The organism is Streptomyces sp. MJM8645 (assembly GCF_001625365.1).
Lineage (GTDB): Bacteria > Actinomycetota > Actinomycetes > Streptomycetales > Streptomycetaceae > Kitasatospora.
Map to the genome: position 1 here is coordinate 4685038 of NZ_LJJF01000001.1, position 56044 is coordinate 4741081.

Annotated in this window: 53 protein-coding genes and 1 pseudogene (2 of these 54 running past the window's edge); 35 read left to right on the forward strand and 19 right to left on the reverse strand. The window is 73.2% G+C overall.

Annotated features, from left to right (window positions below; genetic code table 11):
- Positions 1-657 carry the start of a prolyl oligopeptidase family serine peptidase gene (locus A6F73_RS20235; RefSeq protein ID WP_079135837.1) on the reverse strand. The gene continues 1416 nt to the left of window position 1, outside the view, so only the first 657 of its 2073 coding nucleotides appear in the window; the start codon lies at positions 655-657; its stop codon lies beyond the left edge, outside the window.
- Between the two features lie 108 nt (positions 658-765).
- Positions 766-2274, reverse strand: coding sequence for an oligopeptide:H+ symporter (locus A6F73_RS20240; protein WP_063349097.1), 1509 nt, complete (start codon positions 2272-2274; stop codon positions 766-768).
- Between the two features lie 329 nt (positions 2275-2603).
- Here A6F73_RS20240 and A6F73_RS20245 point away from each other — a divergent pair, with 329 nt between their 5' ends.
- On the forward strand, positions 2604-3278 hold the full coding sequence (locus tag A6F73_RS20245; RefSeq protein WP_030290974.1) for a response regulator transcription factor: 675 nt from the start codon (positions 2604-2606) through the stop codon (positions 3276-3278).
- A gap of 63 nt (positions 3279-3341) precedes the next feature.
- The gene (locus tag A6F73_RS20250) at positions 3342-4586 is read left to right on the forward strand and encodes an ATP-binding protein (protein ID WP_063349098.1); all 1245 of its coding nucleotides are present in this window, start codon (positions 3342-3344) and stop codon (positions 4584-4586) included.
- 53 nt (positions 4587-4639) lie between these two features.
- On the opposite strand, the gene A6F73_RS20255 is transcribed toward A6F73_RS20250, so the two are convergent.
- Positions 4640-5197, reverse strand: a complete 558-nt coding sequence (locus tag A6F73_RS20255) for a GtrA family protein (RefSeq protein WP_063349099.1) — start codon at positions 5195-5197, stop codon at positions 4640-4642.
- Positions 5198-5443: 246 nt separating this feature from the next.
- Here A6F73_RS20255 and A6F73_RS20260 point away from each other — a divergent pair, with 246 nt between their 5' ends.
- The 3 genes from A6F73_RS20260 to A6F73_RS20270 are packed head-to-tail and all read left to right on the forward strand — an operon-like array spanning position 5444 to position 8362.
- Positions 5444-6583 carry a 5-(carboxyamino)imidazole ribonucleotide synthase gene (locus A6F73_RS20260; RefSeq protein WP_063349100.1) on the forward strand — a complete coding sequence of 380 codons (1140 nt, stop codon included), beginning with the start codon at positions 5444-5446 and terminating at the stop codon, positions 6581-6583.
- A complete protein-coding gene (purE, locus tag A6F73_RS20265; protein ID WP_063349101.1) occupies positions 6580-7116 on the forward strand; it encodes a 5-(carboxyamino)imidazole ribonucleotide mutase in 537 nt (178 codons plus the stop codon). The genes A6F73_RS20260 and purE overlap by 4 nt, the downstream gene beginning before the upstream one ends.
- Positions 7117-7147: 31 nt before the next feature.
- Positions 7148-8362, forward strand: a complete 1215-nt coding sequence (locus tag A6F73_RS20270; RefSeq protein ID WP_063349102.1) for a dipeptidase — start codon at positions 7148-7150, stop codon at positions 8360-8362.
- Positions 8363-8387: 25 nt separating this feature from the next.
- Here the strand turns inward: A6F73_RS20270 and A6F73_RS20275 are convergent, their stop codons facing one another.
- Entirely contained in the window at positions 8388-8801 is a 414-nt protein-coding gene (locus A6F73_RS20275) for a CoA-binding protein (RefSeq protein WP_063351352.1), read from the reverse strand.
- Positions 8802-8844: 43 nt separating this feature from the next.
- Positions 8845-10182, reverse strand: coding sequence for a UDP-glucose/GDP-mannose dehydrogenase family protein (locus A6F73_RS20280; protein ID WP_063349103.1), 1338 nt, complete (start codon positions 10180-10182; stop codon positions 8845-8847).
- A 181-nt stretch (positions 10183-10363) separates the two neighbouring features.
- Between A6F73_RS20280 and A6F73_RS20285 the strand changes: the two genes are divergently transcribed.
- The 5 genes from A6F73_RS20285 (at position 10364) to A6F73_RS20305 (ending at position 15079) form a co-directional block, all read left to right on the forward strand.
- Complete coding sequence (locus tag A6F73_RS20285) at positions 10364-11530, forward strand: acyl-CoA dehydrogenase family protein (protein ID WP_063349104.1); 1167 nt, start codon at positions 10364-10366, stop codon at positions 11528-11530.
- A 117-nt stretch (positions 11531-11647) separates the two neighbouring features.
- A complete protein-coding gene (locus A6F73_RS20290; protein ID WP_063349105.1) occupies positions 11648-12130 on the forward strand; it encodes a GNAT family N-acetyltransferase in 483 nt (160 codons plus the stop codon).
- A 30-nt stretch (positions 12131-12160) separates the two neighbouring features.
- Positions 12161-12829 (forward strand): class I SAM-dependent methyltransferase, encoded by a 669-nt coding sequence (locus A6F73_RS20295; protein ID WP_063349106.1) that lies wholly within the window; start codon positions 12161-12163, stop codon positions 12827-12829.
- Between the two features lie 133 nt (positions 12830-12962).
- Positions 12963-14555, forward strand: coding sequence for an alpha/beta hydrolase (locus tag A6F73_RS20300; protein WP_063349107.1), 1593 nt, complete (start codon positions 12963-12965; stop codon positions 14553-14555).
- A gap of 74 nt (positions 14556-14629) precedes the next feature.
- Complete coding sequence (locus A6F73_RS20305; protein ID WP_063349108.1) at positions 14630-15079, forward strand: MarR family transcriptional regulator; 450 nt, start codon at positions 14630-14632, stop codon at positions 15077-15079.
- A 32-nt stretch (positions 15080-15111) separates the two neighbouring features.
- Here A6F73_RS20305 and A6F73_RS20310 read toward each other — a convergent pair whose 3' ends face one another.
- Positions 15112-15504 carry a MerR family transcriptional regulator gene (locus tag A6F73_RS20310; protein ID WP_063349109.1) on the reverse strand — a complete coding sequence of 131 codons (393 nt, stop codon included), beginning with the start codon at positions 15502-15504 and terminating at the stop codon, positions 15112-15114.
- Positions 15505-15652: 148 nt separating this feature from the next.
- Between A6F73_RS20310 and A6F73_RS20315 the strand changes: the two genes are divergently transcribed.
- A complete protein-coding gene (locus tag A6F73_RS20315; protein WP_063349110.1) occupies positions 15653-16147 on the forward strand; it encodes a peptidylprolyl isomerase in 495 nt (164 codons plus the stop codon).
- A 125-nt stretch (positions 16148-16272) separates the two neighbouring features.
- On the opposite strand, the gene A6F73_RS20320 is transcribed toward A6F73_RS20315, so the two are convergent.
- Positions 16273-17445, reverse strand: coding sequence for a protein-L-isoaspartate(D-aspartate) O-methyltransferase (locus tag A6F73_RS20320; protein WP_167745868.1), 1173 nt, complete (start codon positions 17443-17445; stop codon positions 16273-16275).
- 12 nt (positions 17446-17457) lie between these two features.
- Positions 17458-17610 (reverse strand): hypothetical protein, encoded by a 153-nt coding sequence (locus tag A6F73_RS42235; RefSeq protein ID WP_167745869.1) that lies wholly within the window; start codon positions 17608-17610, stop codon positions 17458-17460.
- 222 nt (positions 17611-17832) lie between these two features.
- Between A6F73_RS42235 and A6F73_RS20325 the strand changes: the two genes are divergently transcribed.
- The 3 genes from A6F73_RS20325 (at position 17833) to A6F73_RS20335 (ending at position 19852) form a co-directional block, all read left to right on the forward strand.
- Positions 17833-18576, forward strand: coding sequence for a helix-turn-helix domain-containing protein (locus A6F73_RS20325; protein WP_063349111.1), 744 nt, complete (start codon positions 17833-17835; stop codon positions 18574-18576).
- 4 nt (positions 18577-18580) lie between these two features.
- Entirely contained in the window at positions 18581-19051 is a 471-nt protein-coding gene (locus A6F73_RS20330) for an NUDIX domain-containing protein (protein ID WP_063349112.1), read from the forward strand.
- Positions 19052-19294: 243 nt separating this feature from the next.
- A complete protein-coding gene (locus tag A6F73_RS20335; RefSeq protein WP_063349113.1) occupies positions 19295-19852 on the forward strand; it encodes a hypothetical protein in 558 nt (185 codons plus the stop codon).
- Between the two features lie 34 nt (positions 19853-19886).
- Here A6F73_RS20335 and A6F73_RS41560 read toward each other — a convergent pair whose 3' ends face one another.
- A complete protein-coding gene (locus tag A6F73_RS41560) occupies positions 19887-20339 on the reverse strand; it encodes a hypothetical protein (RefSeq protein WP_063349114.1) in 453 nt (150 codons plus the stop codon).
- Positions 20340-20380: 41 nt separating this feature from the next.
- Positions 20381-21313 carry an LCP family protein gene (locus A6F73_RS20345; protein WP_244293658.1) on the reverse strand — a complete coding sequence of 311 codons (933 nt, stop codon included), beginning with the start codon at positions 21311-21313 and terminating at the stop codon, positions 20381-20383.
- Between the two features lie 954 nt (positions 21314-22267).
- Between A6F73_RS20345 and ssuE the strand changes: the two genes are divergently transcribed.
- The 6 genes from ssuE to A6F73_RS20375 all read left to right on the forward strand — a co-directional run bounded on the left by ssuE (position 22268) and on the right by A6F73_RS20375 (position 30720).
- Entirely contained in the window at positions 22268-22822 is a 555-nt protein-coding gene (ssuE, locus tag A6F73_RS20350; protein WP_063349116.1) for an NADPH-dependent FMN reductase, read from the forward strand.
- Between the two features lie 354 nt (positions 22823-23176).
- The gene (locus tag A6F73_RS20355) at positions 23177-23944 is read left to right on the forward strand and encodes an ABC transporter ATP-binding protein (protein WP_063349117.1); all 768 of its coding nucleotides are present in this window, start codon (positions 23177-23179) and stop codon (positions 23942-23944) included.
- Positions 23945-23962: 18 nt separating this feature from the next.
- Positions 23963-26530: an ABC transporter permease gene (locus A6F73_RS20360; protein WP_063349118.1), complete on the forward strand. Its 2568-nt coding sequence runs from the start codon at positions 23963-23965 to the stop codon at positions 26528-26530.
- Between the two features lie 200 nt (positions 26531-26730).
- A complete protein-coding gene (locus tag A6F73_RS41565; protein ID WP_063349119.1) occupies positions 26731-28731 on the forward strand; it encodes a hypothetical protein in 2001 nt (666 codons plus the stop codon).
- 236 nt (positions 28732-28967) lie between these two features.
- Positions 28968-30008, forward strand: coding sequence for a glycosyltransferase family 2 protein (locus A6F73_RS20370; RefSeq protein ID WP_063349120.1), 1041 nt, complete (start codon positions 28968-28970; stop codon positions 30006-30008).
- A gap of 97 nt (positions 30009-30105) precedes the next feature.
- The gene (locus A6F73_RS20375) at positions 30106-30720 is read left to right on the forward strand and encodes an acyltransferase (RefSeq protein WP_063349121.1); all 615 of its coding nucleotides are present in this window, start codon (positions 30106-30108) and stop codon (positions 30718-30720) included.
- A gap of 16 nt (positions 30721-30736) precedes the next feature.
- Here A6F73_RS20375 and A6F73_RS20380 read toward each other — a convergent pair whose 3' ends face one another.
- From A6F73_RS20380 to A6F73_RS20390, 3 genes are all read right to left on the reverse strand, one after another.
- Positions 30737-32395, reverse strand: a complete 1659-nt coding sequence (locus A6F73_RS20380) for an LCP family protein (protein WP_063349122.1) — start codon at positions 32393-32395, stop codon at positions 30737-30739.
- 192 nt (positions 32396-32587) lie between these two features.
- Entirely contained in the window at positions 32588-33799 is a 1212-nt protein-coding gene (locus A6F73_RS20385) for an LCP family protein (protein WP_244293659.1), read from the reverse strand.
- Positions 33800-33934: 135 nt separating this feature from the next.
- Positions 33935-34726, reverse strand: a complete 792-nt coding sequence (locus tag A6F73_RS20390) for a TIGR03089 family protein (RefSeq protein WP_063349124.1) — start codon at positions 34724-34726, stop codon at positions 33935-33937.
- Positions 34727-34830: 104 nt separating this feature from the next.
- On the opposite strand from A6F73_RS20390, the gene A6F73_RS20395 reads away from it, so the two are divergent.
- Positions 34831-35943, forward strand: a complete 1113-nt coding sequence (locus tag A6F73_RS20395; RefSeq protein WP_063349125.1) for a peptidoglycan recognition protein — start codon at positions 34831-34833, stop codon at positions 35941-35943.
- A 19-nt stretch (positions 35944-35962) separates the two neighbouring features.
- Here A6F73_RS20395 and A6F73_RS20400 read toward each other — a convergent pair whose 3' ends face one another.
- Positions 35963-36454, reverse strand: coding sequence for an SgcJ/EcaC family oxidoreductase (locus A6F73_RS20400; RefSeq protein WP_063349126.1), 492 nt, complete (start codon positions 36452-36454; stop codon positions 35963-35965).
- A 54-nt stretch (positions 36455-36508) separates the two neighbouring features.
- Between A6F73_RS20400 and A6F73_RS20405 the strand changes: the two genes are divergently transcribed.
- The 5 genes from A6F73_RS20405 (at position 36509) to A6F73_RS20425 (ending at position 38816) form a co-directional block, all read left to right on the forward strand.
- Positions 36509-37426, forward strand: a complete 918-nt coding sequence (locus tag A6F73_RS20405) for a DNA-3-methyladenine glycosylase (RefSeq protein ID WP_107452921.1) — start codon at positions 36509-36511, stop codon at positions 37424-37426.
- Between the two features lie 25 nt (positions 37427-37451).
- Positions 37452-37706 (forward strand): type II toxin-antitoxin system prevent-host-death family antitoxin, encoded by a 255-nt coding sequence (locus tag A6F73_RS20410; RefSeq protein ID WP_063349128.1) that lies wholly within the window; start codon positions 37452-37454, stop codon positions 37704-37706.
- A complete protein-coding gene (locus A6F73_RS20415; protein ID WP_063349129.1) occupies positions 37703-38149 on the forward strand; it encodes a PIN domain-containing protein in 447 nt (148 codons plus the stop codon). The genes A6F73_RS20410 and A6F73_RS20415 overlap by 4 nt, the downstream gene beginning before the upstream one ends.
- Positions 38150-38277: 128 nt before the next feature.
- A complete protein-coding gene (locus tag A6F73_RS20420) occupies positions 38278-38550 on the forward strand; it encodes a type II toxin-antitoxin system Phd/YefM family antitoxin (protein WP_063349130.1) in 273 nt (90 codons plus the stop codon).
- Entirely contained in the window at positions 38547-38816 is a 270-nt protein-coding gene (locus A6F73_RS20425; RefSeq protein WP_063349131.1) for a type II toxin-antitoxin system RelE/ParE family toxin, read from the forward strand. Before A6F73_RS20420 ends, A6F73_RS20425 begins: the two co-directional genes overlap by 4 nt.
- Positions 38817-38820: 4 nt before the next feature.
- On the opposite strand, the pseudogene A6F73_RS20430 reads toward A6F73_RS20425, so the two are convergent.
- The 3 genes and pseudogenes from A6F73_RS20430 to A6F73_RS20440 form a co-directional block, all read right to left on the reverse strand.
- Positions 38821-40116, reverse strand: a pseudogene (locus A6F73_RS20430) (coenzyme F420-0:L-glutamate ligase); the annotation flags it as partial.
- 31 nt (positions 40117-40147) lie between these two features.
- On the reverse strand, positions 40148-41107 hold the full coding sequence (gene cofD / locus A6F73_RS20435; protein WP_063349133.1) for a 2-phospho-L-lactate transferase: 960 nt from the start codon (positions 41105-41107) through the stop codon (positions 40148-40150).
- A gap of 104 nt (positions 41108-41211) precedes the next feature.
- The gene (locus A6F73_RS20440; RefSeq protein ID WP_244293444.1) at positions 41212-41835 is read right to left on the reverse strand and encodes a cysteine dioxygenase family protein; all 624 of its coding nucleotides are present in this window, start codon (positions 41833-41835) and stop codon (positions 41212-41214) included.
- Between the two features lie 623 nt (positions 41836-42458).
- Here A6F73_RS20440 and A6F73_RS20445 point away from each other — a divergent pair.
- The 3 genes from A6F73_RS20445 to A6F73_RS20455 all read left to right on the forward strand — a co-directional run bounded on the left by A6F73_RS20445 (position 42459) and on the right by A6F73_RS20455 (position 48537).
- On the forward strand, positions 42459-42731 hold the full coding sequence (locus A6F73_RS20445; RefSeq protein ID WP_063349134.1) for a WhiB family transcriptional regulator: 273 nt from the start codon (positions 42459-42461) through the stop codon (positions 42729-42731).
- Between the two features lie 217 nt (positions 42732-42948).
- A complete protein-coding gene (locus A6F73_RS20450) occupies positions 42949-46800 on the forward strand; it encodes a glycosyltransferase family 2 protein (RefSeq protein ID WP_063349135.1) in 3852 nt (1283 codons plus the stop codon).
- Between the two features lie 6 nt (positions 46801-46806).
- Positions 46807-48537, forward strand: a complete 1731-nt coding sequence (locus tag A6F73_RS20455) for a DUF5719 family protein (RefSeq protein WP_279634921.1) — start codon at positions 46807-46809, stop codon at positions 48535-48537.
- Between the two features lie 53 nt (positions 48538-48590).
- Here the strand turns inward: A6F73_RS20455 and A6F73_RS20460 are convergent, their stop codons facing one another.
- Positions 48591-49043: a metallopeptidase family protein gene (locus tag A6F73_RS20460; RefSeq protein ID WP_079135840.1), complete on the reverse strand. Its 453-nt coding sequence runs from the start codon at positions 49041-49043 to the stop codon at positions 48591-48593.
- Between the two features lie 85 nt (positions 49044-49128).
- Between A6F73_RS20460 and A6F73_RS20465 the strand changes: the two genes are divergently transcribed.
- From A6F73_RS20465 to ahcY, 6 genes are all read left to right on the forward strand, one after another.
- Positions 49129-49572, forward strand: a complete 444-nt coding sequence (locus tag A6F73_RS20465) for a DUF3499 domain-containing protein (RefSeq protein ID WP_079136306.1) — start codon at positions 49129-49131, stop codon at positions 49570-49572.
- Between the two features lie 191 nt (positions 49573-49763).
- Positions 49764-51149, forward strand: coding sequence for a phosphomannomutase/phosphoglucomutase (locus tag A6F73_RS20470; protein WP_063349137.1), 1386 nt, complete (start codon positions 49764-49766; stop codon positions 51147-51149).
- Between the two features lie 83 nt (positions 51150-51232).
- Positions 51233-51415, forward strand: a complete 183-nt coding sequence (locus A6F73_RS20475) for a Trm112 family protein (RefSeq protein ID WP_063349138.1) — start codon at positions 51233-51235, stop codon at positions 51413-51415.
- A 66-nt stretch (positions 51416-51481) separates the two neighbouring features.
- Positions 51482-52756, forward strand: coding sequence for an SIS domain-containing protein (locus A6F73_RS20480; protein WP_063349139.1), 1275 nt, complete (start codon positions 51482-51484; stop codon positions 52754-52756).
- A gap of 76 nt (positions 52757-52832) precedes the next feature.
- Positions 52833-53810, forward strand: coding sequence for a cation diffusion facilitator family transporter (locus tag A6F73_RS20485; RefSeq protein WP_063349140.1), 978 nt, complete (start codon positions 52833-52835; stop codon positions 53808-53810).
- Between the two features lie 375 nt (positions 53811-54185).
- Positions 54186-55634: an adenosylhomocysteinase gene (gene ahcY, locus A6F73_RS20490; RefSeq protein ID WP_063349141.1), complete on the forward strand. Its 1449-nt coding sequence runs from the start codon at positions 54186-54188 to the stop codon at positions 55632-55634.
- Positions 55635-55728: 94 nt separating this feature from the next.
- Here the strand turns inward: ahcY and A6F73_RS20495 are convergent, their stop codons facing one another.
- A protein-coding gene (locus tag A6F73_RS20495) for a hypothetical protein (RefSeq protein ID WP_063349142.1) crosses the window boundary here: on the reverse strand, positions 55729-56044 show its 3' end. It continues 758 nt past the right edge of the window; the window shows 316 of its 1074 coding nt (coding positions 759-1074); its start codon lies beyond the right edge, outside the window — the gene reads right to left on this strand; it ends in the stop codon at positions 55729-55731.

Genomic DNA, 56044 nt, shown 5'->3' on the forward strand with positions numbered 1-56044 from the left:
GCGCTGCGGGTCGGTCGGGTCGGCGAGGTGCACGCGGTGGACGGGGCGCTCGTCGACGCGGGTGACGAGCAGTGCGGTGCCGTCGGGGGACCACCAGTGGCCGCGGGTGCGGTACATCTCCGCGGCGGCGACGTACTCGGCGACGCCGTACGCGACGTCCCCGGCCTCGGGCTGGGCGAGCGCCCGGTCGTCCGTGGTGCCCCTGTCGTCCGGGCCGGCAGAGCTGTCAGAGCCGTCGACGGTGACCACGCGCAGGGCGCCGGCGCCGGTGTAGGCGATCCGCCGGCCGGTCGGGTCGAGCCGCGGGTCGTGGACGTTGGTGGCGGTGGGGACGGCGCGGACGGTGCCGGAGGCGGTGTCGGCGAGCCAGAGAGCGCCGTCGAGCGCGAAGGCGGCGAGCCGGCCGGTGGCGTCGGTGCTGTAACCGGTGATGCCGTCGGTGGAGGGGCCGGCGCCCAGCGCGGCCGGGTCGGCGATCAGCCGTTCCCGGCCGGTGGCGGTGTCGAGCGCCCAGAGGCAGGCGAGCGGGTCGGTGCCGCCGCGGCTGCGCAGGAACAGGACGGCGGCGCCGTCGGCGGTGATGCCCGGGTGGGTGGGGGCGCCCAGAGTGAAGCACCGGGTGCGGGCGAGCTGGCGCGGTAACGGGTCGGTCGTCATGCCGGGCACCATAGGCACGGTCGGAGTGGCGCTGTCGAGCGGAAAACGGCCGGGGCCGCCGCGGATCTCAGGAATCCGCGGCGGCCCCGGCTCGGGCGGGCGTGAGCGTCAGTGGACGTCGCCCATGAGCGTGACGACCCGCTTGCGGTACGTCGCCAGCGCGATGCCGGCGACGATCGCCATGGCGCCCTGGACCGCGAAGTACCAGGTGCTGCCGACCACCTTGTCGCCCAGCACCAGCTGGAAGATGGCGGCCACGCAGTCGCCGGCGGTGACGGCGAGGAACCAGACGCCGACCATCTGGCTGGCGTACTTGGTGGGGGCCAGCTTGGTGGTGACGGACAGGCCGACGGGGGAGAGGGTGAGCTCGCCGACGGTCTGGACCAGGTAGACCATGGCCAGCCACAGCGGGGTGACCTTGGCGTCGCCGGAGGCGGCGCCCATCGCCGCCATCATGACCAGGAAGGACGCGCCGATCATCAGCAGACCGAAGGCGAACTTCATGGTGGTGCTGGGGTTCTTCGACCGGCGGGCCAGGGAGACCCAGAGCCAGGCGAAGACCGGGGCCAGCGCCATGATGTACAGCGGGTTGAGCGACTGGAACCAGCTGGACGGGAAGTTGATCCCGAACAGCGTGGAGGCGGTGTGCTCCTTGGCGAAGACGTTCAGCGTCGAGCCGGACTGGTCGTAGATCATCCAGAACACGGCGGCGGCGACGAAGAACCAGATGTAGCCGCTCATCTTGGACTGCTCGTCCGCGCTGAGGTCCTTGTCGCGCTTCACCTTGGCGAACACGAAGACCGGGATCGCCAGGCCGGCGATGGACAGCGGCCAGACCGCCCAGTCGATGGTGAAGTGGCCGGTGGAGACGACGATGCCGTAGAAGACGACCGCCGCGGCCAGCCAGATGCCGGCCTTGCGGAAGATCTTGCGCTTCTCGTCCGCGCCGATCGGCGAGGTCACGATGTCGCTGGTGGGGCTCAGGTGGCGGGTGCCCAGCAGGAACTGGACCAGGCCGAGTGCCATGCCGATGCCGGCCAGGGCGAAGCCCAGGTGCCAGTCGACCTTCTGGCCGACGGTGCCGACCACCAGCGGGGCGAAGAAGGCCCCGAGGTTGACGCCCATGTAGAAGATCGTGAAGCCGCCGTCGCGGCGCGGGTCGTTCGGGCCGTCGTAGAGGTGGCCGACCATCGTGGAGATGTTGGCCTTGAGCAGGCCCGAGCCCACCGCGATGCAGACCAGACCGGCGAAGAACGCGCCGGTGAACGGCACGGCCAGCAGGAAGTGGCCGGCCATGATGATCGTGCCGCCGATCGCGACCGTCTTGCGGGCGCCGAGGAAGCGGTCGGCGATCCAGCCGCCCGGGAGGGCCAGCAGGTAGACCATGGCCGTGTAGACGCTGTACACGGCGCCGGCGGTCGCCAGCTTCATGCCGAGGCCGCCGTCCGTGACGGAGGCGGTCATGTAGAGCACCAGCAGGGCGCGCATGCCGTAGTAGCTGAAGCGCTCCCACATCTCGCTCAGGAAGAGCGTGGCGAGCCCTCGGGGGTGACCGAGGAAGGTCTTGCCGCTGGGCGAGGCCGGGGTGAGGCCGGCTTCCAGGGTGGTAGACGCCATGAGTAGGGGTTCCTTGCCTGACAGCGTCCGCCAAGGGGGGTGGCGGCGGACGTGGACGGAACCACTCTACGTGGCGATATTTAGCGTTATCAGATGACAAAAGCCACGAATCAGGTATGGGAATGGCAAAGTCCGTGACAGATCTGCCCGATCTATCGATGGTAGACGGGCAAATTTCCCTTCAATTTCAAGATTGAAGGCCGGATTCTTCACCGAACGGGCGGTCTGCGACGGCGTGTTGGGCCTGAAGAGGCCCTTGTGTAACGATCACGCTCTGTGAACTACCTCACAAGGCAGTCCGCCATACCCGGGCGGACTACCATCACCACATGACCTGTGTGCTGCTCGCCGAGGACGATCCGGCGATCTCCGAACCGCTCGCCCGAGCCCTGCGACGTGAGGGCTATGAGGTGCTCGTCCGCGAGGACGGTCCGACCGCACTGGCCGCGGGCCTGACCGAGGAGGTCGACCTCGTCGTCCTCGACCTCGGCCTGCCCGAGATGGACGGCCTGGAGGTCTGCCGCCGCCTGCGCGCCGACGGCAAGAGCTGCCCCGTCCTGGTGCTCACCGCCCGCGCGGACGAGGTGGACACCGTGGTCGGCCTCGACGCCGGTGCCGACGACTACGTGACCAAGCCCTTCCGCCTGGCCGAACTGCTCGCCCGCGTCCGCGCCCTGCTCCGGCGCGGCAACGTCGACCAGCTCACCACCGGCGCGCACGGGGTGAAGATCGACATCGAGTCCCACCGCGCCTGGCTCGGCGAGGAGGAGCTCACCCTCTCCGCCAAGGAGTTCGAGCTGCTGCGCGTCCTCGTCCGGGACGCCGGCCGGGTGGTCACCCGCGAGGAGATCATGCGGCAGGTCTGGGACACCACCTGGTGGACCTCCACCAAGACCCTGGACATGCACATCTCCTGGCTCCGCAAGAAGCTCGGCGACGACGCGGCGAACCCGCGCTACATCGCCACCGTGCGCGGAGTGGGGTTCCGGTTCGAGAAGAATTAGCCCCGTACGGAGATCGCGGCCGGGAGTCGGCCGACGAAGCGGAGCACCTCGGGGAGCGGCAGCGTGAAACGCCGGATGATCAACTCGCTGCTGGGCGTCGTCCTGGTGGTGGTCGTGGTGTTCTGCGTGCCGCTCGCCCTGGTCGAGAAGCGCACCATCGTCAACTCGGCCCAGGACCGGGTGGACGCGGCCGCCGTCCGGGTGCTCGCCCTGGTCGAGAACCGGCTCTCCGCGGGTGAGTCGGTCACCGGCCGGGCCTTCGACAACCAGGTCACCGAGGGCAGCTACGTCGAGGTGCAGATCCCCGGCCAGGACGTCGTCTCCAGCGGCGAACGCCTGGCCGGCGGCCACCTGCTGAAGGCCGTCGAACGCGGCAACAGCGGCGAGGTCGTCACCGTCGAGCAGTCCCGCGCGGACGTCGACCACGAGATCGCCAACATGCTGCTGCTGCTCGGCGTGGTCGCCCTGCTGGCCGTGCAGGCCGCCGTGGCGCTCGCCGTCTGGCAGGCCAAACGGCTCGCCCGGCCGCTCACCGACCTGGCCGAGACCGCCGAACGGCTCGGCTCCGGCGACCCGCGCCCCCGCGACCGCCGCTACGGGGTGCCCGAACTCGACCGGGTCGCCGAGGTGCTGGACACCAGCGCCGAGCGGATCGCCCGGATGCTCACCGCCGAACGCCGGCTCGCCGCCGACGCCTCGCACCAGCTGCGCACCCCGCTCACCGCGCTCTCCATGCGGCTGGAGGAGATCACCGCCCTCGCCGAGGAACCGGAGACCGTCAAGGAGGAGGCGACCATCGCCCTCCAACAGGTCGAACGGCTCACCGACGTCGTCCAGCGGCTGCTCACCACCCAGCGCGACCCGCGCAGCCCCACCGCGGTGGCCTTCGACCTGGACGAGGTGATCAAGCAGCAGGTCGAGGAGTGGGGGCCGTCGCTGCGCGAGACCGGCCGGGTGCTGTCCCTGGAGGGCCTGCACGGGGTCACCGCCGTCGGCACGCCGGGCACCGTCGCCCAGGTGCTGGCCACCCTGATCGAGAACTCGCTGATGCACGGCGCCGGGACGATCACCCTGCGGGTCCGGCCCTCCGGCACCTCGGTGGTGGTCGAGGTGCAGGACCAGGGCGCCGGCGTGCCGCCGGACCTCGGGAACCGGGTGTTCGAGCGCGCCGTCAGCGGCCGCAACTCCACCGGCATCGGCCTGGCCGTCGCCCGTGACCTCGCGGAGGCGGACGGGGGCCGGCTCGAACTGCTCTCGCTGAAGCCCGCGGTGTTCGCGCTCTTCCTCGGCCGCAGCCACGCGGACTGAGCCGGGGCGGGTGCGGCCGGGAGTACGGCCGTCCAGGGCGGACGGCCGGTCGGCTATTCGGCCTTGGCGTAGCGGATCTGCTCGGCGGCCAGCATCAGCTCGGCCTGGGCGGCCAGCTCCTGGCCGCTGGTGCCGCTGGTGCCGCTCGCGTCCTGCGCGACCGGCTCGGGCAGTGCCTTGAACACCCAGGTCCGGTACGAGAAGAAGCGGAACACGGTGGCCACCGCGAGGCCGGCCACCTTGGCGCCCAGCTGCTCGTAGTGCGAGTCGAGGCCGAGCACGTACACCGAGAAGCCGAGCACGCCGGTCTCGATCAGCATGCCGATGCCGCTGTACACGAGGAACAGCGTGATCTCCCGCTTGCGCGAGGCGGCGTCGCGGTCCCGGTACAGCCAGTAGCGGTAGCCCAGGTAGTTGGTGGCGATGGCGATCAGCGTCGCCGCGATGTTGGACCGCAGCGAGGCCAGGCCCAGCCCGTTGAGGCACACCCAGAACACGGCGAAGTTGACCACCACGCCGCTCAGGCCGACCAGGCCGAACTTCACCACTTCGCCTGACAGCCCCCGCAGTTTCTGCGAGAGCGAAGGGCTCGAAGCTGCGGACGTCGCCATACCGGGCTGCCTCCATGTGCCTGCGGGTCGAAGAGCGGATCGCGTGGACGCGTCCACCCCTTGAGCCCTGCGTGCACGCACATGATCGGACTGCGCAGACCAGGACCTAGCCGTCCAGGCTACCCGCTTCCACCGAACGGCTCAGCCCCCAGGGCTCCGGGTTGACTGGGACGCCCAGCCCACCCCAGTGGTTCCACCGCCCCCGACCGGCCCGGATATCCTGGCGGGGTGACTTCCCCGGGCAATGTGAATTTTCCAGTGGTGGGCATGATCGGCGGCGGGCAGTTGGCCCGCATGGCACACCAGGCGGGCATCCCGCTCGGGGTCAGGTTTAAACTCCTCGCCGACACGCCCCAGGACTCCGCCGCACAGGTGGTCTCCGACGTCGTCCTCGGCGACTACCGCGACCTCGACACGCTGCGCCGCTTCGCGGCTGGCTGCGACGTGATCACCTTCGACCACGAGCACGTCCCCACCGAGCACCTGCGGGCCCTGGAAGCCGACGGCATCGCCGTCCGGCCCGGCCCGGACGCGCTGGTCAACGCCCAGGACAAGGGCGTCATGCGGGCGAAGCTCGACTCCATCGGCGTGCCCTGCCCCCGCCACCGGATCGTCGCCGACCCGGCCGACGTCACCGCGTTCGCGAACGAGGGCTCCGGCTACCCGGTCGTGCTGAAGACCGTCCGCGGCGGCTACGACGGCAAGGGCGTCTGGGTCGTCGACGGCGAGGAGGACGCGCAGGCGCCGTTCCTGGCCGGCGTCCCGGTGCTCGCCGAGGAGAAGGTCGACTTCGTCCGCGAACTCGCCGCCAACGTCGTCCGCTCGCCCAGCGGCCAGGCCGTCGCCTACCCGGTGGTGGAGAGCGTCCAGGAGAACGGCGTCTGCGCCGAGGTCACCGCCCCCGCGCCGGACCTCGACCCGGCCCTCTCCGACGAGGCCCAGCAGCTGGCCCTGCGCATCGCCGGCGACCTCGGCATCACCGGCCACCTCGCCGTCGAACTGTTCCAGACCAGGGACGGCCGGATCCTCGTCAACGAACTCGCCATGCGCCCCCACAACTCCGGGCACTGGACCCAGGACGGCGCCGTCACCTCGCAGTTCGAGAACCACCTGCGGGCCGTCCTCGACCTCCCGCTCGGCGACCCCCGGCCGCGCGCCAAGTGGACCGTCATGGTCAACGTCCTCGGCGGCGACTACCCGGACATGTACCACGCCTTCCTGCACTGCATGGCCCGCGACCCCGGCCTGCGGATCCACATGTACGGGAAGGACGTGAAGCCCGGCCGCAAGGTCGGCCACGTCAACGTCTTCGGGGACGACCTCGACGACGTCCGCGAGCGCGCCCGCCACGCGGCCGCCTACCTGCGAGGAACGATCACCGAATGACCTCCTCCCCTTCGAGCCCGCTCGTCGGCATCGTCATGGGCTCGGACTCCGACTGGCCCGTCATGGAGGCCGCCGCCCAGGCCCTCGACGAGTTCGAGATCCCCTACGAGGTCGACGTCGTCTCGGCGCACCGGATGCCCCGCGAGATGGTCGCGTACGGCGAGAACGCCCACCGGCGCGGCCTCAAGGCGATCATCGCCGGCGCCGGCGGCGCCGCCCACCTGCCGGGCATGCTCGCCTCCGTCACCCCGCTGCCCGTCATCGGCGTGCCGGTGCCGCTGCGCTACCTGGACGGCATGGACAGCCTGCTGTCCATCGTCCAGATGCCGGCCGGCGTCCCGGTCGCGACCGTCTCGGTGGCCGGCGCGCGCAACGCCGGCCTGCTCGCCGTGCGGATGCTGGCCGCGTTCGACCCCGAACTGACCGAGCGGATGACCGACTTCCAGGCCGAACTGAACAACCAGGCCACCGAGAAGGGCAAGAAGCTCCGCGCCAAGGTGGCCGGATCCTCCTCCTTCGGCTTCGGCAAGTAACCCCGGCGGCGGGTGGGGTAGAACAGCCGGTATGACTACCGAGCTGGACTCCCCCACCCCGCTGGACCGCGCCCGGGCCCTGCTGCGCACCGCCCCCGTGGTCGACGGCCACAACGACCTCCCGTGGGCGATGCGCGAGCAGGCCGGGTACGACCTCGGCGCGGTCGACCTCGCCGCCGACCAGAGCGACCGTCTGCACACCGACCTCGCCCGCCTCGCGGAGGGCGGGGTCGGCGCGCAGTTCTGGTCCGTCTACGTGCCGACCCGGCTGGCCGGCGACCACGCGGTGAGCGCCACCCTGGAACAGATCGACTTCGTCCACGCCCTGGTCGAGCGCTACCCCGACCGGCTCCGGCTCGCCCGCACCGCCGACGACATGGAAGCCGCCCGCGCCGAAGGCCGGATCGCCTCCCTGATGGGCGCCGAGGGCGGCCACTCCATCGACTGCTCGCTCGCCACCCTGCGGGCTCTCCACGAGCTCGGCGTGCGCTACCTGACGCTCACCCACAACGACAACGTGCCGTGGGCCGACTCCGCCACCGACAAGCCGGTGGCCGGCGGGCTGACCCGCTTCGGCGAGGAGGTCGTCCGGGAGATGAACCGGCTCGGCATGCTCGTCGACCTCTCGCACGTCTCCGCCGACACCATGCGCGACGCCCTGCGGGTCACCGAGGCCCCGGTCGTCTTCTCGCACTCCTCCGCCCGCGCCGTCTGCGACCACCCGCGCAACATCCCGGACGACGTGCTCGCCCAGCTGCCCGCCAACGGCGGCGTGGCGATGGCCACCTTCGTGCCCAAGTTCATCCTGCCCGCCGCCATCGAGTGGACCCTCGCCGCCGACGAGAACATGCGCGCCCACGGCTTCCACCCGCTCGACACCACCCCGCCCGCGATGGAGCGCCAGCGCGCCTTCGAGGCCGCCAACCCGCGCCCGATCGCCACCCCGGCCACCGTCGCCGACCACCTCGACCACCTGCGCGAGGTCGCCGGCATCGACCACATCGGCATCGGCGGCGACTTCGACGGCACCGCGTTCCTGCCCGACGGCCTGGGCTCGGTGGCCGGCTACCCCAACCTGATCGCCGAACTCCTGCGCCGGAACTGGTCCGAGGCCGACCTCGCCAAGCTCACCTGGCACAACGCCGTCCGCGTCCTGCGCGACGCCGAGTCCGTCGCCGCCGGGCTGCGGGCCGGCCGCCGCCCGTCCATCGCCACCATCGCGCAGCTGGACGGCGTGAAGGGCTGAGATCGGACGGCGCGAAGGGCTGAGGTCAGCCCAGCCGCGGGATCTCGACGGCCGGGCACCTGTCCATCACCATGGCGAGCCCGGCCGTCCTGGTCCGCGCGTACGCGGCCTCGTCGACCACACCCAGCTGGAACCAGACGGCCTTCGCCCCGGCCGCCACCGCCTGGTCGGCCACCTCCCCGGCCAGCGCGCTGTTCACGAACACGTCCACCACGTCGACCGGGAACGGGATCTCGGCGAGCGAGGCGTAGCCGGGCTCGCCGAGGACGGTCTCGGCCTTCGGGTGCACCGGCACGACGCGCTTGCCGTACCGCTGGAGCACCCCGGCCACCCCGTACGCGGCCCGGGCGGTGTTGTCGGACAGGCCCACCACCGCCCAGGTGTCGCCGGTGCCGGTGAGGATCTCGCGAACCGTCGCGTCGTCGCCGTAGCTCGTCATGCCGGTGCCAACGACGACCACGGGCGCCGGATTCCCGCAGGCGTCAGCTGGGGCGGCCGAGGGCGCGGTACGTCCAGCCGGCGGCGCGCCAGGCGTCGGCGTCCAGGACGTTGCGGCCGTCGAGGAGGCGGCGTTCGGCGACCACGGCACCGAGGACGGCCGGGTCCAGCTCGCGGAACTCGGCCCACTCGGTGAGGTGCAGGACGACGTGGGCGCCCTCGGCGGCCTCCATGGCCGAGTCGGCGTAGGCGAGCGAGGGGAACATCTTGCGGGCGTTGTCGACGGCCTTCGGGTCGTAGACGGTGACCTGGGCGCCCTGGAGCTGGATCTGGGCGGCGACGTTGAGCGCGGGGGAGTCCCGGATGTCGTCCGAGTTGGGCTTGAACGCGGCGCCGAGGACGGCCACCCGGCGGCCCAGGAAGCCGCCGCCGCACTGCTCGCGGGCCAGCTCCACCATCCGGGAGCGGCGGCGCATGTTGATCGAGTCGACCTCGCGCAGGAAGGTCAGCGCCTGGTCGGCGCCGAGTTCGCCGGCCCGGGCCATGAACGCCCGGATGTCCTTGGGCAGGCAGCCGCCGCCGAAGCCCAGACCGGAGTTGAGGAACTTGCGGCCGATCCGCTCGTCGTGCCCGAGCGCGGTGGAGAGCAGCGTGACGTCGGCGCCGGCCGCCTCGCAGACCTCGGCCATCGCGTTGATGAAGGAGATCTTGGTGGCCAGGAAGGAGTTGGCGGCGGCCTTCACCAGCTCGGCGGTCGCGTAGTCGGTGACCAGGAACGGCACCCCGGCCGCGATCGGCTCGGCGTACACCTCGCGCAGCAGCCGCTCGGCGCGCTCGCTGTGGGCGCCGACGACGATCCGGTCCGGGCGCAGGGTGTCCTGGACGGCGAAGCCCTCGCGCAGGAACTCCGGGTTCCAGGCGAGTTCGGCGCCCGCGCCGACGGGTGCCAGCGCGGCCAGCCGCTCGGCGAGCCGGCTCGCCGAGCCGACCGGCACGGTGGACTTGCCGACCACCAGGACCGGGCGGGTCAGGTACGGGGCGAGGCCGTCGATCGCGGCGTCGACGTACGACATGTCGGCGGCGAACTCGCCCTTGCGCTGCGGGGTGTTGACGCAGACGAAGTGCACGTCGCCGAACTCCGCGGCCTCCTGGACGGAGCTGGTGAAGCGCAGCCGGCCGGTCGAACCCTCGTGCCCGGCGACGTGCTTGAGTAGCAGCTCGGACAGCCCCGGCTCGTACATCGGGACGCGGCCGGCGGTCAGCGTGGCGATCTTGTCGGGGTCGATGTCCAGGCCCAGCACCTCGAAGCCGAACTCGGCCATCGCGGCCGCGTGCGTGGCACCGAGGTAGCCGGTGCCGATCACGGAGATGCGGAGGGTCACGGGTTCCCCTTTGTGCGGACTCGACCTGTACGGGTGCCTCTGATGCTATCCGCCCCGACGGATCCGGCCTCGATCGCCCGTACGCCGGGGACGCTAGGCAGCCGCAGGTCGGAGCCCTAGGATCTCTACTGAACGGTAGTTAACACCGGATCGACTTCGATCACTGGACGAGGCGGGCATCATGGCGGGCAGCGCAGGGGCGGCTGACTTCGATCTCTTCCGTATCTCCGAGGAGCACGAGATGCTCCGTGAGGCGGTGCGTTCGCTGGCCGAGGCGAAGATCGCTCCGTTCGCGGCGGAGGTGGATGAGCTGGGGCGGTTCCCGCAGGAGGCGTTGGACGCGTTGCGGGGCAGTGATCTGCATGCGGTGCACGTGCCGGAGGAGTTCGGTGGTGCGGGGGCGGATGCGCTGGCGACGGTGATCGTGATCGAGGAGGTGGCGCGGGTGTGTGCGTCGTCCTCGTTGATTCCGGCGGTGAACAAGCTGGGGTCGTTGCCGGTGCAGTTGTCGGGTTCGCCGGAGTTGAAGGCGAAGTACCTGGGGGCGTTGGCGCGGGGTGAGGGGATGTTCTCGTACTGCCTGTCGGAGCCGGAGGCGGGTTCGGACGCGGCGGGGATGCGGACCCGGGCGGTGCGGGACGGGGACTTCTGGGTGCTGAACGGTGTGAAGCGCTGGATCACGAACGCGGGCGTCTCCGAGTTCTACACGGTGATGGCGGTGACGGATCCGGAGCTGCGGTCGAAGGGGATCTCGGCGTTCGTGGTGGAGAAGGGCGATGAGGGGGTGTCGTTCGGTGCGCCGGAGAGGAAGTTGGGGATCAAGGGTTCGCCGACGCGTGAGGTGTACTTCGACAATGTGCGGATTCCTGCGGACCGGATGATCGGTGCGGAGGGGACGGGTTTCGCGACGGCGATGCGGACGTTGGACCACACGCGGGTGACGATCGCGGCGCAGGCGGTGGGGATCGCGCAGGGGGCGTTGGACTACGCGAAGGGGTATGTGAAGGAGCGGCGGCAGTTCGGGAAGGCGATCGCGGAGTTCCAGGGTGTGCAGTTCATGCTGGCGGACATGGCGATGAAGCTGGAGGCGGCGCGGCAGTTGACGTATGCGGCGGCGGCGAAGTCGCAGCGTGGGGACGGGGATCTGACGTTCTTCGGGGCGGCGGCGAAGTGCTACGCGTCGGATGCGGCGATGGAGATCACGACGGATGCGGTGCAGTTGCTGGGCGGGTACGGGTACACGCGGGACTATCCGGTGGAGCGGATGATGCGGGACGCGAAGATCACCCAGATCTACGAGGGGACCAACCAGGTCCAGCGCATCGTCATGGCCCGCAACCTGCCGTAGCCGGACGGCGCCTCGGCCCCGACCGCGCCTCGGCCTCGACCGCGCTTCGGCCCCGACCGCGCCTCGGCCTCGAAAAGCGGGCGACGGCGGGCGGCCCCGCTTCGTAGGCTGCCCGCCATGTCCTCCGCACTGAGCCTGGCCCGGATCACCCCCGACACCATCGACGCCGCCCTCGCCCTGAAGGTGCGCCCCGACCAGGAGGCCCTGGTCGCGCCGGTGGCGACGTCGCTGGCCGAGGCGTACGCCCACGGGGACACCGCCTGGCCCCGGCTGATCATGGACGGGGAACGGCCGGTCGGCTTCGTGATGGCGTTCTTCGACATCAGGTTCAACCCCGAGCAGCCGGACGACCGCCCCCGCTCCGGCCTCTGGCGCCTGCTCGTCGACGCCGAGCAGCAGCGCGGCGGCTACGGCCGCTTCGCCGTCGAGCAGGTCTGTGCCGAGATCCGCCGCCGGGGCGGCACCCGCGCCACCGTCACGTACGTCCCCGGCCCGGAGGGCCCCGCCGCCTTCTACACCGGCCTGGGCTTCCGCCCGACCGGCGAGACGAGCGGCGACCAGGCGGTGGCGGAGCGGGAGTTGGAGCCGGCCACGTCCTAGAGTCGGCGGTGACGAGTAGGGTGCCGGACCATGACCGAGCCGGACTTCCTCACCACGACCAGGGCGTTCTACGACGCCATCGCCGTCGACTACGCCGACCGTTTTCGCGACGAACTGGCCGGTGAACCGCTGTCCCGGGCGGTGCTCGCGGCCTTCGCCGATCTGGTCCGCGCCGAGTCGGCCCGCACCGGGCGTGCGGACGGCCCGGTGGCCGAACTTGGCTGCGGCCCCGGCCGGGTGACGCACCACCTGCACGGCCTCGGCCTCGACGTCCGCGGCATCGACCTGTCGCCGAGGATGGTCGAGCTGGCCCGCGCGACGTACCCCGGGCTGGACTTCGCCGAGGGTTCGCTGTTCGACCTCCCGCTGCGCGACGGCGAGTTGACCGGCGCGGTCGCCTGGTACTCGATCATCCACACCCCGGCGGAGCGCCTGCCGGAGGTGTTCGCCGAGTTCGCGCGGGTGCTCGCCCCGGGCGGCCACCTGCTGCTCGCCTTCCAGGTCGGTGACGAGCCGCTGCGGATCGACCAGCCCTTCGGCCACCCGGTGACGCTGGACTTCCGCCGCCAGCAACCCGACCGGATCGCGGAGTTGGTCCGCGCGGCCGGCTTGCGGCTCACCTCCCGCACGCTCCGCGAGCCGGAGGAGGGCGTGCAGCCGACCCCGCAGGCCTACCTGCTGGCCCGCAAGCCGGCCTGAGCCGCCCGAGTCGTCTGGGGCGGCGGTGACAGCGGCATGACAGTGGTGCCGGTGGGGTGTGAGAGGTCTGACAGCGGGTGCCCCGAGCCTTGGTGACTGCGCGTCAGTCCACCGAAACGGGAGGCCTTGCCCCATGCCCCGACCCCGCCTCACCTCCGCCTTCAGAACCGGTGCCGCCGCGGTCGCCGGGCTGCTGCTGGCCGGTCTCGCCCCGGCCGCCCCGGCCGCCTCGGCGGCGGCGGCCCCGGTGCCCCGGCTGGACTGGCGGTCCTGCGTACCGGACTTCGACTGCGCCCGCGCCACGGTGCCGATGGACTACCGCGACCCGGCCGGGCGCACCGTCGAGCTGGCCGTCATCCGGCATCCCGCGACCGACCCGGCGCACCGGATCGGCTCGCTGTTCTTCAACCCCGGCGGCCCGGGCGTGCCCGGCACCCAGGCGCTGCCCGCCGTGTACGGGATGCTCCCGGCGCAGGTGCGGGAGCGGTTCGACCTGGTCGGCTTCGACCCGCGCGGCGTCGGCGACTCCACCCTGCCGCAGTGCTTCCCGGACGCGGCGGCCGAGCAGGGCCTGCTCGCCGGGCTGCCGGCCGGCTACCCGGTCGGCGCCGCCCAGGAGTCGGCCTGGGCGACGACGTACGCGCGCTTCGGCCGCCAGTGCGCCGACAACGAGCGGACCGGCCTGCTCGCCCACCTGTCCACCGCCGACACGGCCCGTGACCTGGACCTGCTGCGCGCCGCCGTAGGCGACCGCCGGCTGAGCTACCTCGGCACCTCGTACGGCAGCTACCTGGGCGCCACCTACGCCAACCTCTTCCCGACCCGGGTGCGCGCGATGGTGCTGGACAGCGCCCCCGACCCGGTCGCCTGGTCCACCGGGCGCTCGCCGCAGCAGCGCGCCCTGCCGCCGTTCCTGCGCACCGGCAGCGACCTCGCCGGCGCCCGCACCCTCGACGCCTTCCTCGACCAGTGCGCCGACGCCGGCCCCACCGCCTGCGCCTTCGCGGCGGCGGACCGGGACGCCACCCGCGCCAAGTTCGCCGAACTGCTCGACCGGCTCGGCCGGACGCCGGTGACGCTCGGCACCCCTCCGGCGGCGGTCACCTTCGACCAGGCCTCCACCGCCTCCACCGTCCTGCCGATGCTCTACGCCGCCACCCCGGTGCCGAACGCCCCCGGCACCGGCTGGCCGGCGCTGGGCGGACTGCTGCAGCAGCTGTGGACCGCCGCCCCGGACGCCTCGGCGCCGCTGCCGACCGGCGGCCAGCCCAAGCAGGCGCAGACCCTCGGGGCGCTCTGCGCCGACACCGTCAACCCGCCCGCCTCCGGTGCCGACCCGGCCGCCGACACCACCTACCCGGCGCTGTCCGCCCTCGCCCGGGCCCGTGCGGGCGCCACCGGCCCGTACCTGGTCTGGCAGAACCAGCGCTGCGCCGCCTGGCCGGCCGAGGCCGCCCGGGACCGCTACACCGGCCCGTGGAACCGGCCGACCTCCGCGCCGATCCTGGTCGTGGCCCTCACCGGCGACCCGGCCTGGCCCTACGAAGGCTCCCGCGCGCTGGCCGACACCCTCGCCCGCGGCCGCCTGCTGACCGTCCGCGGCTACGGCCACACGGCGCTGGGCAACCCGAGCGCCTGCGCCTGGGACCGCGAGCAGCGGTACCTGGTCAGCGGTGAGCTCCCGCCACCCGGCACGGTCTGCGAGCCGGACCACCAGGCGTTCTAGCCCTGCCCGGCGGCCCTGGTCGTGCGCGTGCGCGGAATCCGTGCACGCGCACGCACCTCGGTACGATGAACGTCATGAACCGTGCCGACCTCTCCCTGGGCCCGCTGTCCGAGCGGGACCACGCCTTCTACGGCCTGGTCTGGGCCGGCACCACCCTCGCCGCCCAGGTGGACCGCGAGCTCACCCGGGTGCACGGGCTGTCGCTGTCCTGGTTCGAGGTGATGCTCTGGCTCAACGGGCAGCAGGAACCGGTCGCCGCCTCCGACCTGGGCGCGAAGACGATGCTCAGCCGCAGCCAGGTCTCCCGGGTGGTCGACGCCCTGGCCGCACGCGGCCTGGTGGCCCGCACGCCCTCCGCCTCCGACGCCCGGTCGGTGCGGATCGAACTGACCGGGCAGGGCCGCGCCGCCTTCGCCGAGGCCGACGCCACCCGGCGGGCCGTCCTCGCGCCGGTCTTCACCGACCGGCTCGACGAGGGCGACATCGCGGCCCTGGAGGCGGTCTGGCGCAAGCTGAAGGCCTGAGCCCCGGGCCCCGGGCCGCTACACCGGGTCGGCTACACCGGGTCGGCCTCCGCCGCCCCGGCCCGCGGCCGGCCGGAGGCGGTCGCGATCACCTCGTCCAGCACGTCGCGGGAGCGGAGCAGGTCGGTGACCATCCGGTCGATCCGGTCCCGTTCGGAGGCCAGCTCCTCGACCAGCAGCGGGGTGGCGATTTCGTTCGGGCCGCCGTCGGAGTCGCGCATGCAGGGGAGGATCTTGTAGATCGTGCGGCTGTGCAGCCCGGCCGCGAACAGCTCCTGGATCAGCACGACCCGGTCCACCGCCGGCTCCGGGTACTCCCGGTGCCCGCCGTCGGTCCGCCGGGCGGCCAGCAGGCCCTGCTGCTCGTAGTAGCGCAGCGAGCGCTCGCTCACGCCCGTCCGCCGGGCCAGTTCACCGATCCGCATGCCGCCCACCCCGTCGCCGTGACCGCTTGAACCTGACGCCGATGTTAGCTTCCACGGCCCTCGCACCGGCCGGATAACACGGGACCGCCACCCGGCGCCGTGCCGGGGGTGACGCGCGTCGGCCGACGGGTCGTGCCATGATCCCTGCATGGCTTCCAACGTTTTCTTCGACATCGAGATCGACGGCGTTCCGTCGGGCCGCATCGTCTTCAAGCTGTACGACGACGTCGTCCCCAAGACCGCCCGCAACTTCCGCGAGCTCGCGACCGGCCAGAACGGCTTCGGCTACGAGGGCTCCGGCTTCCACCGCGTGATCCCGCAGTTCATGCTGCAGGGCGGTGACTTCACCAACCACAACGGCACCGGCGGCAAGAGCATCTACGGCGAGAAGTTCGCCGACGAGAACTTCCAGGCCAAGCACACCCGCCCGGGCCTGCTGTCGATGGCCAACGCCGGCCGCAACACCAACGGCTCGCAGTTCTTCATCACCACCATCGTCACCGACTGGCTGGACGGCAAGCACGTCGTCTTCGGCGAGGTCGTCGAGGGCATGGACGTCGTGACGGCGGTCGAGAAGCTCGGCTCGCAGAGCGGCCGCACCTCGGCGAAGGTCACCATCGCCAAGTCCGGCATCGTCGAGTAGTCACCGGTTCATCAGTTCGAAACCGCACACCGCCCCGGCCGCGGAAGTCTGATCAGTCGACTTCCCACCCCGGGGCGGTGGCAGTTTTCGGTACGGTTCCGGGCTTGAGGCGGGCGGGACGGCGGTCAGCCTCGGAGCGGTATCGGATTCTCTGGGCTGTCGAGCCACACCGTGTGACTACCGGGTGTGACGGTGAGGCCGAAGCGGTCGAAGCCGGGTCGATCGTGGCGGCACCACCAGTGCCAGGCTGCCTCCACCTCGTCCCAGAGGCTCCGGGGGCCCGACTGCACCACCTCGTAGTCGTGCCGGCCAGGCTCCCAGTCGACGGTGGCCCACGACGTGATGGCCGTGTCGTGCAGCCACAACGTGTACGTGCCATCGGCGTACCGCTCAACCAGCGGGAACACCCCGGGCACCTGCACCCCAACGGCGAACATGGCCAGCCAACTGCCAACGTCGTCCGGGGAGACACCTGTAGTCGACTCGGTCCCGTCCGCCGGCCATGGCCCGGACAGGTACTCCAGGCTGTTCGGCCGGGAGGCGCGCTGCCGACGCAGCCGCATGAAGGCGGACGACCCGACGAACCGGCCGTGCGCCGTGCCGTCGGCGCTGACCTTGAGCCGTACCACGGCTTCCCCGCCGTACTCCGGTCCCCACGGGGCGACGATCACCCCGCCAGGTCGGACCTGGTTCACCCAGGCGTGCGGTACCCGGCCGACGGAGCAGGTGGCGATGACCCGGTCGTACGGAGCGCCCGTGGCATATCCCTCGACCCCGTCGCCGACGACGGACGTCGGGTAGTACTCGGCTCGCGAGAGACGACACCGCGCGTCGCCGGCGCTGGTCTTGTCCACCTCCACCGTGACGACGTTGTCCGAACCGAGCCGGTGAGACAGGAGTGCTGCATTCCACCCAGTTCCGGTGCCGACCTCCAACACTCGGTTTCCGTCCTCCACCTCCAGGGCGGCGAGCATGGAGAACACCATGGTGGGCATGGAGTTGGATGACGTCGGCATGACACCCCGGTCGGCTCCGGTGTGGTCGCCGTCGTCCCACTGCGTCGTCAGCGGAACGTCCGAGTAGACGGCGTTCCACCACTTCGCAGGGTCGGCGAACCGGTGCACGGCCTCACCCTGGCGCACGCCGTCTGCCCGGCCCGGCCAAACGACGTCCGGCACGAACCAATGGCGGGGAACGTCGTTGTAGGGCGCCAACCAGTCCGAAGTGAGGGACCCGTTCGCGATGAGCGCGGAGGCCAGCCGGGTCCGACCGGCCTTCGCTTCGTGCTTCTCGATCACTGGTTGGCGACCCTACGCCGGGCCTCGGCCGTCGGACGTGTTTCCGCCCTCGTCGCTGCCGCCGCCACCGTGCTTGTTGCCGCTGCTGCTGTCGTCCTGCTGGCCGCCGCCCTTTCCGTCTCCCTGGCCGCCGCTGTGCTTCCCGTTGTCGCCGAACGTGGGCATGTGCTTCCCCGATCGTGTTGTCGGTCAGGAAGAATGGGGTTCCCTCTTCCTGTCATGCGCGTTGCGGGCCCGTTCCGGCTGTTGCTTCCCCGGATTCCGAACTGTCACCAAGATCTGACAACACCCCAGGACGGTGGAACCTCGTGGAAGGGACACTTCAGAACGTCCCCCACGCGGTACAACGTCCCTGTAGGAGTCCGGCTTTGCGGGGAGGCAGGCGAGATGCCGAACGAGAGGCTGAAAGCCGTTATGACGTCGGCTGGTTGGACGTGCGCCGCTCTGGCGGGCAAGGTCGGCGTGGACATCAAGTCGGTTGAGCGATGGGCCAATCAGAACCGGACGCCCAGGTTGGCGACGGCCCGTCTGGCGGCCGAAGCGCTGGGGGAAGACATGTTCGCACTGTGGCCGAGTCTGCGGCAGCCACGTGCCGCAAGGGCGATGAGCCCTGAACTGGTGGCGCTCTACGAACAGCGCGCCGACCTGCCGGTATCCGTCTTCGTGAGCCTGCTCGGGCAGGCCGCCGAACGCATTGACGTGCTTGTCTACGCTGCTGTCTTCCTCCACGAGGCGTACCCCCGGCTGAACGATCTGTTTCGGGAACGCGCTGCCGATGGTTGCGCGGTTCGGATCGCACTCGGCGACGCCGACAGCGGGAACGTCAGTCGGCGCGGAGAGGAGGAGAAGTTCGGTCACGGTATCGAGTCCCGATGCCGGCTTGCCCTCCTGCACTACCGCCCGCTGCTCGGCACGCCGGGGATCGAGATCCGCACCCACGGAACCACGCTGTACAACAGCCTCTACCGGGCGGACGACCAGGTGCTGGTGAACGCGCATGTGTGGGGAGTCAACGCCTTCGGAGCCCCGGTGTGGCACCTGCGCCGGACCGGGTTGGGGACGCTGTTCGACACCTATGCTGCGAGCTTCGACGCAGTGTGGAGCACCGCCCGACCGGTTGAGGAGAGCTGATCACGTGGCACGGACCGAGTTCTACGACGATCCCGACGCGCCCAAACCGAATCGGCTGGTAGTGGCAGCGTCCGCCGTGGTGACGGACGACGAAGGGCGCATCCTCCTCCAACGACGCACCGACAACGGGCTGTACGCGTTACCGGGTGGAACGATGGACCTTGGTGAGTCGCTCCCGGGCACGGCCGTTCGGGAGGTCCGCGAGGAGACCGGCTTTGACGTCGAGATCACCGGGCTGGTTGGCACGTACACCGACCCCCGGCACGTGATCGCCTACTCGGACGGCGAAGTCCGGCAGCAGTTCAACGTCTGCTTCACCGCGCGCATCACGGGCGGGGAACTGCGGATCTCGGATGAGTCCACGGACGTCCGGTTCGTGGCGCCGGGCGACATCGAAGGGCTGCCGATGCACCACACTCAGCGCCTCCGGCTTCAGCACTTCCTGGCGAACAGGGCGATTCCCTACCTCGGCTAGGTCTGCCGAGGCGCCGGACGGCGCCCGCACCGAGCGGCGGTTCACCGGCCCCGAGGCGCTGGTGCCCTAGCTGGACCACTTCGGCCTCGACCGGCTTCCGGAGTGCGGGGGCAGGGTAGCCGGGTGGGTGGGCGGGCGGGCCGGAACCGGGCAATCACTGCGTGCGCCGGCGCGGTCGCTCTAGGCTCTCCGTGCGCGGTCGGAGCCGCGGCGAACTCGACACTCCGGCAAGGTGGTTCACCGATGGAACAGGACGCCGACGACGGCGCGGTGACGTACGAGCAGGTGACGGTGGTCTCGCTCGCCTCGTGCGAGCCGGTCAATCCGGCGCGGATCGCGGTGCGGGTCGCCTGCGAGGTCATGACGGTCAAGCGGGTGGCGGGCTACTGGGTGCGCTGGGACGAGCGCTGGGGGCCGGAGGAGATCCGCCACCACTCGCGCTGGGTGCCGGACGAGGAGTACGTGCGGCCGGGCGCCGGCGGCGTGGACGGCGCGCTCACCGTGACGGTGGCCGCGTACTGGACGTACCGGGAGGGCGGCAGCCCGCGCCGGCCGACCACGGAGACCGCGGTGGCCTTCCGGCCGGGCGAGGCCGAGCACGAACTGGTGCTGGAGCGGCCCGATCCGCACCGCCCGGCGGCCCTGACCGTGCACCTGACCGGCGCCCGCTGGCTGGCGGGCGGCGAGGGGCGGCTGATCCACTACGGCTACGCGGGTGCCACCGAGGCCGCCGGCGGCGAGGGGGAGTGGCTGGTCCGCTTCCCCGAGTGCGGCACCGGCCTGCTCCCGCAGGCGGGTTAGGCGACTGCGGTACGGGCCTGCTCCCGTCGGCTGGTCAGGCCGCCGTCCGGGCCCCGTCCCGCAGGCCGACCTTGCGGGCGGGGGCGCCGGCCCAGATCTCGCCGGGCCCGGTGGAGCGGGTGAGCACGGCGTTGGCGCCGATGACGGTGCCGGCGCCGACGGTGAGCACGCCCTCCTTGCACACCACTTTGGCGCCCGCGCACAGCACCGCGCCGTCCTGGACCACCACCCGCCGCATGGCGCTCCGCTCCTGCGGCACCCACGGGTCGGCCCGGCCGATGGTGACCCCGTTGTAGAGCGTCACGCCGGCGCCGAGGGTGGTGTACGGGTGGAGCACCGTGCCGAAGCCACGGTGGAACACGACGAGCCCGGGCCCGATCTCGCAGGCGGCGGGCACCTCCATGCCGTAGAGCGCGAGCGCCTCCTGGACCAGGCGGCCCAGGAGGCGGTGGCGGCGGCGGTAGACGAGCGCGGTGACGAGTGACATCCACCCATTGTGGCGGCGCGGCTACTTCACGTCACAAGGGGTTACTTGATGTCCGGTACCGCGGTGTCGTTCTTGAAGGCGTCGAAGACCTGCTTGGACTTGGCGGCGTCCCACAGCACCGCCGACTCCCCGGTCTTGGTCCGGTAGTCCGGGTTGCCGATCGGTACGGTCAGGGTCTTGCCGCCGCCGCCGTTGACGTCCTTCATGGCGAGGAAGAGCGAGCCGAGGTCGGTGAGGCCGGCGTCGTCGTCGACGATGAGGGTGCCGAGGGCGGAGTCGACCAGCGGGTAGAAGGTGAACGGGTTCAGCACGGTGCCGGGGGAGGCGGCCTGGTGGGCGAGGGCGCCGAGGAACTTCTGCTGGTTGCGCATCCGGCCGAGGTCCTGGTCGGCCATCTGGTGGCGCTGGCGGACGAAGGCGAGGGCCTGCTTGCCGTTGAGGGTCTGGTCGCCGGCCTTGAGGTCGAGGCCGGAGTCCTTGTCCTTGAGGTCCTGGTCGATGTGCATCTCGACGCCGCCGATGGAGTCGACGATGCCGACGAAGCCGGCGAAGCCGATCTCGGCGTAGTGGTCGATGCGGATGCCGGTGTTCAGCTCGACGGTCTGGACGAGGAGGCGGCCGCCGCCGTTGCCGAAGGCCGAGTTGATCTTCGAGGTGGTGCCCTTGAGGGTCTTGCCGCTGCTGCTCTTGTACTCGGGGATCGGCACCCAGGAGTCGCGCGGGATGCTCATCAGGGTGTTCCCGTTGTCCCCGACGTGCAGGACCATCATCGAGTCGCTGCGCTTGCCCTCGGTGTCGTGACCGGTGTGCAGGTCGTCCTGTTCCGAGTCGGTGAGGCCCTGGCGGCTGTCGGAGCCGACGATCAGCCAGTTGGTGCCCTTGCCGGCCGGCGGGCGGCCGGGGTAGTCGGCGAGCACGTTCTCGTGGTTGAGCTTGGAGTCGGCCCAGAACCAGGTCGAGACGGCGGTGACCATGACGGCGATCAGGAGGCCGAAGACCGACCACTTGACGATCCGGCGCCGCGGCCACCGCTTGGTCTGTATACCGCCCGGCTGGGCGCCGCCCGGGCCCCCGGGCCCACCCGGCCGTCCGGGACCCCCGGGGCCGTTAGGACCACCAGGACCACCAGGACCACCGGGGCCCCCAGGCCCACCAGGCCCCCCGGGGCGGCCGCCGGGCTGCCCGCCCGGACCCTGCGGCGGGACGCCGCCGAGCCGCGACGGCTCCGGCTGTCGTGGCGCGGGCGCACCCGGCCCGCGCGGGTTCATCGACGACGGCAGCGGCGGCTCGGCCGCCCCGCCGCCCCCGCCGCGCCCGTACGCGCCGCCGTTGCCGCCGCCCCCATACGGGTTCCCGTCTCGGTACGGGTTCCCGCCGCCTCCCGGGCGGCCCTCCTGCCACGTGTTCATGTCGTCGAGGATGCCCGACCCCGCTCGTGCTGACTCCCCCCGGGGTACTCACCAGGTCGCTTGTAGCAGTTTTGATGCACGGGTCGGATCGTTCCGCCGCAACTTCCGCGCGGCCGTACGACGGTGGGACGGGACGGGACGGGACGGGACTGGGCGGGACGGGGCGGGCGCCGGGTCGACGTGAGCCCGGTCACCACGCGTCACGTCACCCGCCGTTCAACTGGCGAAACGATTCTTGACCGGTTCGAACGCAGCGTGTTTGCATTTCGGGTATGGATCAGCGTTGGGCACTCACGCGTCGGCGGCACGTCGACCTGCGGCGTGGTGTGGCCTGTTCGCTCTGTCGCGGCTGAAGCGCGCCCACCGGACCACCTCGGCGTCACCCCACCCGCGCCGAGCACCTCATCTCGAACGCGTCGAGCACGTCGAGCACGTCGAAACACCTTCCCGGGCTCCGACCCGCAGCGGTCCTCCTGCGCCGCGTCGCGCCGCCCCCGCCTCCAGCCAAAGGTGAACCCCATGGCCACCGTCCTGTCCGTTTCCGGCTCCCCGTCCGCGACCTCCCGCACCACCCGCCTGCTGCGCCACGTCGACGCCGGGCTGGAGGCCCGCGGCCACCACGTCGTCCCGTTCGAGGCGCGCAGCCTGCCCGCGCACGCGCTGCTGTCGGGCGACTTCGACCACCCGGAGATCGTCGCCGTGACCGAGCTGTTCGCCCGGGCGGACGGCGTCGTGATCGGCACCCCCGTCTACAAGGCCGCCTACTCGGGCCTGTTGAAGGCCCTGCTGGACGTGCTCCCGCAGTACGCGCTGGCCGGCAAGGCCGTCCTGCCGCTGGCCACCGGCGGCTCGCCCGCGCACGTGCTGGCGGTGGACTACGCGCTGCGCCCGGTGCTCAGCTCGATGGGCGCCGGCCACATCACCCAGGGCTGGTTCGTGCTCGACCGCCACATCACCACCAGGGAGGACGGGACGACCCTGGTCGAGCGCGAGACCGACACCCTGCTGGCCCCGGTCGTGGAGGGTTTCGCGCAGGCCTTGGAGCGGCTGGCCGCACCGGCGCTGACCGGCTGAGGAACCGGGGCCCGGACCCCGTACGGGGCGTCCCCGAGACGGGCCGCGGCACCCCTTAGGGGGAGGGGCGCCGCGCCCCGTAGATCCTTGGTTGGGCGGCTTCATTCCGGCGGATGACGAGCGTGCCCGCCGTTGCTCATAACGTTGTGGACGTCCCCGCTCGTGCCGACGAGGGGCGAGGTTCTCCCGGGAGCCGGCGCCCGCCGGGCCCGGTGGGTGGGGTCAACTCCCGGTCGACGACCCTTCCTGCGCCATGCCCGCGTCCTGTGGCATGCCCGCGCACGGAGGGGCCGGCCGGGGTCGACGGTCGGGCCCACTTCTTAGGAGACTCCAGTGACGACGGCAGCCACAGCCGTGTACGACCCCCAGCTTCCCGACGGCGCGCCCGCCGTCGCCGCCGCGGCCCGCCAGGTCAGCAAGGCGTACGGCGCGGGCGAGACCAGGGTCACCGCGCTCGACGCGGTGGACGTCGACATCCAGCGCGGCCGCTTCACCGCGATCATGGGCCCGTCGGGCTCCGGGAAGTCGACCCTGATGCACTGCCTGGCCGGCCTGGACACGGTCAGCGGCGGGCGGATCTGGATCGGCGACACCGAGATCACCGGCCTCAAGGACAAGCAGCTGACCAGGCTGCGCCGGGACAAGATCGGCTTCATCTTCCAGGCGTTCAACCTGCTCCCGACGCTGTCCGCGCTGGAGAACATCACGCTGCCGATGGACATCGCCGGCCGCCGGCCGGACCAGGCCTGGCTGGACCAGGTGGTGGAGACCGTCGGCCTGGCCGGCCGGCTCAAGCACCGCCCGGCGCAGCTCTCCGGCGGTCAGCAGCAGCGCGTCGCGGTGGCCCGGGCGCTGGCCGCCCGGCCCGAGATCATCTTCGGCGACGAGCCCACCGGCAACCTGGACTCCCGGGCCGGCGCCGAGGTGCTCACCTTCCTGCGCCGCTCGGTCGACGAACTGGGCCAGACCATCGTGATGGTGACCCACGACCCGGTCGCCGCGGGCTACGCGGACCGCGTGCTCTTCCTGGCCGACGGCGTGATCGTCGACGAGATGCACGCGCCCACCGCCGACTCCGTCCTCGAACGCATGCGCCGTTTCGACGGCAAGCGGACCAGCTGAGCGGGCGGGACGGGACAGATGCTGCTCAAGACCGCTCTGCGGAGCTTCTTCGCCCACAAGGGCCGCATGGTGCTCTCCCTGATCGCCGTGATGCTGTCGGTCGCGTTCGTCTCCGGCACCCTGGTCTTCTCCGACACCGCGACCAGCACCTTCGACAAGCTGTTCGCCGCGACCGCCTCCGACGTCTCCGTCCAGCCGCCCAAGCCGGCCGAGGACGACGACCAGCAGGCCTCCGACAAGCCGCGGACCGTCCCGGTGGCGGCCGCGCAGCAGGTCGCCGCGGTGCCGGGGGTGAAGTCGGCGGTCGGCCAGGTCATGGTCGAGAACGCGACCCTGGTCGACCCGGCCACCAACAAGCTGGTCGGTCCGACCTCCGGTGCGCCGACCCTGGTCGGCAACTGGACCGAGACCCCGCGCAGCGCGGTGCGCCTCACCCAGGGCCACATCCCGCGGAACGCGGGCGAGTTGGTGCTGGACGCGGACACCGCGAAGAAGGCCGGGCTCGGCCTCGGCGCCAAGCTCCGGGTCGACAACGCCGACGGCCGGCACGAGTTCACGATCTCCGGCATCGCCTCCTTCACCACCACCAACCCCGGTGCGGCGCTGGCCTTCCTGGACACCCCGACCGCCCAGCAGGTGCTGCTCGGCGAGCAGGCGTACACCTCGGTCGAGGCGTTCGGCGACGGCAGCCGCGGCAACGACCGGCTCAAGGCCGACGCCCTGGCCGAGCTGGGCGCCGGCTACCAGGTCAAGACCGCGGCCGAGCAGAAGGACGAGAACACCAAGAGCATCGGCAGCGGCCTCGGCTTCATGAAGAACGCGATGCTCGGCTTCTCGCTCATCTCGGCGTTCGTCGGCTGCTTCCTGATCATCAACACCTTCTCGATGCTGGTCGCCCAGCGCACCCGGGAGATCGGCCTGCTGCGCGCCATCGGCGGCAGCCGCCGGCAGGTGAACCGCTCGGTCCTGGTCGAGGCGCTGATCCTCGGCGTGCTCGGCTCGACCCTCGGGGTCGCGGCCGGTCTGGGCATCGCGGTCGGCCTGATCAAGCTGATGAACGCGATCGGCATGAAGCTCGACGCGGGCGACCTGAAGATCGGTCCGACGGTGTTCCTCGCCGGGTACGCCCTGGGCATCGTGGTGACCCTGGTGGCGGCCTGGGTCCCGGCCCGCCGGGCGAGCCGGATCGCGCCGATGGCCGCCCTGCGCGACCACGGCACGCCGGCCGAGGGCCGTGCCAACCTGGTCCGCACGGTGGTCGGCCTCGTCCTGACGGCGGGCGGCGGCGGTCTGCTGGTGCTGGCCGCGCAGGCGCAGAAGGCGGCCACCGGCGGCCAGTACCTGGGTCTCGGCGTGCTGCTCACCCTGATCGGCTTCGTGGTGCTCGGCCCGCTGCTGGCCACCGCCGTGGTGCGGGTGCTGGGCGCGCTGCTGCCGGCGCTGTTCGGCCCGTCCGGCCGGCTCGCCCAGCGCAACGCGATGCGCAACCCGCGTCGCACCGGGGCCACCGCCGCCGCGTTGATGATCGGACTGGCGCTGGTGATCGGCTCCTCGGTGTTCAGCGCCTCGACGGTCACCTCGGCCAACGCGCAGATCGACCGGTCGGTGGGCGCGGACTACATCGTCCAGGGCGGCCGCACCTCGATCACCCCCGAGATGCTGGACGCCGTCCGCCGGACCCCGGGCATCGACCACGTCACCACCCAGAAGTTCTTCAACCCCAAGCTCCAACTGCCGGACGGCCGGAGCGCGAAGACCAACCTCACCGCCGCGCCGCCCGCCTTCTTCGGCACCGACTTCCACCTCCCGGTCACCGCCGGTTCGGTGGACGCGATCGGGCGGGGCGAGCTGGGGATCGGCGAGGCCTTCGCGAAGGACCACGGCCTGAAGGTCGGCGACCAGGTGACCGTCGCCTACGGCAAGGGCCGCACCCAGGTGCTGCCGGTGGGCGCCGTGTTCGCGAAGGGCTCGCTGTTCGGCGACGGCTCCTTCGTCGACTTCGACACCATGGCCAGGGCCGTGCCCGCCGACGAGCAGCCGCCGGTCTGGACGTTCTTCGCCAAGGCCTCCTCCGGAGCCGACGTCGCGAAGACGCTGACCGCCCTGGAGGGCGCGCTCAAGGAGTACCCGCAGCTGACCATCAAGGACCAGGCCGGCTACAAGGAGGTCGTGCAGTCCCAGGTCAACACCCTGCTCTACCTGATCTACGGCCTGGTCGGCCTCTCCATCACGGTCGCCGTGCTCGGGGTGGTCAACACCCTGGCGCTGTCGGTGGTCGAGCGGACCAGGGAGATCGGCCTGCTGCGGGCGATCGGGCTCTCCCGCCGCCAGCTGCGCCGGATGATCCGGCTGGAGGCCGTGGTGATCTCGGTGTTCGGCGCGGTCCTGGGCACCGGGCTCGGGCTGGCCTGGGGCGTCACCGCCCAGCGGGTGCTGCGCGACCAGGGCCTGGCCACGCTCTCCGTCCCGACCACCACGCTCGTGGTGACGCTGGTCGCCTCGGTGGTGATCGGACTGGTCGCCGCCCTCGTCCCGGCCTTCCGGGCCGGGCGGATGAACGTCCTCGCGGCCATCGCGACGGACTGACCGGGGCCGTCGCGACGGATCGACCGCGGCCGTCGAGACGGACTGACCGCGGCCGTCGAGACGGACTGGCCGGGCGGCGCGGGCCGCAGGACCCGGCGGTGGGGGGCCGCCGAGGGGGGAACGGGGGGCAGGGGCCGGGTGCGGGCAGCACCCGGCCCCTGCGGCACGGGCCGCCCCAGGCCGACTGAGATGATCGTCCGATGTTCGCCCCGGATACCCCGGACGCCCCGCCGCTGCCCAGCGCCGCGCCCCTCACCGCCGCCGCTGCCGCCCGCTGGCGCGCGGCCCGCACCGCCTGGCGCCTGGACAGCCGCTGGTTGGCGCTGCTGCCGGCCGCCTTCGTGATCCTGGCCACCGCGGTGGAGCCGACCCCCGGAGACTGCAACGTCCAGGGCGTCTGCCGGGACACCTGGGGCTCCTCGCTGGCCGCCTGGTCGGTGCTCGCCGAAGTGGTCCTGCTGGCCGGCCGGTTCCGCGGCCGGGCGCTGGTCCCGCCGGCCGTCCTCGCGGTGCTCTGGTACGCCCCGCACGGCCTGGTCACCCCGCTCTGCCGCTGGACGGCCGTCCTGCTCCACCTGCTGCTCTCCGCCGCGCTGATCGGCGCCGAGCTCGGCCGCCGCCGCGCCCGCCAGCAGCTCGACGAACTGATGGCCCCGCCCGTCCCCTTCCCCTGGACCGCCGCCGGAGCGCCCTCGCCCGTCCACCCCGACGGCCCGCCGGTGCTGCGCCGCGCGCTCGGCGCCCTGCTGCTCGCCGCCGCCCTGGCGTTCCCGCTGTACGGGCTGTGGGGGCAGGCCCGGCAGCAGGCGAGCGCCGAACGGGCCGACCAGGTCACCGGCACCGCGGGCGACACCGACCAGGACGGCGTCCTGACCGTCCGCTTCCACCCGCCAGGCGGCGGCCCGGAACGCACCGCCCGGCTGGACGTCTGGTGGGCCCGGCCGCCGCAGCCCGGCGAGCCCGTCCCGCTGCTGGTGGACGGCGACGCCGTCCGCGCCGCCGGCGACGACTACGACCTCACCGGCGCGCTGACCGCCGGCGGCCTGCTCGCCCTGCCCGGCCTGCTGCTGCTCGGCTCGGCCGCCACCGCGAACGCCCGCCGCTCCCGGCCCTCCTTCGCGGGCTCCGCGCCCGCCCTCGCCGTCCGGGTCCGCGCCGACGCCCAGGGCGACCTGCTGGTGCAGCCGCTGGACGGCCCGCCGGACGGCCCCGCGCTCTGGCGGCTGGTCGAGCGCGACCGCTACCGCTGGGCCCGCTACGGCGCCCCGGACGGCGAGGGCCCGGCCTGGGTGCCCGAACACCTGGAGACCGAGGACGACGACGCCGACCACCTCGAACTCGAAGTCTCCTACGACGAGGAAGAGGAGGAGCTCGGGGACGTCTTCGACCGGCTGACCCCGGAGCAGGCCGCCGCCTGGCTCGCCCGCGCCGGCCGGAGCGTGCCGGCCGTGCTGTACCTGGGGCCCGACGGGCCGGAGCAGCAGCTCCTGGTCCGCCCCGGACTGCTGGACCACGACCCGCGCTGGGTGGCGGCCGTGGTCGCCCCCGCCGCCCGGGCCCCGCGGCCGGGCCGGCGCACCGAGGGCTACCGGGAGCGGGACCTGGCCGTCGCCGCCCTGACCGCCGAGACGGTGGCCGCCGCCCCCGCGGCCGGGCCGGACGCCGAACCGGTGCCCGCCCGCCGCTGGGAGATGCCGCTGCCGCTGCGGGCGGTGGCCGGTCCGGTGCCCGCCCTGCTGCTCGCGGGCCTGGTCGTGCTGCTCGGCCGGAGCGGCTGGTGGGGCGGGCTGGTGCACCCGCTCCTGACCGGCACGGTGGCGATCCTCGCCTGCGGCCGCACCCTCTCCTGGCAGATGGTCGCCGACCGGGACGGCCTGCGGATCGCCACCGCGCTGCGCACCCGGACCTTCCGGTGGCAGGAGATCAACGCGGCCGCGGTCCACCGCAACCTGCTCACCGTCCAGCTGCGCTCGGGCGAGGAGGTCACCGTCGGCAGCCGCCCGGCCGCCTGGCTGGCCGGACACTTCGGGGACCGCTACGACCCGGTCGAGCTGGCCCGGGCCGTCGCGACCGCCGCCCACCGGCCGGACCTGCGCCCGCACCGGTCGCTGCCGGACCGGCTGGGCGGCCCGCAGCACCTGCTGAACCGGTTGTCGCTGGCCGGCTACGCGCTCTTCACCATCGTTCACCACCTGCTCTGAACCTGCGCCGAACCTGCACCGAACCCGCGCGGCCGCCGCCGAACCCCGCCGGGGGTGCCCTCCCGGGCTCCGTCCCGTCCTCCGGAAACCGCCCGTTCCGACCCGGCTGCGGGCCCGTACGCGGAGCGGAGTACGGTGGACGTGATCAAGGAGTCCAACCGGGCGTCGCGGGCTGCGAGCAGCGGCCCAGACCGGGACAAGACGGAGACGTGTCCGCACCGGTACGGTTGGCCCCGATGAACACCAAGGCTGCTGAGGAGCTGCCGGCTGTCTCCGTGATCATGCCGGTGCTCAACGAGGAACGACACCTGCGGACGGCGGTCCGGCGCATCCTGGACCAGGAGTACCCCGGGCCGATGGAGGTGGTGATCGCCCTCGGTCCGTCCACCGACCGGACCGCGGAGATCGCGGCCGAACTGGTGGCGGAGGACCCGCGGGTACGGACCGTGCCGAACCCCACCGGTCGCACCCCCGCAGGGCTGAACGCCGCGATCCGCGGCTCGCGCCATCCGATAGTGGTGCGCGTGGACGGCCACGGGCTGCTCACCCCCGGCTACATCACCACCGCGGTCCGGCTGCTCGACGAGATGGACGCCGCCAACGTCGGCGGCATCATGCACGCCGAGGGCGAGACCGAGTGGGAGAACGCGGTCGCCGCCGCGATGACCTCCAAGATCGGTGTCGGCAACGCCGCCTTCCACACCGGCGGCCTGGCCGGCCCGGCGGACACCGTCTACCTCGGGGTGTTCCGGCGCGAGGTGCTGGAGAAGCTCGGCGGCTACAACGAGGAGTTCATCCGAGCCCAGGACTGGGAGCTCAACTACCGGATCCGCCAGGACGGCGGGCTGGTCTGGTTCACCCCGCAGCTCAAGGTGACCTACCGGCCCCGGCCGTCGGTGAAGGCGCTGGCCAAGCAGTACAAGGACTACGGCCGTTGGCGCCGGGTGGTCACCCGCTACCACCGCGGCTCGGTCAACCTCCGCTACCTGGCCCCGCCGACCGCCCTGCTGGCCGTCACCCTCGGGCTGGTGCTGGGCGTCGCCGTCCACCCGGCCCTCCTCGCGGTGCCCGGCGCGTACCTGCTGGGCATCCTCGGCGGCGGGCTGGTCGGCGGCCGCGGCCTGTCCTTCAAGGCCAGGGCGATGCTGCCGGTGGCGCTCGCCACCATGCACCTCAGCTGGGGCTTCGGCTTCCTCACCTCGCCCCGCTCACTGGCCCGCCGGGTGATAGGCAGCGTCGGACCGGCCGCCAAGGACGTGCTCTCCAGGGCGAGTTGACGCCGACCCGGCAGGGTTTGTCCGACAATTCCCGCCGGGCGCGCGAATTGCCGGACAAGCCCTGACGGTCGAGCCCGCGCCGCTATCGTCGGTGCGCATGGCGACAGTTGAGGGCGGGCCCGGCGCGGCCCGGATCGAGCCGAGCGCGGACGTCGACGAACGGGCCGTCATCGGCGCGGGGACGACGGTCTGGCACCTCGCCCAGGTCCGCGAGGGCGCGGTGGTCGGCGCCGAGTGCGTGATCGGCCGCGGCGCCTACGTCGGCCCGGGCGTCCGGATCGGGGACCGGGTCAAGCTGCAGAACCACGCGCTGGTGTACGAGCCCGCGCTGGTCGAGGACGGGGTGTTCATCGGCCCCGCCGCCGTCCTCACCAACGACCGCCACCCCCGCGCGGTGACCCCCGACGGTCGGCCCAAGCGCCAACAGGACTGGCACGCCGAAGGGGTGACGCTCCGTCAGGGCTGTTCGATCGGCGGCCGGGTGGTCCTGGTCGCCGGGGTGACGGTCGGCCGCTGGGCGCTGGTCGCGGCCGGCGCGGTGGTCCACCGGGACGTCCCGGACTTCGCCCTGGCCGCCGGCGTCCCGGCCCGCCGGATCGGCTGGGTCGGCCGTGCCGGCGAGCCGCTGCAACCCGTCGGCGACGGCCGCTGGCGCTGCCCCCGCACCGGCGAGCACTACCGGGAGACGGACGGCACCCTCGCTCCGGAGTAGGGCCCAGGGCCCCTAGCTACTTGGCGCACGCATCGGTGTCGTCCGCCTGCACCCGCTGGAGGTCCTTCGGTGCCTCGGTCGGGGCCGCCGCCGGAGTGGCGAGGACGTCCTTGCCGAGCACCAGCACCAGCGGGCCCTTCGGATCCGCCTTCGGGTCCGGCCGGACGGCGTCGCCCGGCAGGCCGAGCGCGGCGGCCAGGGCGGCGGCCGCGGCGTCCTGCCCGGTCGGGAAGGACACCGTGGTGGTTGCGGTGACGGGCGCGTCGGGGGCGGTGGTGGCCTTGGCGAAACCCTTGGTGCGGAGCTTTTCCACGGTGGGCCCCGACTGCCCGCGCGTCCCGCTGCCGTTGCGCACCGTCACCCGGACGTCCTTGGGGTCCACCGTCGGGGCGGCGGCGGTCGGGGTCGCCGGTGCGGTCTCGGGTGCGGCCGTGGCGGCGTCGGCGGGGGCGGCGGTCTCGGTCAGCGAGCGGTCGCCCGCGACCATCGAGAACAGCTGCCCGGCGTCCGGCTGCTTGAGCACCAGCCGGTCCTTGTCCTTGGGGTCGTCCAGGACCGGCACGGTGGCGAAGGTGATGTTCTTGGTGTCCACCTTGCTGAGGTCCAGCGCGAGGTCCTTGAGCTTGTCGACGCTGCCGATCCCGGAGTCCACGGTGAGCGCCTTGGTGGCGGCGTCGGCGAGCTTGTAGAGCTTGCTCGGGCTGGTCAGGGTGTCGTCGCTCTTGATCTTGCGGATCATCGAGCTGATGAACTGCTGCTGGAGCGGGATGCGGGTGAGGTCGCCGCCGAAGCCGACGGCGTGCCGGGTGCGGACGAAGGCCAGCGCCTCGTCGCCCTGGACCACGTGTCGGCCCTTGCTCATCTTCAGGTGCGAGTCCTTGTCGTTGATGTCCTTGGCCGCGCAGACCTCGACCCCGCCGACGGCGCTGGACAGCGTTTTCACCGCCTCGAAGTTGACCTGCACGAAGTGGTCGACCCGGATCCCGGTCATCTTCTCGACGGTCTTCCAGGTGCAGCCCGGGTCGCGCCCCTCCTGGCCGAGGCTGTTGTTGAACATGTCCCGCGCGGAGCCGGGGATCTTCTTGCCGCTGCCGCTCTGGCACTCCGGGATCGGCACCATCAGGTCGCGCGGGATGCTGATCGCGGTCGCGTTGGAGCGGTCCTTGGAGATGTGGAACAGCAGCGTGGTGTCGGCGTGCCCGACGCTGCCCTCGTTGCCGTACTCGCGGCCGAGGCCCTGCCGGCTGTCGGTGCCCAGCACCAGGATGTTGAGCGCGTCCCCGGCGGCTTTGGGCCGTTCCTCCTCGTTGCCCAGCTGGACCTTGACGGAGGTCAGGTTGCTGTTGAAGTGCTGGTACAGGTAGTACGCCCCGCCGCAGCCCGCGACCATCACCAGGGCGCCGGCCCCGGCGGTCCACTTGAGCGCCCGGCGGCGCCGGGTCCGCTTGGCGGCGGCGGCCGCCCGCCGCCGGGAGTCGCGGCGGCCCGGCCCGGGGACGTCGGCGGTCCCGGTCCCGGCCGACTCGGTGGCCGGCGTCTCCCCGGGGGCTCTCCGGTCGGCCGTCCGGCGGCGCTGCCCGGGGATGCCGGCGGCCGGGTCGAGGCGGTACTGGCCGGTTTCCGGGTCGCGCGTCCACTGGTCGGCGGGATCGACCTCCGGTTTGTCCTGCTGCACGGGGGTTCCCTACCTCCGACCGGTCACGGCTCCGGCTCGCCCGTTCGGCGGGCCGATCCGGACACACTAGACGAGCCGAACGGCTGAATCGTTCCGGTGTGATCTGCGCCATGTCCAGGTAATGGCCGGGTAAAGTCCCCTGGGTGTGCGGGATTTCCGGAAAACCCGCGCCGACCTGCGGCGCAGCCGCGATCAGTGCTGCGCGCAGGCGTCCACGTCGGCCGTGCGTCCCTCGAAGGTGGGCGAGGCGTCCGCCGAAGGTGACGCCTTCGCCGGAGCCCCCGCAGCCCCCACGGCCCCGTCCGACCCCGCGCCCGCACCCGCCGCCACCGGACTTGGACTCGGGCTCGCGCCCGCCCCGACGCCCGCCCCGACACCGACGCCCGCCCCGGCGACGGCACCCGGCGACGGCGCCGAACCGGGCGGCCGGACGGCGACCGACCGGTCGTCCCGCAGCGCGGTGAACAACTGGGTGGTCTGCGGCTGCACGAACTCGTCCCGGTCCGAGTCGTACCGGTACGGGCGGCGCGGCGCGGTCAGGAGCACCACGTCCGCCGAGGGGATGTCCCGCAGGTCCTGGGTGAGGTCGTACAGCGCCCCGAGCGAGGACAGCCCGCCGTCCGCCTTGACCGAGGAGGTGGCCGCGTCCAGCACCGGCCACAGCCGCGCCGGGTTCAGCAGCACGCCCTGCGACTGCACCTTGCGGATCAGCGCGGCCAGGAACTGCTGCTGACGGCCCATCCGCTGGGTGTCGCTGCCGTCGCCCAGGCTCTCCCGGGCCCGGACGTAGCCGAGTGCCTGCTCGCCGTGCAGGGTCTGCCGCCCGGCGGGCAGGTCGAGTCTGGCGTCCTTGTCGTGGATCGCCTGCGGGACGCACACCTCGACCCCGCCGATCGCGTTCACCATCGTCTTGAAGCCGTTGAAGTCGAGGATCACGTAGTGGTCGATCCGGATGCCGCTGAGCTGCTCGACGGCGCGGATCGAGCAGGCCGCGCCGCCCATTTCGAACGCCCAGTTGAACTGCATCAGCCCGGCCTTGCTGCGGGTGCCGTCGGGCTTCTCGCAGGCGGGGACGGTGACCATGACGTCGCGCGGGATGGAGACCGCCGTCGCGTGCTTCCGGTCGGCGGCCAGGTGCAGCAGGATCGTGGTGTCCGAGCGCTGGGTGCCCGGCTCGCCGCCGTACGAGGAGTTGGTGCCGGAGCGGTCGTCGCTGCCGATCAGCAGGATGTTCTCGGAGCCCTTGGCCCCGGCGGTCCGGCTCGGCCGCTCGGCCTCCAGCCGGGCGAGCAGTCGGTCGGTGGCCGAGTCGGTGCGGATGTTGCCGTCCAGCGTGCGGTAGGCGATCCAGAGCAGTGCCCCGGTGGCGACCAGCAGGAACGCGACGACGCCGGCGGTGATCATCAGCCACCGCCGGCGCCGACGCGGGCGTCCGGGTTCGGAAGGGTGCGCATCCGTCGGGGGCGGGTCGGTCGGGGGGTGCGCGGTGTCGTCCTCGGCCATGGCAGGGATCCCTACCCGCCCGGCCCGACCCGGGGGTTACCCGAGGCGCAGTGTCACCCGTTCGGATTCGGTCCGCTTCTCCCACTGCTCGGGGTCGAGCCCCTGCGAGTTGCGGCACAGCACCACCGAGGCGCCGGCCGCCAGCGGCGCCAGCAGACCGGCCTCCAGGCCGGTCCAGTCGTCGAACGAGAAGGTGGACAGCACCCGGTCGCCGGGCTTCAGTCCGAGCCGGGCGGCCCCCTCCCGGGCCAGCGCGACGGTCTGCTCGCCGGTCAGCTTCAGCGGCAGCCCGTCCACAGCGGTCTCCAGTGCGTGGCCGTCCGGGGCGACGGGCGAGTACGGCGCGAAGCGGTCGCCCTGGCCGGGCACCTCGGCGGCGTAGTCGAGGAAGCCGTCGGGGCGCTGCGGGAAGCGTCCGCCGAGCGGGCGCAGGGCCAGGGCCACCCGCTCGCCCTCGCAGGCGTGGGCGGCCGCCAGTCCGTCCGGGCCGCTGACCACCAGGTCGGCGGCGGCCGGGTCGCCGCCGGGCACCACCGCCACCCCGACCGACCAGCAGGCCAGCAGCCAGACGGCGCTCTGCCAGTGGGCGGGGAGCAGCAGTACGGCCCGGTCGCCCGGGCCGGCGTTCAACTCGTCCTGGAGGAGGTTGGCCGTCTTGGCCACCCAGTTGTCGAAGGTCCGGGCGGACAGTTCCACCCGTTCACCGGTGGCGTCGTCGTAGAAGGTGACCAGCGGGGCCGCGGGATCGACCGTGGACGTGCCGCCTCGCAGATATGCGTGCAGCAGTTCGACGGGGGTGCGGGCATCGGCAGCGAAATGCGCAGTCATGGTGCGCCCCAGCCTACGGCCTTCGAGTGGGCCGTCGGGAGGGGTGGCGGACCGGGCGCGAGGCGACGTGGCGAGTGGCCCGATTTGCCGCCACCATCCGGTTTATGCGCCTTTCCCTCCCGGCCGCCGTGCTCGCCGGCTGCACCGTCGCCCTGCTCCTCCAGCCCGCCGCCACCGCCGGCCCGGCCGACCCCGACGGCGCCCGGCGCCGCGGCTCCGCCGGCGGCGGGTCGGTCACCTCGCTGCCGCTCGGCCCCGGCCCGGCCCTGGCGCCGCGCACCACCCGGCCGTTCGAACTCCTCGGCGTCGGCTGGGACGGCCCGGCGGACGCGCTGGCCGGCGGCGCCGTCCGGGTCCGCACCCGGGACGCGGCCACCGGCCGCTGGGGCGACTGGCACGACCTGGAGGCCGACACCGAGGACGGCCCCGACCTCGCCCCGCGCGGCGCCACCGCGCCCCTGTGGACCGGCCGCAGCGACGGCGTCGCCGTCGAGGTGCGCCCCGGCCCCGCCGGGCCCCCGCCCGGCCTGCGGCTCGACCTGGTCGACCCCGGCCAGGGTGCGCCCGCGCCCGCCGCCCGGGTCCTGCCCCGCCGCCCTGCCGACGGCCACCAGGCCCCGCGCCCCGCCATCGTCACCCGGGCCGGCTGGGGCGCGGACGAGTCCCTGCGCGACCAGACCTTCGAGTACACCGGCCCGGTCCACGAGGTGTTCGTCCACCACACCGCCACCGCCACCGACTACGCCTGCTCCGACGCCCCCCGGGTGATCAGGTCGATCTACCAGTACCACGTTCAGAGCAGCGGCTGGCGGGACATCGGCTACAACTTCCTGGTCGACCGCTGCGGCACCGTCTACGAGGGCCGGGCCGGCGGCGTCGACCAGCCCGTCCACGGCGCCCACACCCTCGGCTTCAACACCGACTCGGCCGGCGTCGCCGCCATCGGCACCTACGTCGGCGACGCCCCGCCCCAGCCCCTCCTGGACGGCCTCGCCGCCATCGCCGGCTGGAAGCTCGGCCTCACCGGCCACCCCGCCGACGGCCGCACCAAGCTCACCTCCGCCTCCGACGCCAGCCGCTACCCCAAGGGCACCGTCGTCGACTTCGACGCCGTCTCCGGCCACCGCGACGCCTTCAACACCGAGTGCCCCGGCAACGCCCTCTACGCCCGGCTCCCCGCCCTCCGCACGGCCGCGGCCCACCTCCAGACCCCCTGACGCACCCCACCGCACCGCCCTACGCCGGCCCCGGCCCCCGCCCGACCAGCCCCCGCAGCTCCGCCGTCAACGCCGCCGCCAGATCCGGCCGGAGGTCGTAGCGCGCCGGCGTGTTCTGCAGCAGCCCGATCCGCCAGCCCGCCCCGGCGTTCACCGCGATCACCGTCTGCACCGCGTTGAGCGCCGGGTCCAGGTCCTCCGCGGCGTCCGGCACCAGCCCCGCGACGGCGTCCAGTTGCGCCACCCCGGGCCCCAGCGCGCGGACCCGGCGCACCCTGGCCACGTACTCCGGCGTCGCGTGGTCGGCGAAGAGCCGCCCCAGTTCGGCGGCGATCACCGACCGCCCGCAGTGCCGGGTGCCGTCGAAGCCGATCACCTCCCCGTCCTCGGCGAACGGCCCGGCGAAGGCCGAACCGTCCTGCTGGTTCCACCCCTCCAGCGCCCGGTGGTACAGCGCCCGCACCGCGTTCTCGTCCCCGGAGGACAGCTCCGGCAGCCGCGTATCGTTCATATCCCCATGGTCGACGAAGGCGGTGGAGCCGGACAGCGGAGGAGGTGCGCGGCGGTGACGGGCGAGTCGGTACGGCGTTGGCGGCCGGGTTTCCCGCTGGACGTCGCCCGGACGCTGCTGCCGCTGCGCCGGGGCCCCGCCGACCCGGCGTACCGCACCACCGGCGACGGCGCGCTCTGGCGGGCGTCCCGGACCCCGGCCGGGATCGGCACGCTGCGGGTGCTGGCGCGCCCGGCGGCCGGCGAGGTGGAGGCGACGGCCTGGGGCCCGGGTGCGCCGTGGCTGCTGGAGCGGCTGCCGGTGCTGCTGGGCGCGCAGGACGATCCGGAGGCCCTGGTGCTGCCGCCCGGCCCGCTGCGGGACGCCCAGCGCCGCACCGCCGCGGTCCGCCTCACCCGCACCGGGCTGGTCCTGGAGTCCCTCGTCCCGGCGATCCTGGAACAGAAGGTGACCACCGACGAGGCCTACCGCGCCTGGCGCACCCTGCTACGGGACTTCGGCACCGCGGCGCCGGGCCCGGCCGAGGGCATGCGGGTGGCGCCGTCGGCCCGGGAGTGGGCGCTGGTGCCGAGCTGGGAGTGGCACCGCGCGGGGGTGGACCCGAAGCGCTCGGCGACGGTCATGCGCGCCGTCCGGCTGGCGCCCCGGCTGGAGGAGGCCGCCGCGATGGACCACGCCGAGGCCTTCGCCCGGCTCACCGCCGTCCCGGGGATCGGCCCCTGGACGGCCGCCGAGACCCTGCAGCGCAGCAACGGCGACCCGGACGCGGTCTCGGTCGGCGACTTCCACCTGCCCAACCTGGTCGGCTGGGCCCTGGCCGGCCGCCCCCGCAGCGACGACGCCCAGATGCTCGCCCTGCTGGAGCCCTACCGCCCGCACCGCCACCGCCTCTGCCGCCTCCTGCTGGCCACCACCCCCCACGCCCCCCGCTACGGCCCCCGCCTCACCCCCAACGACCACCGGCGGCGATGAACTACGCCGTAGTACACTGCCTCGCATGGAAGCAACCATGCGGGAGCTGAACCAGCAGACGGCCAGGGTGATAGGAGCCGTCGAGCGGGGCGAGACCGTCACCGTCACCAAGGACGGCAGGCATGTGGCCACCATCCTGCCGCCGAGCCTGGCCGCACCCGTCTACCCCTTCCGGACCGATCCGATGGGGGAGGAGCTCGACGACATGCCGGTCATCCCCGGCGGCGGCGGGCGCATTCTGGCCGACCTCGACCAGCACATGGAAGGATTCGGCAGGTGACCGACGTCGCGGTGGTCGGTGACACCGGCGCCCTGCTCGCCGCATACGCCGGTGAGGAACCCGACCACGACGCCTGCCTGAAGGCCTTGCGTACGGTCGGCCATCTGGTCATCTCGCCGCTGGTGCTGGCCGAGCTGGACTACCTCGCGCACCGGACACTCGGAGCCGCGATGGCGATGCGCGTTCTGGACGACATCATCGACCGATGTGCGATCGGCCGCTTCGAGGTGCCCGAGGTGGGTGCGCACCTTGCCACCGCGCGGGCGGTCATGCGGCAGTACCCGGACCTGGACATCGGCCTGACCGACGCCATCAACGTCGCGCTGGCCGCGGAGTTCAGGACCGACGCCGTGCTGACCGTCGACCGTCGCCACTTCCGTGCGATCAGGCCACTGACCAACCACAAGGCCTTCCGGCTGCTGCCGGACGACCTCGACGGCTGATCCTCACCGCACCTCGATGAAGGTGTCGGCGCCGCGGTCCGGGCGTTCGCGCCTCACCCCCGACGACCACCGGCGGCGATGAACCGGAAGCGCCGTGCGGTGTACACGCCGATGTGTACGCTTGATGCATGACTGACGCACTGAGCATCCGGGAACTGCGTGCGAACCTCGCCGAGGTGGTCACCCAGGCCGAGGCCGGCGAGATCACCGTGATCACTCGGAAGGGCGAGCGGGTCGGAGCGGTCGTGCCGATCGAGATCCTCGATGCCATCGAGGATGCCGCCGACGAACTGCTCGCCCGTGAGGCCGAGCAGCACCGGAACGATCCCACCGTGACCATGGCCGAGCTCCTGGCCGACCTGTTCGACTCGCCCAAGGACTCCTCCGGGAGCGCTGCGTGAAGTACGCGTTCCGCTTCACCTCGCACGCCAGGCGCCAGCTGCGTGACATCAGCCAGGTCGATGCGATGCGGATCCTCACCGCACTCACCGTTCTCGGCGAGGACCCTTACGCCGATGGCCCGGATGTCAAGAAGCTGGCGGGTCACGACGGCCTCTACCGCCTCCGCGTCGGCGTCTACCGTGTGGCCTACGAGATCCACGACGGCGTGTTGGTGATCCTCGTGGTGGCCGTTGGCAATCGCCGCGAGATCTATCGCGGTCTCTGAACCGCTACCGCACCTCGATGAAGGTGTCGGCGCTGCGGTCCGGGCGTTCGCGCGGGGGTTCGGCGGGGCGGCCGACGGCGATGGCGCCCATCGGGTCCCAGCCGTCCGGGAGGTCGAGGGCCGCGCGGACGGTGTCGCGGCAGAACATGGTGGACGACACCCAGGCGGAGCCGTAGCCCTCGCCGGTGAGGGCGACCAGGAGGTTCTGCACGGCGGCGCCGGCGGCGACGGTGAACATCTCCCGTTCGGCGGCGGCGCGCCGCTGGTCGGGGTAGTGGTGCGAGCCGTCCATGACGAGGCAGGGCACCACCAGGTAGGGCGCCTCGCGCAGGACGTCGCCGCGGGCGGTGCGGCGGGCGATCCGGGCGTCGTCCCAGCCGTCGAGTTCGCGCAGGTCGCGCTGCCAGGCGGCGAGCATCGCGTCGAGCAGCCGGGTGCGGGCCTGCGCCGTCTCCAGCAGGACGAACCGCCACGGCGTGGTGTGGTGCGGGGCGGGCGCGGTGACGGCGGCGGCGACGGCGCGGCGCACGGCGCCGGGGTCGACCGGGGTGTCGGTGAAGGAGCGGACGGTGCGCCGCAGGGTGACGGCCTGGCGCAGCGCCTCGGAGGTGCCGAGCCGGAACATGTCGTCGACGGCGGAGCGGACCAGCGGCCGGGTGCCGTCGCCGTCCTCGGCGGTGACGAGGTGGCCGAGCCCGCGGACGACGGCGACCGGCACGCCGCTGGTCTTGCCCTTCACCAGGTCGGCGGCGGCGGCGAGTTCGTCGGCGGTGGCGGTGACGGTGAGCGCCAGCTCGTTGCCGTGGCTGTCGGTGCGCCCGCGGTGGTCCTCCAGCACGGACAGCCCGGCGGCGCCGATGGCGACGTCGGTGAGCCCGGTGCGCCAGGGCCGGCCGAAGGTGTCGGTGACGACGACGGCGAGCCGGCGGCCGGTGAGCTGCTGGAGCCGCCCGCGCAGGGCGCGGGCGGAGGCGTCCGGGTCCTCGGGCAGCAGCAGGACGGTGCCGGGGGCGGTGTTGGAGGCGTCGACGCCGGCGGCGGCCATGACGAAGCCGTTGCGGTTCTCGACGATCCGGGCGTGGCCGCGCCGGGCGACCACCCGGACGGTCTCGGCCTCGATCGCGGCCTCGCGGTCGGCGGCGTGCAGCAGCCGGCCCTCGGCCTTGCTGACGATCTTCGAGGTGACGATCAGGATGTCGCCGTCCTGGTACTCGCCGGCCTTGGCGAGCAGCGCGGCGAGGTCGGTCCCGGCGTCGATCTCCGGCAGCCCTTCGACCGGCAGGATCTGCAGGCTCATGCGCCCGCCCCGCTGCGCCCGCGCCCGCGCCCGCTCACTTGCGCACCTGCTCGGCGAGGGCGAGGGCGGCCCGGGCCATCTCGGCGGTGGCCTCGACGTCGGTCATCAGCAGCGGGACGGCCCGGCAGGCGATCCCGGCGGCTTCGACGGCGGCGACCGAGGCCTGGTCGGCGGTGTCGACGAGCCAGCCGTCGATGAGTGCGGAGCCGTAGTTCAGTGCGACCGCCTCCGCGGTGGCCTCGGCGCCGACGGCGGCGAGCACCTTGTCGGCCATGCCGCGCACCGGGGCGCCGCCGATGATCGGGGAGAGCCCGACGACGGGGGCGGGGGCGGCGGCGACGGCCTCCCGGATGCCGGGGACGGCGAGGATGGTGCCGATGGAGACGACCGGGTTGGACGGCGGGAAGAGGATGACGTCGGCGGCGGCGAGGGCCTCCAGGACGCCGGGCGCGGGCTTCGCGGTGTCGGCGCCGACCGGGATGATCGCCTCGGCGTCGACGGCGGCGTGCAGCCTGACCCAGTACTCCTGGAAGTGGATCGCCCGGGTGCCCTGCTCGTCGGTGATCCGCACGTGGGTCTCGACCCGGTCGTCGCTCATCGGCAGCAGCCGTACGCCGGGCTTCCAGCGCACGCACAGCGCCTCGGTGACCTGGCTGAGGCTGTAGCCGGCGGTGAGCATCTGGCTGCGGACGAGGTGGGTGGCGAAGTCGCGGTCGCCGAGCCCGAACCACTCGGGGCCGACGCCGTACTCCTTCATCTCGGCCTTGATCGACCAGGTCTCGTCGGTGCGGCCCCAGCCCTGCTCCTCGTGGATGCCGCCGCCGAGGGTGTACATCACGGTGTCGAGGTCGGGACAGACCTTGAGACCGTAGAGGTGGATGTCGTCGCCGGTGTTGCCGATGACGGTGATCTCGTCCTGCGGTCCGACTGCCGCGAGGAGTCCGCGCAGGAAGCGCGCTCCGCCGATTCCGCCTGCCAGTGCCACGATGCGCATGGGTTCATCCTGCCACGGTCCGACTGCCCGTCAGCCCGGTCGCCGGCCCGGTCGTAGGCCCGGCCGCCGGCGGGTGCGACGGCCGGGCTGACGCGGGCGGGTGCTCAGTGCGCCTCGGCCTGGGCCTGCGGGTGCTGCTCGGGGACGGCGGTGCCGCCGTACTGGTTCATCTCGGTGAGGCCCGGGGTGTAGAGGTGGATGGAGACGGCGGGTTCGAGCGTGCCGTTGACCACCTCGTGGAGGTAGCCGGAGGAGAAGACCCGCTGCCCGCCGGGGCGCAGGGTGCGGGCTCCCTCGCCGGCGCGGGTGAGCGAGCGCTCGATCAGCTCGCCCTGGACGACGGTCATCACGCCGGAGGACTCGCCGTGGTCGTGGAAGCCGCTGCTCTGGCCGGGCAGCCAGCTGAGCAGCCAGACCTCGTAGCCGGGGCCGGTCTCCAGCCGGGCGTACCAGCGGGTGAGCGCGTCGTAGCGGACCAGGGGTTCCCAGCGGGCGCGGTCGGCGGCGATCTCGCGGATCAGCCGGGCGTGGCCGGCCACGGTGGTGGGGTGGCGGGGCAGGTCGGTGCGGGCCAGGTGCGGGAAGGCGAGCGGGTCGCCGGCGATGGAGACGTCGCTGAGGCCGTCGGTCCAGCCCCGGGCGGGCGCGGCGGGCGCGGCGGTGGAGGGGTTTGGGCGGGCGAGTTTGTTGCGGTCGCGGTTCCGCTTGCGGATGCGGGTCATACGCACGGGAGTCGTCCTCGGAGTGGCGGCTGGTTCGTCGGGGATCAGCCGGATCCGGGATGTCCTGGGACGGGAATCGCGGGCGGCCTCTGTGCTTCCTGGGGGCGGCGCGCGGTGGGACGCGGGCGCCTAGATACAGCAGGAGCAGAGGCGACAACAAGAGTTCACGGCACGGCGGAGCGTGGAACCGCTCCGGGGGCTGGCGAACTCTGACATAGGGGAAAGGAGACCGCATCCGTGGGGCCGGTGTCAAACACAGGGATGCGGCATTCGAGAGGGTTACGCCAAGAAGTTGCCCGGATGGGGTGATAAATCACGCTCTATGTTTCGATGGGAAGATCGCCGGGAAGGCAGGGCGATGACCGGCCTGTGATGGTGACCGAGCGTCACTCGCCGAAGGGTTGTGGCTGGTTCGACGCCGTTCAGGGCTTTCGGATCGAAGGTCCAATGTGTCCGAATATGTACACTATTCGTAACGGCTTGGTGCCGGGGAGTGAATCCTCGCCCCAATACCAGAGCTCGGCTTGACTGAGCCAGAGTGACGCAACTGTAATTTCACTCGTGTCGTCGGCCGCACGAGGCAACGGCAACCACGGGGACGCCAAGTAGGGGCAGAGGAGGCGCGCCACATGAGCGAGCTCTTTGAGCTGTTGATCGGTGACGGCATCGCGGAGGAGGAAGAGGAACTCGGTTGGCAGGAGCGCGCGTTGTGCGCCCAGACCGACCCCGAGTCCTTCTTCCCCGAGAAGGGCGGCTCCACGCGCGAGGCCAAGAAGGTCTGCCTCGCCTGCGAGGTCCGTTCGGAATGCCTGGAGTACGCCCTCGCCAATGACGAGCGGTTCGGCATCTGGGGCGGACTCTCCGAGCGCGAGCGCCGTCGGCTCAAGAAGAGCGCGGTCTGACCGGGGCGGCCGCCGACCCCCGCTGACCCTTCGACAACCACACGGCAGTACGGGCGCCTCACCGCGGCGGTGGGGCGCTTTCGTGTTCCCTGTCGGCTCTTCACCGGTCCCGCACCGGCACCGCGGACGAAGCCGCCATCCGGAGCCGTTAGTGTGGTGCGCCATCCGGTTGCCGTTCACCGGCTGTGTCCACCGAGAACTGAGGCCCGCGCACTCGATGACCGTCTACAGCCACCAGAGCGGCTTCACCGCTGCCAGGCCGCCCGCCTACCCGCGCCACCTGGTCACCGCGGTGATCGTCTCGCACGACGGGGCCCGCTGGCTGCCGCAGGCCCTCGCCGGCCTGCTCGGCCAGGACCGCCAGGTCCAGCGGGTGCTCGCGGTCGACACCGGTTCCACCGACAACTCTCCGCAACTGCTCGCGGACACCCTCGCCGACTGGCTGCCCGAGAGCGGCCCGCTGCTCCTCGGCCGCCGGGCCGGCTTCGGCACCGCCGTCGCCGAGGCCGTCTTCGGCAGCCCGCCGCTGCGCCCGGAGGACCTGCCGTACCGGCTCGACCCCTCCGGCTACGACCCGGTCACCGGCGGCTGGGACGACTTCGGCGACCCGCTCGCCCAGGAGGACGACCTCGGCCGCGGCGGCCCGCGCGAGACCCAGCCCGTCGAATGGCTCTGGCTGCTGCACGACGACTGCGAGCCGCAGACCGACGCGCTGCGCCGGCTGCTCCAGGTCGCCGACTCCACCCCCAGCGCCGCCGTGGTCGGCCCCAAGCTGCGCAGCTGGTACGACCGCCGCCAGCTGCTGGAGGTCGGCGTCACCATCGCCCGCTCCGGCCGCCGCTGGACCGGCCTCGACCGCCGCGAGCAGGACCAGGGCCAGCATGACCAGGTCCGCCCGGTGCTCGCCGTCTCCAGCGCCGGCATGCTGGTGCGCCGCGACGTCTTCGAGGAACTCGGCGGCTTCGACAAGGCGCTGCCGCTGATGCGCGACGACGCCGACTTCTGCTGGCGGGTCAACGCCGCCGGCCACCGCGTGGTGGTCGCCCCCGACGCCGTGCTGCGGCACGCCGAGGCGGCCAGCCGCGAGCGCCGCGCCATCGACTGCGGCCCCGCCCACCCGCACCGGGTGGACAAGGCCGGCGCCGTCTACACCCTGCTCGCCAACTGCAAGGGCGCGCTCTTCCCTTACGTCCTGCTGCGGCTGGTGCTCGGCACCCTGCTGCGGGCCGTCACCAACCTGCTCGGCAAGGACCCGCGCCAGGCCTTCGACGAGCTCACCGGCCTCGGCCACGAACTCGTCCGCTTCCCCCGGCTGCTGGCCGCGCGCAAGCAGCGCGCCCGCACCCGGGCCGCCGACGCCCTGGACGACCGCACGCTCTTCCCGCCGCCCGGCGCCACCGCCCGGCTCGCCGTCGAGGGCGTGATCGGCTCCCTCGGCATAGGGGGAGGGGACGACACCGGCCGGCACGGCACGGTCGAGGCCGGGCCGGGCGGCGAGGACGACGAGGACCTGGTCGTCGAGCAGTTCACGCTGATCAAGAAGCTGGCCCGGCGTCCGGCGCCGGTGCTGTTCGCGGCCCTGCTGGTGTTCGCCCTGATCGCCTGCCGCGGCCTGTTCGGCAGCGGCGAGCTGTTCGGCGGCGCCCTGCTGCCGGCCACCGACGGCGCCGGCGGCCTCTGGTCGATGTACGCGGACGCCTGGCATCCGATCGGCACCGGCTCCGCCGCCGCCGCGCCGCCGTACCTCGGCGTGCTCGCGGTGCTGTCCTGGGTGCTGTTCGACCACGCCGACCTCGCGCTCACCCTGCTGGTCGTGCTCACCGTGCCGCTGTCGGCGGTCAGCGCCTACCTGGTGTCCCGGCCGCTGCTGGACTCCAAGCTCGTCCGGGCCTGGGCCAGCGCCGCCTACGCGCTGCTGCCCGCCGCGACCGGCGCGCTCGCCCAGGGCCGGATCGGTACCGCCGTCCTCGCCGTGCTGCTGCCGCCGCTGGCCCGCGCCGCCGCGATCGCGGCCGGTCTCGGCATCCGCGACGAGAGCGCCGCCAAGGGCGCCCGCCCGGGGTGGCGGCCGGTCTGGATGACCGTCCTGCTGCTCACCCTGGCCACCTCCTTCGTGCCGTTGACCTGGGCGCTCGCCCTGCCGCTGTGCCTGGCGACGCTGGTCGTCGCGGTGGTCCGCGGCGGTGCCTTCGGCTCGGGCGGCGCCGCGCTGCGCCTGCTCGGCCTGCGCGTCCTGGTGATCCTCGCGCTGCCCGTCCTGGTGCTGGCGCCGTGGTCGCTGTCGGTGCTGGCGCACCCGCAGTGGCTGCTGCTGGAGGCCGGCCTGCCCGGCCTGCACGGCACCGGTGCGAGCGCGGCCGGCCTGCTGCTGGTCAACCCGGGCGGCGCCGGGGTGCCGCCGGTCTGGCTGTCGGCCGGCGTGGTGCTCGCCGCGCTCGCCGCACTGCTGCGCGCCGACCGTCGCCGTGCGGTGCTGTCCGCCTGGGGTGCGGCCGGTGCGGGTCTGGTCTTCGCGGTCGCGGTGGCGGGCACCTCCGTCACCCCGGCCTCCGGCGGCCCGGCGGTGCCCGCCTGGGCCGGTCCGGCCTCGCTGATCGCCGGGATCGCCCTGCTGGCGGCCGCCGCGATCGGTGCCGACGGCGCCAACGCCCGCGTGGCCGGGATCGCCTTCGGCTGGCGCCAGCCGGTGGCCGCGCTGGTGGTGGCCGCCGCGGTGCTGGCCCCGCTGGGCACCGGCCTGTGGTGGGCGCTCACCGGCGCCGGCAAGCCGCTGCACCGGGCCCAGGCCGGCCAGGTGCCCGCGTTCATCGCGGAGGAGGCCGGCACCACCGACCGGTCCCGCACCCTGGTCGTCACCGGCGACCCGGGCGGCGGCGCGGTCCGCTACACCGTGGTCCGCGGTGCGGGCCTGACGCTCGGCCAGGCCGAGTCCACCGTCGACCCGGCGACCGGCACCCAGGACGGCCTGAACAAGATGGTCGGCAGCCTGCTGGCCGGTTCCGGCGCCGACCAGGCCGGTGCGCTCTCCGGCTACGGCATCGCCTACGTGCTGGTCCAGCAGTCGGTGATCGGCACCTACAAGGACGTCCTGGACACCACCCCCGGCCTGGTCAAGGCCAACCAGGACGGCGACTCCGCGCTCTGGCAGGTCACCGGCGCCCCCGCCGTCCGCGCGGTGATCACCGCCCCGGGCGCCGCCCCGGTGGTCGTCCCGGCCGGGGCCCGCGACCTCACCGCCACCGTTCCGGCCGGCCCGGACGGCCGGGTGCTGCGGCTCGCCGAGTCCGCCGCCCCCGAGTGGAAGGCCACCGTGGGCGGCACCGCGCTGGAGTCCGTCACGGTCGACGGCTGGGCGCAGGGCTTCAAGCTCCCGGCCGGCGGCGGCAAGCTGACCGTCACCCGGGAGGACGGCTTCGCGCACACCGGCTGGATCTGGGCCCAGGTGTTGCTCGGCCTGACCATCCTGGTGCTGGCCCTGCCCGGACGCCGCAGCCACAAGGACGACGACCTGCCCGAGGAGGTGGTGGCCGCCGCCGCGCTGGCCGCCGCGGCCCAGGCGCAGGCGCCCGCCCCCGGCAGCCGCCGGGCCCGCCGGATGGCCGAGCGCGGCGAGGGCGGCGAGGACGGCGGGGTGTACGAGGGCCCGCCGGGCGCGATCCCGGCGCAGCCGGCCGGCGAGCCGATGGCCGAGGCGGTCCAGGCGGCCGCCGCCGTCCAGGAGACCGAGCCGTACGCCGACCCGTACCAGACGTACCAGCAGGCCGACCCGTACAGCTACGACCAGTACGCGGCCCAGCAGCCGGTGGCCGCGCCGTACGGCGGCCAGGGGTACGACGGCCAGGGCTACGAGGGCTACCAGCCGCAGGCGTACCCGCAGCAGGGCTACGAGCAGCAGCCGTACCCGCAGGAGCAGCAGTACGGCTACGAGCAGCAGCCCTACCAGCAGACGGAGCACCAGCAGCCGTGGGTGCCGGGGCAGCCGCAGGCCGAGCCCTACTACGACCCCAACGACCCGAACGACCCCAACGGCACGGGCCGGTACCCGCACCAGCACGGATCGGGGAGCTGACCCGCGATGAAGAAGCCCGCATTCAGGAAGAAGTCCGCGCCCGAGGCCGTCGAGCCGACGGAGGCCGCAGAGGCCGCCGAGGCCGGGCAGTCCGGGCCCGCCCCGGCCCAGGCGCCGGAGCCCGCGGCCTCCGCCCGGCCGGCCGGGCGGTCCGGGGGCACCAGGACCACGCAGTCCCTGCTGGCCGCGGCCGTCGTGCTCGCGGCGGTGTTCGGGATCGCCGAGACGCGCCCGCCGGCCGCCCCCGCCAAGGCGGACGGCGGCGTCGCCCCGACCACCGCGCAGGTCGAGCGGACGGCGGCGGTCTGCCCGCAGCCGCTCCAGGGCCTGACCGGCTCGACCACGCTCACCGCCTACACCCCGCCCGGGACGGGCGGCGCCACCGGCGGGGCCGGCTGGCTCTCCGACGCCGCCGCGCCCGCGACCCCGCCGACCACCGCCCCCTCCGCCCCGGCGTCCGGCGCCCCCGCCGCGCCGTCCGGCTCGGCCGCCCCGGCCGCCCCGGCCGCCCCGGACAAGGGCGCCGCGCCCGCCGACGCCCGGCTGACCCTGGCCAAGCCCGGCGCCCCGGCCACCGGCCCGGCCGCCAACGGCGACACCGCGCCCGGCACCGGGGCCGTCGCCACCGGCGCCCTCGCCCCCGGCTTCACCGTCACCCAGACCACCGTGGTCACCGAGCAGCGCGGCCTCGGCCTGTCCGGCCTCACCTGCACCCCCGCCGGGACCAGCTTCTGGTTCGCCGGGGCCAGCACGGCCGGCGACCGGGTCGACTACGTCAGCCTGGTGAACACCGAGTCCTCCGCCGCCGTGGTCGACATCAAGCTGTACGGCGACAAGGGCCTGATCGAGAACGACGCCGCCAACGGCATCACCGTCGCCCCCGGCAGCTCCCAGTCCGTGCTGCTGCCGACGATCAGCAAGGGCGCGGTCAACGACCTCGCCGTGCACGTGGTCGCCCGCAGCGGGCGGGTCGGTGCCGCGCTGCACGCCGCCGACGGTGCCAAGGGCGCCGACTGGATCCCGGCCTCGGCCGAACCGGCGGCCACCCAGGTGCTGCCCGGCCTGCCCGCCGACACCTCCGCCGCCCACCTGGTGGTCTGGGCGCCGCCGGAGGACGACGCCGACCTGAAGATCCAGCTCTCCGGCAAGAACGGCTGGTTCACCCCGGCCGGCAACGAGTCCATCCACATCAAGGCGGGCATGGTGGCCGCCGTCGACCTCGGCAAGGTCACCCGCGACGAGGTCGCCGGGCTGCGGCTGTCGCCCACCGACGACAAGCACCCGACCCGGGTCGTGGCCGGCCTGCGGGTCGACCGGGCCGGGGGCGGCGGCAAGAGCGACGCGGCCTGGCTCACCGGTACCGGCCCGGTCGGGGCCCGCGCCACGGTCGCCGACAACCGGGCCGGCGCGTCCACGCTGTTCCTGACCTCCGCCGGCGACGCCGCCACCGTCCGGGTCACCGCCTCGGCCGGCAGCGGCGGCGGCACCCCGGTGAGCAAGGACGTCCAGCTGCCGGCCGGCGGCACGGTCGCCCTCCCGGCGCCCGAGCCCGGTGGGCTGAACGGCAGCTTCGCGCTCACCGTCGAGACCGTCTCCGGCGGCCCGGTGATGGCCGCCCGGATGCTCTCGCTGCCCGCCAAGGACGTGCCGATGTTCACCATCCAGGCGCTGCGCGACGACCACAGCACCGTCAGGGTCCCGCAGGCCGGCCAGGATCCGGGCGTCGTCCTGCGCTGACCGGTCGGACGGGGCGGTACCCGGCAGGCCCGGGTACCGCCCCGTCCGCGTGCTCAGTCCTCGTCGTAGCGCGGGTCGATGGCGTCCGGGGACAGTCCCAGCAGCTCCGCCACCTGCTCGATCAGGATCTCGTGCACCAGCGCCGCGCGGTCCTCCCGGGTCTTCGCCCGGATCTCCACCGGCCGCCGGTACACCACGATCTGGCTCTTGCGCCCCTGCTTGCCCGGCAACACCCGCCCCAGCGGCACGCCGTCCTCGCCGTCGGCCGCGTCGGGCTCGTGCAGCGGCACCTCCTGGACGGCGAACTCCACTTCGATCAGCTGCGGCCAGCGCCGTTCAAGACGCTCCACCGATTCGCGCACGTAGTCGTCGAACAGTTCGGAGCGGGTGAGCGAGATCGGCACCTGGGGCGGCGCCAGCGGGCCGCGCAGCCCCCTGCCGTGCCGGTCGCGATGCCGGGGACGGCGCGAGGGTCCCGTCGATGACTGCGGTGCAGAGCTGTCCATATCACTGCCGAGGGTAGTCCTTGGACGGTCGGAAGTGGACTACTCCGACGGGGAAACGCCCGAGGCGGCGGAGGCGTGGACCGGCGTGCGGACCGCGACACGGCACACCCGCCGGACAGGCGGTCTTCGCTCCCCGGCGAGGAGTGCGGTACCGTCCACCCTCGTGAGCTCTGTACGTCGTTGTTCGCGGACCGCGTGCGGCCGGCCGGCCGTCGCGACGCTGACGTACGTCTACGCGGACTCCACCGCCGTCCTGGGCCCGCTCGCCACCTACGCCGAGCCGCACTGCTACGACCTGTGCGCCGAGCACGCCGAGCGCCTCACCGCCCCGCGCGGCTGGGAGGTCGTCCGGCTGGCCGCCGAGGCCGGGCCGCTGCGCCGCAGCAGCGACGACCTGGAGGCCCTCGCCAACGCCGTCCGCGAGGCCGCCCGGCCGCAGACCCCCCGTCAGGGCCGCGGGTCCGAGGGCGAGTCCACCGAGGGCGGCCGCCGCGGCCACCTGCGCGTCCTGCGCTCGCCGGACAACTGACGCCGCACAGCCGACGCCGTACCCCGCCCAGGGCCTGCACCGGGCGTTCGTCCGACTTGGGTACGCTGCCCGTCTACCGTCACCGCGGACCGTCGACCGAACGGGCGGTGACCCCGACGTATCGTGACCGTGGGCGGCCAGCCGCCGATCACACGCACACCGACCAGTACAGAGACCAGGGTGGAGCCGCAGTGCGCGACCTCAAGCAGCTCGTGAAGGCCTACGACGTCCGAGGCGTCGTCCCGGACCAGTGGGACGAGCACCTGTCCCGGGCCTTCGGCGCCGCGTTCGTGCAGGTCACCGGCGCGTCCGCGATCGTCGTCGGCCACGACATGCGCCCCTCCTCCCCGTCGCTCACCCGGGCGTTCGCCGAGGGCGCCGCCGCCTACGGCGCCGACGTGGTCCAGATCGGCCTCTGCTCGACCGACCAGCTCTACTACGCCAGCGGCAAGCTCGACCTGCCCGGCGCGATGTTCACCGCCAGCCACAACCCGGCCCAGTACAACGGCATCAAGCTGTGCCGGGCCGGCGCCGCCCCGGTCGGCCAGGACACCGGCCTCTCCGAGATCCGCGAGCTGGTCGAGTCCTGGACGGGCGAGGACGACACCGTCACCGTCCCGGCCAAGGACGTCAAGCCCGGTGCGCTGTCCGAGCAGGACACCCTGCGCGGCTACGCCGACCACCTGCTGGGCCTGGTCGACCTCACCGCGATCCGCCCTCTCAAGGTCGTCGTGGACGCGGGCAACGGCATGGGCGGCCACACCGTGCCGACCGTCTTCGACGGCCTGCCGATCGAGCTCGTCCCGATGTACTTCGAGCTGGACGGGACCTTCCCCAACCACGAGGCCAACCCGCTCGACCCGAAGAACATCGTCGACCTCCAGGCCAAGGTCCGCGAGGTCGGCGCCGACCTCGGCCTGGCCTTCGACGGCGACGCCGACCGCTGCTTCGTCGTCGACGAGCGCGGCGAGCCGGTCTCCCCGTCCGCCATCACCGCCCTGGTCGCCGCCCGCGAGATCGCCCGCGCCCAGGCCGCCGGCGAGGCCGAGCCGACCGTCATCCACAACCTGATCACCTCCTGGACCGTCCCCGAGGTGGTCCGCGAGCTCGGCGCCAACCCGGTGCGCACCCGGGTCGGCCACTCCTTCATCAAGCAGGAGATGGCCGTCACCGACGCCGTCTTCGGCGGCGAGCACTCCGCGCACTACTACTTCCGCGACTTCTGGCGCGCCGACACCGGCATGCTGGCCGCGCTGCACGTGCTGGCCGCGCTCGGCGGGCAGCCCGGCACGCTGTCCGCGCTCACCGCCGAGTACGACCGCTACGCCGCCTCCGGCGAGATCAACAGCACCGTCGCCGACCAGGCCGCCAGCACCGCCGCCGTCCGCGCCGCCTACGCCGGCCTGGAGGGCACCACCGTCGACGAGCTGGACGGCCTCACCGTGGCCGGCCCGGACTGGTGGTTCAACCTGCGCGCCTCCAACACCGAGCCGCTGCTGCGCCTGAACGCCGAGGCCAAGGACCCGGCGAAGATGGCCGAGCTGCGCGACGGCGTGCTCGCCATCGTCCGCGCCTGACCGAGGCCTCCTGTGCCCCGGCCGGTAGGGTTGCCTATCGGCCGGGGCACCGCCGTGCCACCCCCCGACTTTTGGAGAGCCCCATGAAGCTCGAATCCTTCCTGCTGGAGATCCTGGTCTGCCCGCAGTGCCGGGCCGCGCTCACCGAGGGCGGCACCGAGGAGCAGCCCGAGCTGCTCTGCACCGGCGCGGACTGCGGCCTCGCCTACCCGGTCCGGGACGGCATTCCGGTCCTGCTGGTGGACGAGGCCCGCCGCCCGGCCTGATCCTTGGGGCGAAGCCCCCACCCCGCCAGCCCAGCGCGCACAGGACAGCAGCCGGAGGCCCGCCGCATGCTCGACGACACCCTGCTCGACGACCCGGCCGCCCTGCAGCGCGCCGACCGCGACCGCGCCCTGCTGGCCCTGGCCGGCGCCGGCGCACGGGTCCGCACCGCGCTGCGGCTGGCCGACGCGGCCGGCCTGGACCGGCTGCGCCCGGACGGCCGCCCGCGCGCCGTCCTGGTCGCGGGCCACGGCAGCGCCCTGACGGCGGGCGAGATCCTGACCGCGCTGGCCGGCCAGGCCGGCCTGATCACCACGCTGCCGCCGACCGAGGCGGCCGCCCCGCGCGCCGACCGGGCCGGCGCGCCGCCCGCCTTCACCGCCGGGCTCGGCTGGCAACTGCCCGGCTGGGCCGGCCCGCTGGACCTCCTGGTGGTCAGCTCCGCCGACGGCGGCGAACCGGGCCTGGTCGGCCTCGCCGAGCAGGCCTACGCGCGCGGCTGCGCGATCGTGGTCACCGCCCCGGCGGGCAGCCCGCTGGCCGAGGCCGCGCTGCAGGTGCGCGCGCTGCCGCTGCCGTACGTGGCCTCCGCGCTGCCCGAGGACGAGGCGCCCGCCGGCCCGGCCGCCGAGCCGGACCTCCCCGCCGAGGACCCGGCCGCGCTGTGGTCCCACCTCGCCCCGCTGCTCGCGCTCGCCCAGAAGATCGGCATCACCCAGCTGCCGTACGACGCGCTGCCGGCCGTCGCCGACCTGCTGGACGCGACCGCCGTCCGCTGCCGCCCCGACGCCGCCGCGTACACCAACCCGGCCAAGGGCCTGGCCGCCCGGCTGGCCGGGACGGTCCCGCTGCTGTGGGCCGAGGGCCCGATCGCCGGGGCCGTCGCCACCCGCTTCGCCGCCCAGCTCGCCGAACGGGCCGGCCGCCCGGCGCTGGCCGGGCCGCTGCCGCAGGTGCTCACCGCCCACCGCGGCATGTTCACCGGCCAGTTGGGCGCGGGCGCGGACCCGGACGACTTCTTCCGCGACCGGGTCGACGAGCCGGATCCGCTGCACCTCCAGGTCCTGCTGCTGCGGCACGTCCCGGGGGCGCCCGGTGCCCAGTCCGGTGTCCGTCCCGGCGGCGCGCCCGAGGAGCAGGGCGGGCCGGCCGAGGTGCCGGAGGACGACGCGGGCCCGCGCAGCTTCGGTGTCACCCGCGCGCACCGGCTGGCCGGCGCCCACGACGTCCGGCTGACCGAGTACGCGACCAGCCGGCCGGACCCGCTGCACGCGCTCGCCGACCTGGTCGCGCTGACCGACTTCGCCGCCGTCTACCTCGGGCTCGCCGCCGCGCAGTCCTGAGCCGCGCCGCACGGCCGGTACGGTAAGCGCTCGACGGAGCAGCGCGACCAGCCATTGCGGCGGAGGGACCCGAAGCATGAGTACAGAAGGCGGCACCAAGGCACTGGTCGCGGCACTGTCCGCGAACCTGGCGATCGCGGTGGCCAAGTTCACCGCCTTCGGCTTCACCGGCTCCTCGTCGATGCTGGCCGAGGGCGTGCACTCGGTCGCCGACTCGGGCAACCAGGTGCTGCTGCTGATCGGCGGCAAGCGGGCGCGCCGGGAGGCGGACGAGGAGCACCCGTTCGGGTACGGCCGCGAGCGCTACGTCTACGGCTTCCTGGTGGCGATCGTCCTCTTCAGCGTCGGCGGCCTGTTCGCGATCTACGAGGGCTGGCACAAGGTCAACCACCCGGAGAAGCTGGACTCCTGGGGCTGGGCGGTCGGCGTGTTGCTCTTCGCCGTCGCGATGGAGGGCTGGTCCTTCCTCACCGCGATGCGCGAGTCGGCGAAGGCCAAGGGCGGCCAGGGCTGGGTGCAGTTCATCCGCACCGCCAAGGCCCCGGAGCTGCCGGTGGTGCTGCTGGAGGACGCCGGCGCGCTGATCGGCCTGGTGCTCGCGCTGCTCGGCGTCTCGCTCACCGTGGTCACCGGCGACGGCGTCTGGGACGGCGTCGGCACCCTGGGCATCGGCGTCCTGCTGGTGGTGATCGCGGTGGTGCTCGCCCTGGAGACCAAGTCGCTGCTGCTCGGCGAGTCCGCCGACCGGGATTCGGTGCGCCGGATCCGCGAGGCGCTGGTGGACGGCGAGGCCGTCACCGGCGTGATCCACATGCGCACCCTGCACCTGGGGCCGGAGGAACTGCTGGTCGCCGCCAAGATCGCGGTCAACGCGGAGGACAGCGCGGCCCGCGTCGCGCAGGCGATCGACGCGGCGGAGGAGCGGGTCCGGGCCGTCGTCCCGATCGCGCGGGCGATCTACCTGGAGCCCGACGTCTACAGCGCCGAGAAGGCCGCCGCGGGCGAGGACCCGGCGGCCACCCCCGGCGGGCCCGGGCCCGGCGCCTCGCACTGACCGGCGCCGGGCCGCCCCTGGCCGGGGCCGGCCGGGGGCAGACCAGGGGGGCCGGCTGGGATCCGCTTGAGGACCCGTCCGGTCCGAGGCCGAAATCGCTCATCGGCGGACGGCCGGTGGGGCCGCCGGTGTAGATTCGTCACCAGAGCCAGAACGTCGCTGCTGATGGCGGTTGATCGGCGGTCCGCCCCTGTGGGGTGTGCCCCGGTCGAGGGAGAGAGGTCCTCCGACGGTTTGTGCTGCGCAGCAGGGAACCGGTCCAGCACCACGGATCCGGCCGCCCCGGCGTAGCCGTGCACCCGTACGGCCCCGCCCCGCTGCGACCGCACACACAGGACCTTGGCCACGCCCACCCCATCAGCGAGGAGCAGACGCATGTCGACCGACACCACCGGTGACTTCAAGGTCGCCGACCTTTCCCTGGCGCCGTTCGGCCGCAAGGAGATCCAGCTGGCCGAGCACGAGATGCCCGGCCTGATGTCGATCCGCGCCGAGTACGCCGAGTCGAAGCCGCTGACCGGCGCCCGCATCACCGGCTCGCTGCACATGACCGTGCAGACCGCCGTCCTCATCGAGACCCTCACCGCCCTGGGCGCCGAGGTCCGCTGGTGCTCCTGCAACATCTTCTCCACCCAGGACCACGCGGCCGCCGCCATCGCGGTCGGCCCGGAGGGCACCCCGGAGAACCCGCAGGGCGTGCCGGTCTTCGCCTGGAAGGGCGAGACCCTGGACGAGTACTGGTGGTGCACCGAGCAGGCCCTGACCTGGCCTGAGGGCAAGACCCCGAACATGATCCTGGACGACGGCGGCGATGCCACCCTGCTGATCCACAAGGGCGTCGAGTTCGAGAAGGCCGGTGCCGCGCCGGACCCGTCCACCGCGGACAACGACGAGTTCCGGATCATCCTGGAGCTGCTCAACCGCACCCTCAAGGACTCCCCGAACAAGTGGACCGAGGTCGCCGCCACCATCAAGGGCGTGACCGAGGAGACCACCACCGGTGTCCACCGCCTGTACGAGATGCACCGTGACGGCCAGCTGCTGTTCCCGGCGATCAACGTCAACGACTCGGTCACCAAGTCGAAGTTCGACAACAAGTACGGCTGCCGCCACTCGCTCATCGACGGCATCAACCGCGCCACCGACGTCCTGATCGGCGGCAAGGTCGCCGTCGTCTGCGGCTACGGCGACGTCGGCAAGGGCTGCGCCGAGTCGCTGCGCGGCCAGGGCGCCCGCGTCATCGTCACCGAGATCGACCCGATCTGCGCGCTCCAGGCGGCGATGGACGGCTACCAGGTCGCCACCCTGGAGGACGTCGTCGAGACGGCCGACATCTTCATCACCACCACGGGCAACAAGGACATCATCATGGCCTCCCACATGGCCCGGATGAAGCACCAGGCCATCGTCGGCAACATCGGCCACTTCGACAACGAGATCGACATGGCCGGCCTGGCGCAGCTGCCCGGCGTCGTGAAGACCGAGGTCAAGCCGCAGGTCCACGAGTGGCGCAAGGCGGACGGCCGCACCATCATCGTCCTCTCCGAGGGCCGCCTGCTGAACCTGGGCAACGCGACCGGCCACCCGTCGTTCGTGATGTCCAACTCCTTCGCGAACCAGACGATCGCCCAGATCGAGCTGTTCACGAAGACCGAGCAGTACCCGATCGGCGTCTACGTGCTGCCCAAGCACCTGGACGAGAAGGTCGCCCGGCTGCACCTCGACGCGCTCGGCGTGAAGCTGACCACCCTGAGCCAGGACCAGGCCGACTACATCGGTGTCCCGGTCGAGGGCCCGTACAAGGCGGATCAGTACCGCTACTGATGCGGTGAACCGTGGCTGACGCGGTGCGGCGTACGCCGGTGGCCGGCACCCCTGCGCAGGGGTGCCGGCCACCGGCGCGTTCGGCGGTCTGTGTTCAGGGCACGATGACGTCGGTGGTCCAGGCGGCGGCGTCCGGGCCGAGGGCCTTGGTGTGGGCGAGCATCCAGGGGAGGCCGCCGAGCTGCTCCAGGGAGGGCGGATCGCCGGCTCCGGTGCCGATGGAGATCTCCACCCCGTTCTGGACGGACTCCAGGGGCGGGTGCGGGTCGGTGTAGGGCGAGCCGTCCGTGCTGGTGTAGACCGGGCGCGGCCCGATCGGCCGCAGGCTGACCGAGACGTTCTTCCCCTCGACCTGGAACATCAGCCACAGGTTCCAGGCCCCGACGCCGTCCGTGTCCGGCCGCGAGAGC

Excerpts from the sequence above, each read along its gene's own strand:
- A6F73_RS20485 (WP_063349140.1), top strand. The coding sequence starts at position 52,833 with ATGAGTACAGAAGGCGGCACCAAGGCACTGGTCGCGGCACTGTCCGCG.
- A6F73_RS20270 (WP_063349102.1), top strand. The coding sequence starts at position 7,148 with ATGACTACCGAGCTGGACTCCCCCACCCCGCTGGACCGCGCCCGGGCC.
- A6F73_RS42235 (WP_167745869.1), bottom strand. The coding sequence starts at position 17,610 with ATGCCCACGTTCGGCGACAACGGGAAGCACAGCGGCGGCCAGGGAGAC.
- A6F73_RS20295 (WP_063349106.1), top strand. The coding sequence starts at position 12,161 with ATGACCGAGCCGGACTTCCTCACCACGACCAGGGCGTTCTACGACGCC.
- ssuE (WP_063349116.1), top strand. The coding sequence starts at position 22,268 with ATGGCCACCGTCCTGTCCGTTTCCGGCTCCCCGTCCGCGACCTCCCGC.
- A6F73_RS20410 (WP_063349128.1), top strand. The coding sequence starts at position 37,452 with ATGGAAGCAACCATGCGGGAGCTGAACCAGCAGACGGCCAGGGTGATA.
- A6F73_RS20460 (WP_079135840.1), bottom strand. The coding sequence starts at position 49,043 with ATGGACAGCTCTGCACCGCAGTCATCGACGGGACCCTCGCGCCGTCCC.
- A6F73_RS20310 (WP_063349109.1), bottom strand. The coding sequence starts at position 15,504 with ATGCGGATCGGTGAACTGGCCCGGCGGACGGGCGTGAGCGAGCGCTCG.
- purE (WP_063349101.1), top strand. The coding sequence starts at position 6,580 with ATGACCTCCTCCCCTTCGAGCCCGCTCGTCGGCATCGTCATGGGCTCG.
- A6F73_RS20325 (WP_063349111.1), top strand. The coding sequence starts at position 17,833 with ATGCCGAACGAGAGGCTGAAAGCCGTTATGACGTCGGCTGGTTGGACG.
- A6F73_RS20385 (WP_244293659.1), bottom strand. The coding sequence starts at position 33,799 with ATGATCACCGCCGGCGTCGTCGCGTTCCTGCTGGTCGCCACCGGGGCA.
- A6F73_RS20305 (WP_063349108.1), top strand. The coding sequence starts at position 14,630 with ATGAACCGTGCCGACCTCTCCCTGGGCCCGCTGTCCGAGCGGGACCAC.
- A6F73_RS20445 (WP_063349134.1), top strand. The coding sequence starts at position 42,459 with ATGAGCGAGCTCTTTGAGCTGTTGATCGGTGACGGCATCGCGGAGGAG.
- A6F73_RS20255 (WP_063349099.1), bottom strand. The coding sequence starts at position 5,197 with ATGGCGACGTCCGCAGCTTCGAGCCCTTCGCTCTCGCAGAAACTGCGG.
- A6F73_RS41565 (WP_063349119.1), top strand. The coding sequence starts at position 26,731 with ATGTTCGCCCCGGATACCCCGGACGCCCCGCCGCTGCCCAGCGCCGCG.
- A6F73_RS20370 (WP_063349120.1), top strand. The coding sequence starts at position 28,968 with ATGAACACCAAGGCTGCTGAGGAGCTGCCGGCTGTCTCCGTGATCATG.
- A6F73_RS20390 (WP_063349124.1), bottom strand. The coding sequence starts at position 34,726 with ATGACTGCGCATTTCGCTGCCGATGCCCGCACCCCCGTCGAACTGCTG.
- A6F73_RS41560 (WP_063349114.1), bottom strand. The coding sequence starts at position 20,339 with ATGTCACTCGTCACCGCGCTCGTCTACCGCCGCCGCCACCGCCTCCTG.
- A6F73_RS20400 (WP_063349126.1), bottom strand. The coding sequence starts at position 36,454 with ATGAACGATACGCGGCTGCCGGAGCTGTCCTCCGGGGACGAGAACGCG.
- A6F73_RS20315 (WP_063349110.1), top strand. The coding sequence starts at position 15,653 with ATGGCTTCCAACGTTTTCTTCGACATCGAGATCGACGGCGTTCCGTCG.
- A6F73_RS20290 (WP_063349105.1), top strand. The coding sequence starts at position 11,648 with ATGTCCTCCGCACTGAGCCTGGCCCGGATCACCCCCGACACCATCGAC.
- A6F73_RS20240 (WP_063349097.1), bottom strand. The coding sequence starts at position 2,274 with ATGGCGTCTACCACCCTGGAAGCCGGCCTCACCCCGGCCTCGCCCAGC.
- cofD (WP_063349133.1), bottom strand. The coding sequence starts at position 41,107 with ATGCGCATCGTGGCACTGGCAGGCGGAATCGGCGGAGCGCGCTTCCTG.
- A6F73_RS20455 (WP_279634921.1), top strand. The coding sequence starts at position 46,807 with ATGAAGAAGCCCGCATTCAGGAAGAAGTCCGCGCCCGAGGCCGTCGAG.
- A6F73_RS20360 (WP_063349118.1), top strand. The coding sequence starts at position 23,963 with ATGCTGCTCAAGACCGCTCTGCGGAGCTTCTTCGCCCACAAGGGCCGC.
- ahcY (WP_063349141.1), top strand. The coding sequence starts at position 54,186 with ATGTCGACCGACACCACCGGTGACTTCAAGGTCGCCGACCTTTCCCTG.
- A6F73_RS20475 (WP_063349138.1), top strand. The coding sequence starts at position 51,233 with ATGAAGCTCGAATCCTTCCTGCTGGAGATCCTGGTCTGCCCGCAGTGC.
- A6F73_RS20285 (WP_063349104.1), top strand. The coding sequence starts at position 10,364 with ATGGCGGGCAGCGCAGGGGCGGCTGACTTCGATCTCTTCCGTATCTCC.
- A6F73_RS20480 (WP_063349139.1), top strand. The coding sequence starts at position 51,482 with ATGCTCGACGACACCCTGCTCGACGACCCGGCCGCCCTGCAGCGCGCC.
- A6F73_RS20395 (WP_063349125.1), top strand. The coding sequence starts at position 34,831 with ATGCGCCTTTCCCTCCCGGCCGCCGTGCTCGCCGGCTGCACCGTCGCC.
- A6F73_RS20300 (WP_063349107.1), top strand. The coding sequence starts at position 12,963 with ATGCCCCGACCCCGCCTCACCTCCGCCTTCAGAACCGGTGCCGCCGCG.
- A6F73_RS20335 (WP_063349113.1), top strand. The coding sequence starts at position 19,295 with ATGGAACAGGACGCCGACGACGGCGCGGTGACGTACGAGCAGGTGACG.
- A6F73_RS20345 (WP_244293658.1), bottom strand. The coding sequence starts at position 21,313 with ATGGTCACCGCCGTCTCGACCTGGTTCTGGGCCGACTCCAAGCTCAAC.
- A6F73_RS20245 (WP_030290974.1), top strand. The coding sequence starts at position 2,604 with ATGACCTGTGTGCTGCTCGCCGAGGACGATCCGGCGATCTCCGAACCG.
- A6F73_RS20450 (WP_063349135.1), top strand. The coding sequence starts at position 42,949 with ATGACCGTCTACAGCCACCAGAGCGGCTTCACCGCTGCCAGGCCGCCC.
- A6F73_RS20420 (WP_063349130.1), top strand. The coding sequence starts at position 38,278 with ATGACTGACGCACTGAGCATCCGGGAACTGCGTGCGAACCTCGCCGAG.
- A6F73_RS20275 (WP_063351352.1), bottom strand. The coding sequence starts at position 8,801 with ATGACGAGCTACGGCGACGACGCGACGGTTCGCGAGATCCTCACCGGC.
- A6F73_RS20375 (WP_063349121.1), top strand. The coding sequence starts at position 30,106 with ATGGCGACAGTTGAGGGCGGGCCCGGCGCGGCCCGGATCGAGCCGAGC.